We start from the raw sequence: 49995 nt of genomic DNA, 5'->3' as shown, positions 1-49995 counted from the left end.
CGAAAATCCGCCTTACAGCAGTAAATCCAGCTCTTCCTTCCATCTCTAAGCACGAAAGCGTCCGCCTCCCTCAGCATGGCCCAACCCCAGCCCCCATTCCATCAAGGGCCATGCTTACAACAGCAGTCGGAACCCCTCCTCCTGCCCTCCCCTGCACCAACTGAACACTTCCGCCAGAGGACCATCAGAGTGATCTTTCTATGCGGGTTTTCAGCAGCCTCGAGAGCAGAGCTTACCCTTTTCCCCTATAATCTACGAAACTCTCGCGGCGAGAGGCCGGTTATCTTTTTGAACATTTTGGACAAATGATACATATCGGCGAAACCACAGCAGTCGGCGATTTCCTCCAAGTTCATGGAAGTGGATTTCAACAACAGCTGAGCCTGTTGAATGCGCATATGGAGCAAGTACTGATAGGGCGATACGCCGTATTTCTTCTTGAACATCTCGTAAAAGCGGCTGCTCGTCATTCCGGCTCGGCTGGCCATTCCATCTATCGAAAGCGGTTCGTTCAAATGCTGCGTCATATAGGCGGGAATCCATTCCAATGAGGCAATGCCCTGGGGTTGAGCGGGGTTCCATTCGACATACTCCCGAAGGATGGACAAGATCAACTCACTCGCGAGCGAGCCGGCCTCCAGCTTGTTGAAGGGAATGTGGCTTTGCCAAAGCCCGATCGCTTTCAGCATCGTTTCCTTGAAGCGGACCTCCTGCGCGATCCGAATAACAGGGGGCACGTGAATCCCCTCGAAATCGTTCAGTCTGGGCTGCATTTGGTCTTCGTATTCCCCTAGCTCTGCCATCCCGTGTTGAACGATCATACGAGTCTCGCGGTCAGCCTGGTAGAACAGGTCCAATATCAGGAAGGAACAGAACAGCTCGCCCGTGCTGGTCTGAGCATGCACCTGCCCCGGCTGGATGAGAACCAGCTTCCCTTTTCCCACCTCAACTTGGTCCCCATCAACATGAAACGTGCAACTTCCCTCCTGAATATAGATCAGCTGATAGTCAAGCAGCCTGCGGTCCCCTGGACGAAACGGTTTTTTGCGCACGATGTGTCCCGCTCTACGGATATACGGCACGAGCTTCGGGTACATTTCGACAATATGAGCCACTGGAACCGCCCTGCTTTCAAGAGGATTTGATAAGTTTTCATCATGGTTTAACATGGTTCCGTCTCTGAAGAGCTAATATGATGTAATTGTTACTATATTGGAATTCGGAGGAATAGACAATGGCTGAGCTGAAAACAACGATCATCAGGAAGTATGAAGAAGACGGCTATGTTCATGTTCCGGCTGCACTATCACCCATAGATCTGGAACCGATGCGGGGAGTGGTTGCGCGTGCAGTGGATCAACATGCCAGGGATTTGCTTGCGGAAGGCGTCATTGCGGATCTCTTGGAAGGGGAAACGTTCGAACGCCGGTTGGCTGCCATTTATCAGGGGCGGGATATTGGACTGCGGGACTGGAACGACGCTCTCTTTGGCCGCGAGCTCTACGAACTGGTGACGCATCCCGGCATTCTGGATGTGCTGGAACAAGTTCTCGGTCCGGAAATTTCGTTTGACGGCGCTTTCCATCTGCGGCCCAAGCTGCCGGAGAGCAAGCTTACCGCGTTCCCTTGGCACCAGGACAGCCAGTATTATGGCAGCCCGACTCAGCATATGCACATCGTGACGGTCACGATCTCGCTCGTGGAATTGACCGAGGACAACGGCTGCCTGTGGATGATCCCGGGCAGTCATCGCTGGGGCTATCTGGAGGGAGAGCGAGGAGCCGATCAGAACTTCGTCACGTACGAGAATGTGGAAGAAAGACATCCTCCTGTTCCTGTTCCCATGAAGCTGGGCGATATTATGCCCTTCACCAACTTGACCTTCCATGCCAGTCGAATCAATCGGACCAACGGTGTGCGGTGGACGCTGGATATTCGCTATAGCCCGACGTTTGGTTCCCGTCCTGTATCCGGATTGGAGCGCGAGGCATACGAATACCGCCTTGGCAAGTTAAAGGCGGGGGGACATGTCCCCTTTGTTGTGCGAAGCCGCGAAGGCCGTACAATAAGCTGGGAGGAATGGAAGGCGTCTGTAGAGTGGCTGAATCGAAAAAAATAATCCAGGCTGCAATACTCGGTGGAAGGAGACAGAAGCTATGATATTGGTTGAAGAACCCCGGAGAAGCTTGCCCGTCATTGCGGATGTGGATGTGCTGGTCTGCGGAGGCGGGCCTGCTGGATTTATTGCCGCCATAGCCGCCGCCCGCAGCGGAGCGCGAACTTTGCTGCTGGAGCGATACGGGTTCCTCGGCGGTATGGCTACCGTCAGCCTGGTCGGCCCGATCTCGAAGTTCCGCTGTCAGGGAGAGCTGATCGTAGGCGGCATTCCTTGGGAATTCGTCGAACGGTTGGCTGCCAGGGATGGAGCGCTGCTCGATTTGCCGAGCGGCAACGTTCCGTTTGATCCCGAGCTGTATAAGCTGGTCGCCATGCAGATGGTGCGGGAGAGCGGAGTCGAGCTGTTGCATCATGCCTACGCGGTAGGATGCATCAAGGATGCGGCCGATGAAGGAAGACTGACTCATGTCCTCATCGAGAGCAAGTCAGGCAGACAGGCGATCGCTGCCAAAATGATTGTGGACTGCACCGGCGACGCCGATATTGTGGAATTCGCCGGATTGCCTTACGAGCGCAGCAACACCGATCAGGGAGAAACACAGCCCATGACGCTGTACTTCCGGATGGGAGGGGCTGATACGGAGACGATGGAGCGGCTGGTGATGTCGCATGATCATGTGCGGTATACGATCCAGCATCTGAAGGAAGCTATGGGCAAGGCGCGGAGCGAAGGAAAGCTTCCCTTGTTCGGAGGCCCGTGGATCCAGCACGGCAGCACGATCCGACAAGGAGAATTGTCGGCGAATGTGACGAGGTACCCGGGGAATGCGGTGGATGTCCGGAGTTTGACGGAGGCGGAATGTACGACCCGCCAGAACATGTTCGATTTGATTCCTTTTCTGAAGGAATCGATGCCGGAGCTGAAGAACGGACATTTAATCTGCTCCGGCACTCAGGTCGGCGTCCGCGAATCGCGCCGAATTATCGGGCTGTTCAAGATGACCAAGGAGGAAATCCTGCACAGGGTGGACTTCCCGGATACGGTCGCCAAGGGCGCCCATCCGATCGATATCCATTCGGCCAAGGACAATTCTCAGGAAGTAGTCTTTATCAACGAAGCTTACAACATCCCTTACCGATCGTTGATCCCGCTCGGATCCAGGAACGTACTGGTTGCAGGCCGCTGCATCAGTGCATCGAGAGAAGCATTCGGCTCCATCCGAGTGCAGGCCCAATGCATGGCGCTTGGTCAAGCAGCGGGTACGGCGGCGGCGATGTGTTCGAGCGAAGGCATCGAAGCCGCGGAGCTCGACGGTGTCGCGCTCAACCGTCGCCTGCTTGAGCAAGGTGCGATCGTATAACGGCGAAGGCGGAGGGCACCCCATGAAGGATGCACTTCCATTCATCTTAGGGAGGATGGGGACAACAATGAGTGAAGGAATGAGAGCAGTCGCTCAGGAGCAAAAGGGAATCATTTGTCAGGAAAACGGCGTCTACTTGAGTGCGGTTAGCCTAGCAGCGACGAAACAGGGACTTGTATGCATATTCCGCCGGTCCGACCAACACTGCGCTACCACGACCGATATCATGATCACCCGCTCCGGCGATAACGGGAGTACATGGACGGCTCCGGACCTCCTGGCCCATGCGGACTGGCAAAACGACGAGGCTATTTATGTGGCGCCGGAGCTCAATCGGCTGAACGACGGACGACTGGCACTGATCGTCGATCGCGGTGTCAGGCGATACGAGCAGGAATGGGCATCGCTCTACCATTGGCAGCTGCCTGAACGCGGCATGAGCAATTATGTGTTCTGGAGCTACGACGAAGGACTGTCGTGGGACGGGCCCCATCAGATCGACCGAATCGGAGGCGAGCCCGAACGTATCCATCTGTTGTCAGACGGCAGCTTGGTCTACACCGCCACGCAGTCGGCTAGACGGACGGACGAACGGGTTGTTAGTGCGAAGCCGATGGGTTCCCTCGAATCTTATGCTTATTACTGCAATGTCGTCATGGCTTCCATAGACGGAGGCAAGTCTTGGGAGCAGCGGTCCGTGTTGGCTGACGATCAGCTCTATTCCGACGTCGAAGTCGGTCTGGTGGAGCTCGCTCCCGGCACTCTTATGGCCGTCTCCAGATGCGGCGATATGGGCGGAACAATGGGACAGCCGTCACGGATGCGAATCAGCGTGGATTACGGCCGTACATGGAGCGAGCCGACCTTGCTGCCGTTCTATGCGCAACGTCCCATTCCAGGCATGCTTCAATCCGGACGCATCTTGATCACTTATCGCAACTTCTGGGGAACAAGCGGCAACTGGGCGGTTGCCTTCGATCCGCGGGAAACGCTACCCTATGAGCCTGCTTCCTTTATCTGGGAGGAGCATCGCTGTCGTATTTTAGATGGCGTCATGGTTATGACTACGGGCGAGAGCTCGGATCCTAAGCCGGAACGGGGCACTTATGCTGGAACAGCAGGAGCGGTAGCCTTCGCCTGTTACCCTGCGGAAGATGCGGCGAGTCGTGTGGAGATCGAAGCGGAGCTGCGCGTGCTGGAGGCAGATATTCATGGCTGCTGCATCAGTGTGGGGTGCTGGGTCCGATTCGAGCCGGGGAGAGTGTGCCTTGGCGACAGCCCCGAGGTCGGATTCGAGCTGGATACGCAACAGTGGCATCAATACAAGCTTGTACGGGAAAATAGTCACTTATCCATTTGGGTGGACGGTACGCTAAAGCTCCATACCTTCATTGCCGGATTGGAAAACCGGTATGTACATTTCGGCAATCGCCAGTCCGGCATCGCCCACTTCCAGCGGAATCATGCGGTAAGCATGTGGAAGTCGGTATCCGTCTCCGTGCACAATCGTGACGACGCTTCGATCGATTGGAGCTGGCATGCTGCCCAAGGCTACCCCGACCCGTTCCGTCGAGAGCGGATTGTATGCCTGGATCGCAACGGCAGCTTCTTCCACGGAAACAGCGGATATGGGGGCTGGACTCAACTGGGAGACGGGACCGTCGTCGTTGCCGATTATACAAGCGGAAGCGATCCTGTTGCCGATATGCCTTTCATCAGGTGGTATAAGCTGATCGAGGGGGTGGACATATAAACCATTGCGGACGGCTGTCACATAGTCAGTCAAGCTCTCGCCGCAATGCTTCTTGAAGAAGGCGGACAAGCATTGCGGCGTCAGCCCGACCTCATCGGCCAGTTGCGGTTGCGTCAAGCTGAACTGGCTCTTCCCGTAGCGCTGCTCCATTCTCGTAACCCCTGTATGCAGACAGGTAAAGCCAGACAGCAGTTGACGATGGATTCGAAATTCTGTACGATGGCTTTGAAAATGGCGGACGGGGCGTGTGGGACGATGAAAATGAAACCGAACATCAAGCAGGTCGCGCAAGAAGCGAATGTGTCTACGGCAACGGTCTCAAGAGTGCTGAACCGGTCGGGCTATGTGAGCGACGATGTCGTGCAACGCGTGTACGAGGCCGTGGAGAAGCTGGGTTACCGGATGAATGCGATCGCGCGCAGCTTGAAGCAGGACCGGACGCAGACGATCGGCGTAATCGTGCCGGATATTTCGAATCCTTATTTTATGCAGCTGGCGCGGGGGCTGGAGGATGTCGTGCAGGCGGCGGGGTACCATCTGATCTTCGGGAGCTCGGATGAGCGGGCGGAGAAGGAGGATAAGCTGCTCGAGCTGATGCACGGCCGTCGGACGGATGCGATCGTGCTGGCTTCCGCTTCGCGGCGCGGGTCGGAGCTGCTGGAGCCGATCACCCGATCGGGGACGCCGGTGCTGCTGATCGATCGCCGGATCGAGAATGAGGGCGTAGAGCTGGATACGTTCGTCGAGTCGAATGCGAAGACCGCATGTGCTCTGGCCGAGAAGCTGATTGAGGATGGGCACAGGAGCATCGGGGTCATCCATGGGGGCAAGGTTGCGGCAACGGCGGTAGAGCGGCTGGAGGGTGTGGAGGAAGCTTTTCGCCGGCATGGGATCGCGTGGCGTCCGGAGCTGGCTGTCGACGGGAAATACTCGGAAGAAGGCGGGGCGGCGGCGGCGAAGAGGCTGTTGCAGATGAAAGAGGATCGGAGGCCGACCGCGATTTTGTCGCTCAACAACGTGATGTCGTTCGGGGCGTTATTGGAGCTGGCGCGCATAGGGGCGAATATCCCGGGAGATGTGGCGTTGGCGTCATTCGGCGAGCTTCCGGCGGCTGCTTTATGGAAAAACTCGCGTATTTGGGCGGCCGTGCAAAAACCGTATGCGATGGGAAAAGCGGTAGGCGAGCGGCTGTTGGAGCGGTTTGGGGAGGACGAGGAAAGGAGCGGCGAGAGGGCTAGAATCGTGCAGGAAGTGTTCGAACCGATGCTGGACAGGCTGAAGTAAATCTCGTTGACTGAAAAGGGCGAGGAAGCGGGTGGCAAGAGGCTAGAATTGCGCAGGAAGCGTTCGAACCGGTGCTGGACAAGCTGACGTGAACCCCGTTGACGGATCGGTGAGGGCGTAGTAGGATGAATGTGTAATCGATTACACACACCTCATTGAGCATTAGCAACACATCGCAGATGCAATCATCTTATACACTTTTTCCAAGGGAGAGGATATCCATGTTACAAACCCAACCCGTCAACCGGCTGATCGGCGATATGCCGAAGATCGGCATTCGCCCCATTATCGACGGCCGCCGCGGCGGCATCCGCGAATCGCTGGAGGAAGTGACGATGAACATGGCCCAGGCGGTGGCCGAGCTATTGTCGCGCGAGCTTCGCCATGCCAATGGATTGCCGGTCGAATGCGTCGTGGCCGATACTTGCATCGGAGGCGCTGCGGAAGCGGCACAGACGGCGCGGAAATTTGCCAAGGAGGGCGTCGGCGTTACTATGTCCGTCACCCCGTCCTGGTGCTATCCGCTGGAGACGATCGAGACCGAGGCGCAGACGCCTCACGCGATCTGGGGCTTCAACGGCACGGAGCGTCCTGGCGCGGTGTACTTGGCTGCGGCTGTGTCGGCCCACAACCAGAAGGGGCTGCCGGTGTTCAGCATCTACGGCAAGGACGTGCAGGATATCGGGGACACGACGATCCCGGACGATGTGCGCGTGAAGCTGCTGCAATTCGCCAAGGCGGGGCTTGCGGTTGCGACGATGAAGGGGAAGTCGTATTTGTCGCTCGGCGGCGTGTCGATGGGCATTGCCGGCTGTATTGCGGATGAGCCTTTTTTCCAGACCTATCTCGGCATTCGCAACGAATATGTGGACATGGTGGAGTTCGTGCGCCGTTTGGAGCGGGGTATCTACGATCAGGCGGAGTACGAGAAGGCGCTGGCGTGGGTGAAGGAGCATTGCGCGGAGGGCGAGGACGTCAATCCGGAAGCGCTGAAGCGGACGGCCGAGCAGAAGGAGGAGGACTGGAAGACGGTTGTGAAAATGACGCTGATCACCCGCGACCTGATGATCGGCAATCCGAAGCTGGCGGACATCGGTTATGGCGAGGAGGCGCTCGGGCACAATGCGATTGCGGCGGGTTTCCAGGGCCAACGCGCATGGACGGACCATTACCCGAACGGCGATTTCATGGAGGCGATGCTGACGTCCTCGTTCGATTGGAACGGCATTCGCGAGTCTTTTGTTGTTTCGACGGAGAATGACACGCTGAACGCGGTGACGATGCTGTTCGGCCATTTGTTGACCGATGCGGCGCAAATTTTTGCCGATGTGCGGACTTACTGGAGCCCGGATGCTGTGAAAAGGGTGACCGGGCATGAGTTGGAAGGCGCTGCGTCGGGCGGGATCATTCACTTGATCAACTCCGGACCGGCTACTTTGGACGGGACTGGGCGCTTGACGGGGGCGGATGGGAAGCCTTCTCTGAAGCCTTTCTGGGACATCAGTGAGGACGAAGCTTTGGCATGTCTGGAGGCGACCAAATGGTGCCCGGCGGTTGATTTTTTCCGCGGCGGCGGGTTCTCGACGGACTACACGACGCGAGCCGGCATGCCGGTGACGATGGCGCGCATCAACATCGTGAAGGGTATCGGGCCGGTGCTGCAGCTGGCGGAAGGCGAGACGGCGGAGTTGCCGGACGACGTGCATGCGGCGCTCGATCGGCGGACGAATCCGACTTGGCCGACGACCTGGTTCGTGCCGCGCGTGGACGGCCAAGGAGCGTTCCGCGACGTGTACTCGGTAATGCACAATTGGGGCTCCAATCACTGCGCAGTCAGCTACGGGCATATCGGCAGCCAGTTGATCACGTTGGCGGCGATGCTGCGCATTCCGGTGTCGATGCACAATGTGCCGGAGGAGAAGCTGTTCCGTCCGAGTGTTTGGTCGGCTTTTGGGGCGAATGACCCGATCGGAGCGGATTATCGGGCTTGTGCAGCGTATGGACCGTTGTACGGGTAATGGGCGATGGAGGCTGTGGAGCGGATGAACGGTGAGAGCGGCGACGGTTTGGAGCAGCTTGAACATGGCGTGATGGCGATGGCAGCGGAGGGCGGAGCGGATGAACGGTGAGGGCGGCGAAAAAGGGAAGGGATCTGGGCGGCGATATGCGCTTGGTGTGGACTACGGGACGGAGTCCGGTCGTGCGCTGCTGGTAGATGTGGGCGACGGCCGCGAGGTGGCGACGCATGTGACCCGCTACCCGCACGGCGTGATCGACGAGCGGCTGCCGGGCAGCGGATGCCGGCTGGAGGCGGACTGGGCGCTGCAGCATCCGGACGACTATATGGAGGTGCTGCGGCAGTCTGTCCCGGCTGTGCTGCGGGAGGCGGGCGTTCGGGCGGAGGACGTGGTCGGGATCGGCATCGACTTCACGACTTGTACGATGCTGCCGGTCGACGCCCGGCTGGAGCCGTTGTGCCTGCAGCCGGCGTACGCCGAGGAGCCGCACAGCTGGGTGAAGCTGTGGAAGCATCACGCCGCCCAGCCGGAGGCGGATCGGCTGAATGCGGCTGCAGCGGCTGCCGGCGAGCGGTTCCTGGCGCGGTACGGCGGCAAGCTGTCTTCGGAGTGGATGCTGGCGAAGGTGTGGGAGACGCTGAATCAGGCTCCCGCGGTGTGGGAGGCGGCCGAGCTGTTCGTCGAGGCCGCGGATTGGGTGACGGCCCGGCTGATCGGGGCGGACGGGGTTGACGGTGCCGGTGCGGCGCGCAATGCCTGCACCGCCGGGTTTAAGGCGCAGTGGCACAAGCGCGACGGCTACCCGAGCGAGGCGTTCCTCGCCTCGCTCGATCCGCGTCTCGCGCGTTTGTACGCCACGAAGCTGCGCGGCGCGGTGCTCCCGGTGGGGAGCCGCGCCGGCGGTTTGGGTGCCGCGATGGCGGCCGAGCTCGGCCTCGTCGCGGGCACCCCCGTCGCCGCCGCGATCGGCGACGCGCATGCGGGCGTGCTCGGCGTCGGCGCCGTCACGCCCGGCAAGCTGGTGATGGCGATGGGCACGTCCATCTGCCATATGCTGCTCGGCGAGCGCGAGGTGCTCGCCGAAGGGATCTGCGGCGTCGTCGAAGACGGCATCGCGCCGGGGTTGTACGGCTATGAGGCGGGGCAGCCGGCCGTAGGCGACATGTTCGCCTGGTTCGTGGAACAGGGCGTTCCTGCCTCAGCAGTAACGGTTGCGGAAGCTGCGGGCTTGAGCCTGCATGAGTGGCTCGAGCGCGGCGCTACTGCATATGCGCCGGGGGAGACCGGCTTGCTGGCGCTCGACTGGTGGAACGGCAACCGTTCCGTGCTGGCCGACGCCGGACTGAGCGGCTTGCTGGTCGGGCTGACGCTGCAGACGAAGCCCGAGGAGATCTACCGGGCTTTGCTCGAGTCGGCGGCTTTCGGCACGCGAAGAATAATCGAGGCGTTCGAGTCGGCCGGCATCGCCGTGGACGAGATCTGCGCTTGCGGCGGACTGCCGCAGAAGAACGAGTTGCTGATGCAGATCTACGCCGACGTGACCGGGCGGGAGATCCGCATCGCGGCTTCGACCCAGACCGCCGCCTTAGGCGCGGCGATGCTAGGCACCGTCGCCGCCGGGGCTTCGGCTGGCGGCTACGACAGCCTGCAAGACGCGGCAGCGCATATGGCGCATGTGCGGGAGACGAGCTTCCGCCCTAATCCGATGCACCGCGAGGCTTACGAAGCGTTATACCGCGAATATGTAGCGTTATACGACTACTTCGGCCGCGGCGGCAACGATGTGATGAAGCGGTTGAAGGCGATAAAGCGCTAGTAGAGGTGGGGAAAGCCCGGCTGCGGATCAAATAGATCGTTGCCGGGCTTTTTTGCGGACACTAGGGAGCTTATTTGCTGAAAATCAGGCACTATACGAGAAACCAAAAACATGGACCAACGCAGTCCATGTTCTGATGAAAAGTTATCCAGCGGGGAGGGTGGTGACAACAAAGTATTTAGGTTCTTCCTTTGAAGCTAGTTCGGTTTTAAGATCGCCCTCTTTAGTGATGAAGATTACATACCAAAAGTTCTCGTTCGAATTACTCCTTTCACAATGTTTGTTTCCCATCGTCTCAAGCAAGCGCTGAATGTTCCAAGTTTTGCCACTGCCTTGCCCGCATTCAATAAGAGAAAAACCTCTTCCTTCTCCATCAGAGTTATAGGGCTTACCGCTTTCGCTGCTAACGCTAATTTCTGAACCCCAACGCTTGAGCATACGTTTCAATTTGGCCTCTTCTGATTCTTCTGAATCAACTGCTGGCAGGTTAGATTGTACGCTTTGCTGTTTAATATGCTCCTCCTTGTATGATCGGCCCTCGGCCTTTTTCTCTTCTTCATACAAGCGTTCAATCAAAAACTCTTTTATGAGGGACTGATAACCCTTTTGACGGATAGTGGCTAATTTCTTAATCCGATCTAGCAGATCCTGATCCAGGCGTATGGATATTGATTTCGAAACACGTTTTGGCGGCTCATCATCATTATCTTCCAGTATAGAGGCTTCCAGAAGCTCCTCGCTAAGTGCGTGGGTAGACCAAAATTCGGCAGCCTCACTATCCGACATATCTTTTGGAATCTCGTCAAATGAATGAATAATCTTCATCTTCCGCTCCTCCTCTTGTTATAAAGTTTCTTCTCATGCTCCTCAGCATCTCTTGCTGTGATGACTCTATATTTCCCTTCGTATCTAACAACAAAAATGACTACGAGTCGGCGTCCTTCTTCCGTTGCACCAATATAACCTTTTTTACCGCTATGAGCATCGAATTTGATTCGGAACTGATCCGTCATCGCTTCTTCTGCTTCTTCCGGTTCCACATTGTGGGCCCCGATATGTTCTATGTTCTCATCGTCCCAAATAAACAACGGATAATCCCCTTTATCTATTGCTTGTATATACAATTGTATCACAAAAATGGCCCGTATAGAAATCATGCAGTAGAATGGGATCTGAAAAGTCGAGCGTTGCCAGCCAGTATGGTGCTTGAAAAAGAGGCTACTCAGGCGGGAAATGAGACGTTCCAGCAAGCTCCTGTGATCATGAACTGCTGCAGATAGAAGGACGGCGACCCAGTCGAGGACAACATTTCCCCGTGTCGCACTAAAGCTAGTATAATGGTGATTGTGCGATGGGCTGAGTTTGAAGCGAGGGGAGTTTTGGCGGCGATGGGGCAAGTGTATAGAAAGCAGCGCAATTACGGGTGCCGCATTCATGATCAGTATACGTACTTCGGGATGCGGACCGTCGTGCTGGAGAACGATCAGGTGAGGGTATCGATTTTGCCGGACAAAGGGACGGAGGTATACGAGTTCTTGTACAAGCCGCGCGACCTCGACTACATGTGGCTGAGCGAAAACGGCGTGCAGCCGCCGAACGCCTATCTGCCGACGTCGCCGGACCCGATCTCCACGTTCATCGATTATTATCCGGGTGGCTGGCAGGAGGTGTTCCCGAACGGGGGGCCGACCAGCACATACAAAGGCGCGACGTTCGGCCAGCACGGCGAGGTGGCGCATATGCCTTGGGACCACGACATTGTGGAGGATACGCCGGAGCGGATCGCGGTTCGTTTCAGCGTGCGGACGAAGAAAATGCCGTACCGGCTGACCAAGACGATGAGCTTGACCTTGGGTTCCGCCTCGCTTCAGCTGGAGGAGGAGCTCGTGAACGAAAGCGAGGTCGAGCTGGAATACATGTGGGGCCAGCATCTCGCTTTCGGGCGGCCGTTCGTGGAGCCGGGCTGCACGGTTCGGATGCCTGAAGGCGTGCGGGTGATCGCGGAGACGGCGGACGTGTCCGACGCGGATGCTGGCCGCGTACGACGCGAGCCGCGCGAGTTCGCATGGCCTTACGGCGCGGCCGTTCCGTCGACGGATTCGGCCGCGGTCGGCGGCGATGGCTCCGGCCGGATCGACCTGTCGGTATTGCCGCCGGCTGGTACTGCCTCGGAGATCGTGTACTTGACCGGCTTCGGGCCGACGGGCCAGTACGAGCTGGAGAACCGCCGCTTGAGCGCGGGTATCCGGGTGGAGTGGGACGCCGAGGCGCTGCCGTACCTGTGGTACTGGCAGGAATTCGGCGCCACGAAGGGCTACCCGTGGTTCGGGCGGCACTACAACATCGGGCTCGAGCCGTTCTGCGGCTACCCGACGCACGGCCTCGCCGAAGCCGTGCGCAACGGCTCCGCCGGCCGCATCGGCCCGCGCGAGACGCGCATATTCTCGCTCGCGGTCACGCCTTTTACGCTGTGAATGAAAAATCCCGAATGACGGTTTACGCCGTCGTTTCGGATTTTTTTGATGCATATGGAGAATAATTTGGTATTCAGGTAAAAGAAGGAAAAGTAAAACTATGTCGAGAAATAGTATTGCAATCATACTATTTGGAGGAATCCTGATGCTTCGTGTAGTTCGAAAACGCTTTAATCACTTCATTCTTGTTTCCATGATACTCGCAATGATCAGCAATCTGTTCGTCTTGCCGCCGACACTCGCTGACAATACTTCCTTGTCTCCATCGACAATGAGTCTGGCATTTCCACAGGAAATTTCCGATTGGGAGATCGACAATAAGGCAGGCTACATTTACGCTATCGCTGCAACGACCAACAAGTTATTTTTTATTCGTACATCCGACTTGACGATTGAAAAGGAACTTCTGGTAGGTTCTTTACCTGTGGATCTTGCAAGACAAGGTAATAAGTTGTACATTGCTTTAGCCGGTGCAACTTTGATTCAGGCGGTTGATCTCGCTACTAAGAGCTTGGCCGAGAACTATCAAACTACTCAGTATCCCAGATCCATCGCTGTAACTTCAACATCATTGTTTTACTCCGTACCCGTCTATGGAGATGTCTTCAAACTGGATAAAGCATCTGGGAATGAGGCTAAGCTGACGAAACTTAGATTGTCTACACCGATCCTAGCAATCGATGAATCAACGAACACGTTGTTTGCAGGAGAGACAGGCACCTCCGGATCCGATGTAGTTGCTTATAACTACATCACCGACACGATTAGCAGTCGATCGCAATATGATGGCGGTTACGGGTTTGCCTATCCGAACAACCGAATTTTATCCGACGAAACGAGTGTCTATTACGCAGGGGCCAGGATGAATAAAGACAATCTTAAAGAAATGTATGGTCAATATCCCCGTTTCGGGACCTTTAACAACTTGGATTCTAAAATTCTAGATGTCAATGATCGGTATGTAGTGACCGCCCAGGCTGTGTTTGCGAAAAATACGTATCAAAAAGTTGCGGATCTCCCTTTTATTACAAACAACGCTACAGAAGCTACCTATGCTCTTCTCGGCGACTCCAATCGAGTTTTCGTATTCAGAAATCAGAGTATTGAAGCGTATGATCTTGACTATGTCCCGGTTACTGCGAATCTCACGAGATATAATGCAAAATATATTAAATCCGACTACCCCATTACGTCGTGGACGACCAACGATCAGTCCGACTATATCTACGGCGTTTCCTCGATGACCAATGAGTGGTTTGTATTGAATAAAAGCGATTTGAGTCTAATTAAAAAGGAGTATATCGGGTCTAATCCAACAGATATCCAGTTGCAGGATAATCAGCTTTATATCGCCTTGCGAGGGACTACTAACGTCTCAGTAATAGATACGGTGTATAGCAATACGCTGCAAACTGTCATAAATCGTGTCCAAGTTGACTACAACCCTATGCGAGTTTATCCAGCATCCTCGAAATTGCTATACGCTACAAATGCTTTTGGTGATGATATAAGAGTAACGAGTGCGGTTTATGATTCCGTTACGAGCGGGGTATATGGGGAAGCCAAGTTTCCATATTCCTTCTATGCATCTGCTATTGTTGTAGATCAGCCATCCAATACCCTTTATGGCGCTACCTTTGGTACACTTTATAAGCTCAACTTATCCACCTTCGGCGTGATCTCCAGTTCGAACAATTACTACGAGCAAGTCAGGCTGCAAAAAGACGGCGAATTTCTGTATTACGGCAACAAGCGCATCAATGAGTCCGTTACGAGCATGGTGTATGGAACTTATCCCGAGAATGTCCTCTATGCGAAGGGAACGATGGTGTTTGGTTCTAAGGCGGTCTATGATCGGGATACTTTTGTGAAAATACGAGATCTCCCTGTAGAGGTCAACAAAGTGTTCATAAACACTGACGGCACGATCTTTATGTCCACGGTGAAGGGGATATATCGATTTGACAGTTTTGCTGGGATGGATGCTTTCTTTGCCCAAGCGGGTCGAACTCCTTCGATGGTGCTTATGATTGATGAAGACCTGAGAGAGGGGCAATTTTCCGGGTATCTTACCTTTAAGGCTCCCCTATTAGCGGACACTGTAACAGGATACTTAGCTTACTTCATAGACGCGAATGGTTGGAGAATCAGTCCAATCGGTATGTACTTAGAAAAAGAATATGGTGATTTTTTAATTTATCGTGTCTTTGACACTTATATACCTAGCAATGCGGTTTCCATCGGGATTTATTCGTACGTACATAATAGTAGTACCAATACATTATTGGACCCTCCTGGTATAGGTGATTTGATAGATGCGCCTAAATATTTTACACGCAATATTCAATTAATTGACAACGATCCGGCTACCAACCGGTTTGTTGGGACGGTTCGCTGGAATCCCGGTAGTTTCGAACCTGCGCAGTCCAAATATAATCTTTATGTGCTGCATGACACGGACTTGGTTTCAGGGCCGGTGAAAACCGTTCAAGGCGGGAACACGTCCTATTCAGTTGATCTTAGTCTACTTAATCTCCCTGCCAGTGCTGTCGGAATTGCGATCGCTTTGGAGTTGAAAAATGGGTTTGAAGCACCGATTATCAATTTCAAGCTGTTCACGGAAAGCACCTCGGGAAGCGGAAGTGGAGGTACGGGCGGAAGTACTGGCGGTGGAGGTTCCGGGGGAGTGATTATTGGCGGTGGGGCTCCTGGTGTGGTCCCTGTTCTTCCTCCTACAGACCCGATAGATGTTAAATTGGATTCTACTGAGAAAGGCTTGCAAGTAGTGGCAGGCATTACTCCGGAGAATTTCAAGAAATTGTACGATGACCTTGCCAAAGCCGGTGGAAGCGATCTGTTGTTAGACGTGACTTCGGTTGCCGACTTGTATGACTTCAAATTAGCGGCGAGCAGTCTGAAGGACCTATTGCCGAACAACGATGACATGACTTTAACGCTGCAGACCGCAATTGGCGGAATTCGTTTTCCGGTCAGCTCTTTACAACATCTACTCTCAGATGGCAGTGAAAAAGATCAGCTACAATTCATGATCGAGAAAATCGCGGCCTCGGACCAGCTTAAGCTCGATAGCACCATTTCAAAATTGGGTGGATCCAAGATCGGGAACGCACTGGCATTTGAACTGTACGTCATCGATAAAACGGAGCAGAAAATAGAAATCAATCAATTTTCCGATTACATCGGTCATACCATCATGCTCCCCGATAAGTTTCAGGTTAAGGAAGGAGAGGTGCTAGTAGGGGCGGTTTGGGATCCAAAGACAAATACGCTTAACCATGTTCCTGTGACCTATGTACCGTCGAAAGACGGCAAACCTGGCTATGTAACGCTATGGAGGCAAGGCAACTCGATTTATACGCTTTATTCCGTAGCCAAATCATTCGCAGATCTTCCGGCATCTCATTATGCCAAGTCGGCTGTAGATACTCTGGCTGCGAATCAGATAATAGATGGCTTTGAGGATGGAACCTTCCGTTCGGAAGCGGATGTAACAAGGGCACAATTTGCGGCAATGCTTGTTCGAGCGCTTGGATTGATGAGTGCTGCTGCAAAACAAAAAGATTTTTCTGACGTACTTGCGTCTGATTGGTATTACAGCGTTGTTCAGAGCGCTGCGAGTGCTGGATTGATTAGTGGGTATGAGGACAACACCTTCCGGCCAAATGAAACTATTTCCCACCAGGAAGCGATCACGATGCTTGCGAACGCTCAAAAATTCATTAATAGCAAGCAGACCATGACAGCAGAACAAGTACACTCTATTCTTGCAACCGTCAGCTCTTCCATTGAAGTTGATGCTTGGGCAACAGAATCGGCGGCACTTGCAGTCACATCGGGGCTAGTAATGGCGCAGGATCGGTTTCCTTTTGAGAAAACTAAGAAGACAAACCGCGGGGAGACTGCTTTATGGATCGCTCGACTATTAGAGAAGGCGCAATGGTCTAATCAAGAATAGAAAAATGCTGCCTAGGGATAGGGACACCTAGGCAGCATTTTTTGTTGAAGGGTAGGAAGTGCTACCGGTATCGCGCCACAATATCGGCGGCGGCGCGCACGCGGGCCGGGTCGATCGGCGCGAGCGGGTCGGCGCCGACGCGCACGCCCGTGCCGAGGTGCACCTCGAGCACGCCGGTGGCGCCGATGAACCCGTCGAGCGTCTCGACGGTTAACCCACTGCCTGCGAGTACGCGGATGCCGGTGCCGTCGGCTGCAGCGATGCCGGCCGCCGCGGCGACGAGCTCGCGGATGCGCGCCGCCGAATCGAGCACGCTCGGCCGGCCGCCGGACGTGAGCACGCGGTCGATCGCCGGGTATGCCGCAGCCAAACAACGCAGCGCCTCGACCTGATCGGCGAGCTCGTCGAACGCCCGGTGGAACGTCACGCGCAGCTCGCCGCCGCAGGCCTCGAGCAGCCGCTCGAGCAGCTCGCGGTCAACCGCGCCGTCCGGCGTGAGCGGACCGAGCACGACACCGTCCGGCCTAAGCCGCCGGATCATGCGGATGTCGGCGAGCATCGTCTGCGCGTCGTAGCGGTCATAGTGAAACGATTGCGCATGAGGCCGCACCATCACCCGCACAGGGATGGACACCGCGGCCAACACTTGCTCGATCAGGCCAAAGCTAGGCGTCACGCCGCCTTCGCGGATGCCCGAGATCAGCTCGATCCGGTCGGCTCCGTTTCGTTCGGCGGTTATCGCATCCGCCACCGATGTGGCGATAATTTCCAACAGCATGGATTTAGTCCTCCTTGTCCGATCTGAAGCTACTTGCCCAGCATAGCGGGGTACACAAGCACACGTCAAGCTCCGGCAACGTGTAGTATTGCTCGATGTAACGTTTGTCTTGAACGATCGGACCGCTCCAGCTGGCGATGAAATATTTGGCCATGACCTGGGTGATCGGCAGCTTATCCGGGTTGTTCAGGATGAGATCCGTGTACTTCGGATTGCCGTTCTCCATCTTGTAGCTCTCGCCTTCGATCCCGAAGTTGAAGAGCAGGCTGCCTTCTTGACCGTACTTGTAGTCTAGCCACTTGACGATTTGCTCCGGATTCTGAGCTTATACGGAGATGGCCGCGCCAAGCCAGGTGAACGGATACGTGTATTGGCCGAGCGCCTTATCTCCGGCTTTCACAACCGGATATGTCGTGCTGATGAATTGCACCTTCGCATCGGTCGGCTGCATCAGCGACGTGTAGCGGCCGATGCCGCTGCCCGCGTAGGCGGAGAATGCGCCTAACTGGTTGTTGGTCACTTTCGCGTCCTTCAGCTTGCCGTCCGTCGTAGCGTAGTCTTTGTCGAGCAGCCCTTCTTTGTACCATCTAGCCATTTGCGTAATATATTCTTTGAACTGCGGCTGAATCGGACCGTATTGCACTTTGCCGCCGTCTTGATAGAAGTCCGCCGTAATGCCGTAAGCGCCTACGAACATATGGTTAAGATCGGTTTCGTTTTCCGGCTTAATGGTAGCCAGATACGGGATCTCGTCTTTTTTGCCGTTGCCGTTCGGGTCCTTGTCGCGGAAAGCGGTCAGCACCGTTTCCCATTCTGCAATGGTCGTCGGCACCTTCAGGCCGAGCTTATCCAGCCAGTCCTTGCGAAGCGCAGGGCCGTTGACGCTGGAGAGCATCTCGTCGCCGAGCAGGAACGGCATTACATAAATGTTGCCTTCGTCGGTCGTGATCATTTTGCGGAATTCCGGATGCTCCTTCAGCACCTTGGTCAAATTCGGCGCATACTGTTCGATCAGCTCGTTCAGCCGGATGATGCGTTTCTCTTTAATGAGGCTGTCCGCTCCTTTAGGCGCGGCGTTCCAGCCGTATTCGATGACGTCGGGGAGCTTGCCGGAGGCGAGTGTCTACATGGAGGGTGGAGTGGTCGGCGGGAAGCGATGTAGGGTAAATTCGGTCTACATGGCGATGGCGTAACGCTCTATGGCGGATAACCGGTTATCGGGCGAAAGTAAGGTGAGGGCGATGCTAGGATGGAGTACCTAAGTACTCAGGCTGAGAACCAAATTTCGCTCTTTACCCTGAGGAATGAGGATCTGAGTATCTAAGTATCCAATTCGCGAATCTAGCTTCGGGATTTGAGTACTTAGGTACTCAGATTGGCCGAAATGGACCCTGTATGCGAAATTTGGTACTCCAATAGCGAAATTTGGTATCCAGCACACCTCGCCCGCCGCCCCTGCCCGCCAAACCTCGCCAACCACTCCTGCCCGCCACCCTCGCCCGCCACCTAGCGACCAACCCTCCCCACGCACGAGCGGATCGCAGCAGCCAGTAACCTATTCATTTCAAAATAGCTGCACCGCATGAGGCAACGTGCCTACAAGCTTATACTCCGTAGGGGAGAGTGACGTGTATTTCTTGAAAATGCGGAAGAAATAAGAATGATCGTAGTACCCCAAATAATCGGAGATCTCGGTAATGGAAAGATCGGAACTCGTCAGAAGATGGCATGCTTCCTTCATGCGGAGCTGATGGACGTACTGAATGGGGGACACGCCGACCAGCTCTCGAAACAGGGAGATCGTATAGTTGGACGACCGGTTGATGAGAGCGGCGAGCTGCTCGATTTGGACAGACTCCCGGTAATGGGCAATCAAATACTTCTGCAGCTCGTTTGCCAGCTTCAGCTTGATGGGCGTCACTTCCATATGCTCGAATTCGCGGGCCGTCATTCCCACTAGCTCCAGCAAAATGCCCGTCACTACGTAAGAGCTCGATCCGGAGTCCCCTTTCGATTCGAGATAAAGTCGTTCGAACCGGCGTCTGATATATTCCTGGTTGCGGATTTTATATTTGGTGAATTGAGCGTCTCCAAGAAAAGGAAGCGCCTGCTCATCCTCGGGGCCGTGCTTAAACAAAACCGTAATTTTTTGATGCTCGCCGTCTATATTTTCGCCCGCCCGCAAAGTACCCGCTGGAATAAACAGAAGCTCCCCTTTTTCCCCGATCGCCGTTCGATCGTTAATCGTGTATTTCACCTTTCCGTCGATCATCAGAACCACTATGTTATAATCCATTCGCCTCAGCCTGGTACGCCAATTAGGAATGCGGTTGTCCAAATGAACGGAATGAAGGACCAGCATAAGGGTAGAGCTCCTTCCCGAACGATCACAAGAGAATCGTACACATGATCTGTATAATGTGCATGGACGGTTTTCGATCGCATTTAGTAGTGTGGAGGGTAAGGATAGCGAGAGGAGAGCAGCCGGATGAGGATATTATTGCTTGATTTGGACTCCACCAGACCGGATCACCTGGGGTGCTATGGCTATCTGCGGAACACTTCGCCCAACTTGGACAAAATGGCCGACCAAGGAGTCCGATTTACGAACTATTATACATCGGACGCGCCGTGCTTTCCATCGCGGACGGCGCTTATGACCGGACGATTCGGCATTCACAACGGCGTTGTGGGACACGGGGGAACGGCGGCCGATGTTCGACACGAGGGAGAGGAGCGGTTGCTCCAAAGTCGGTTGAACCGAGACTGCTTCCCGGCCCTGTTCCGCTCCGCCGGCATGAAAACCTCACTCATCAGCCCATTCGGCGAACGGCATTCGGCCTGGACATTTTATGCCGGCTTCAATGAAATTCATAATACCGGCGGAGCCGGATCGGAATCTGCGGAGCATGTCACCCCGGTCGTACTGGACTGGATCCAACAAAATGCCAAGCAGGACGACTGGTTCCTGTACGTCAATTACTGGGATCCGCATACCCCGTACCGCGCGCCGGAGGAATTCGGGAATCCGTTCGCGAACGATCCGCTGCCGGAGTGGATCACGGATGACGTGCTCGAGGAGCATACGACGCGCAAGGTGGGGCCGCACAGCGCCCGCGAATTCAGCATGTACAACAATAAAACATACCCGAGATATCCGCGCCACCCCGGCGATTTCACCGACCGCGAAGGCTTGCGCCGGGTAATAGACGGCTACGATTGCGGCATCCGCTATATGGACGAGCATATCGGCCTGTTGTTCCGCGAGCTGGAGGAGCAAGGCGTGATGGACGATCTCGTCGTGATCATTACAGCCGACCATGGCGAGAATATGGGCGAGCTTGGGATATACGGCGAGCACGGTACCGCGGATCACGCCACATGCCGCATTCCGATGATCATTCGCTGGCCGGGCATGAAGGCGGGCCATGTGGATGAGGGCCTTCATTATCACCTCGATCTGCCGCCGACGATGGCGGAGCTGCTGGGCAAGCCGATCCATCCGTCGTGGGACGGCGTCAGCTATGCAGCGGCGTTGCAGTCGGGCGACGCATGCGGCCGCGACTATTTGGTCGTGTCGCAATGTGCGCATGTTTGCCAGCGAAGCGTTCGCTTCGGCGATTATTTGTACATTCGGACGTATCATGACGGCTATCATTTATTCGACAAGGAAATGCTTTTCCAGTTAAAGGAAGATCCACATGAGCAGCGCAACCTGGCGCAGACGGAACGGAATGTATGCAAGGAAGCGGTGTATTACTTGAATGAATGGCATGATACGATGATGGACACGATGCCGTTCGATACCGATCCTCTATGGACGGTGATGAAGGAAGGCGGGCCTTATCATGCCAAGGGCCGTCTGAAGCAGTATGTAAGCTGGCTGGAGCAGACGGGAAGAGCGTTTGCGGTACCAGAGCTGAAACGCCGACACCCGGCTGAATTTCGCTAAAGTGCGACCCCTGGAGGCTGAAAGATGAAAAAATCGCCCAATATCATCCTGCTCATGACCGACCAGCACCGAATCGATTACGTCAGCTATGCCGGCAGCAGGAAAGTCGATACGCCAAATATAGACCGGATCGCCGAAAGCGTCGGGTTTACAAACTGCCAGTCGGTCAACCCCGTCTGCACGCCGGCGAGAACCGCGCTGGTTACCGGCAAATATACCCACCAGATCGGTACGCTAGCCATGTCGGGCGACCTGAGTCTGCAGCATCCTACATTCATGAGAGCTCTGCAGAAGGCAGGCTATCATACGAGCGGGATCGGTAAATTTCATTTCCTGCAAACGTGGGAATGGGGCGTCCCGCGCGGTCAAGGCTTACATCTGGTTTCCCTGAAGGAGAAAATCCAACAGTACGGCTACGATTACGTTTGGGAAACTTCAGGGAAGCAGTTGGCTGTCAAAAATTACTGCGATTACTGCGAATACCTAGAGCAAAAGGGACTATTGGAGACGTATCGCGATTTTGTGCAAGCCACAGGCCCCAACACCCCCTTTCCCGATGTGTGGCCGGAGGATGAAGCGAATCCGTGGCCGCTGGCGGAAGAGGATTACATCGATGTCGTAACGGCCGACAAAATTATCGACCGCATCGAAGCAAGACCGGCCGATAGGCCGTTCTTCATCTTCGGCTCCTTCTGCAGCCCGCACAAGCCGTTTGACCCGCCGCAAAGGTATTTGGACGAAGTTCCTTACGAGGAGCTGGACGATTTTATACCGGGGGAAAAAGTGCTGTCGGACATTGACAAACAGAGGCTGTATAAGAAACGCCGGGCTTACATCGCGATGATCAAGCTCATAGACGACCAGATCGGACGCATCCTGGCTGCATTGGAACAAAACGGTCTGCTGGAGGATACCGTCCTCCTCTTTACGGCGGATCATGGGGAGATGCTTGGAGACCACTTCAGAATCCAGAAGTCGCTCCCCTTCCGGGCATCGGCTACCGTGCCTACCGCCATTCGCCATCCGGACTATTTGCATCGTATGGTGAGCGACGCGCCTATTGAACTCACGGATCTAACCGCTACGATCCTCGACATTGCAGGACTCGACGCGCAAGACGCGCTCAGTAAAAGATGGCCTGCCTTTCACAATATCGTCCCTTCTCGCTCGCTAATGCCGATTGTAGCCGGGGAGAAGGAGCGCATTAGAGATTTTACGTTTACGGAGTGCAGCGGGAAGTGGCAGATGATCCAGACGGAGCGCTGGAAGTATGTGAGGTTTCTCGATTATTCGGATCCGGACCAAGTGGAAGAGCTGTTCTATGATCTACAGAATGATTATGACGAAACCGTCAATCTGATCGAGGCTCCGTCCTATAGGTCGGCTATTGAGTGGTGCCGCAGAAGACGCGATTTTGTGATGGATCGAACGCCTCCGGCTCAAACGGTATGGGCGCCATTAATTGGGGAATCGATTTAGAGAGGAATAACGCGGATGGGTAGCGAAGCTTCTTAATGCAGGTCGATTCCATCAGGAGTGATGAATGAATCGGAGGGGAGCTAATTCATGTATCGAATGGTGATTGCCGATGACTTGCCCGTTATTGTGGACCATCTTCTAGAGCTTTTTGAACATCAGGAGCCTGGATTGGAGCTGTTTCCCGCTTATTCCGCTTACGAGGCTCTGAGAATCATGGAGAAGAAGCCGATCAACCTGGTGCTCTCCGATATTAAGATGCCCGGCATGGAAGGAATCGAGCTGCTAAGCGAAATTCAGAAAAAGTGGCCGGATTGCAAGGTTGTTTTCCTAACCAGCTACGGCGATTTTCAATATGCCAAAAGCGCCATCTCCAACGGCGCCTTCGACTACCTGTTGAAGGATGAGAACGATGAAACGATCGTTCAGGCGGTGCAGAAAGCGATCAAGCAGTTGAATAAAGAATTCGATGAGCGAAAGAAGCTGTATGATGCCAAGTCGCAAATGCAGCGGCTCAAGCCGGAGTTTATCCGGAATTTTTTCCACCCGATGCTGCAAGGCAGTTCATCCAGCTTGGGTCGGGATTCCACAGGGACGCTGGACTATTGGAACATCCATATGAATCTGAATGCTCCGGTGTGGATTATGATTGTCCGGGTTGACAGCTGGGAGGGGTGGAGTCCTTCCGATTACAGGCTGGCCCGATTTATGATTCAGAACATTGTGGAGGATTACTTGCAAGACAGGATCCTATCGGTCTGTTATCCGTTCGAGGATTCCAAGATGATCTGGCTGCTTCAGGAGCAACAAGGCCATGAACCGTTTCTGTACGCCTATATGTCTGAAAATCTTCCGGAGATGCAGAAAAAATGCCGGGAGCTAGCCAAGCTGCAAATGTCCTTCGTCATTTCGGCCTCCTCATCGGAGTGGAGCAAGCTGCCGAAGGTTTTCAATAAAATGAGATCCTTCTTATTGAGCAGGCTGGGCTCCAAGCAGGAGATGATTTCAGTCGGAGATTTGGAGAGGCAGTCCTCGGAAGAGGCGGAGGAGCTCACAGGCCGATTGTACAAAGACAATGCCAGGAAGCTGGCGCTTCTCCGCAATCATCTCACCGGCTGCGATCCGAATCCGATCATGCAGCTCGTATTGGAATTTATAGAAGGTATGGATCGTGTCGGCGACGCTGCCTACAAGATGGAAATTTATCATGCCCTGGCTTCCGTCTTCTTGTCTTATGTCAATCATCATATGGCGGATTATAACTGGTTCGGCAACGAGGAATTGAACTGGCTTACCCGATTCGATCCCGACAGCACATCGGAACAGATGAAGCTAGGCTTCGTGAATCTGGTGCAGACGATCGTTACGTGCAATGAGAAGAAGAACATTCAGAATGAACAAGAGGTCATCCTGTTTATTCAGAAATATATCGCGGACCATCTGCACGAGGATTTGTCGCTCAACCGGCTGGCCGATCTTTTTCAGTTCAACCCTTCCTATTTGTCCCGATTGTATAAGCAAGAAACCGATATGGGGCTGCTAAGCTTTATTCAACAATGCCGGATCAACAAAGCGAAGGAATTGTTGGAAGGCTCCACTTTGAAGGTATATGAAATAGCGGAAAAGGTGGGGTATGAATCCCGACTTTCCTTTGTACGCATGTTTAAAAGCCAGGTGGGGATGACGCCGCAGGAATATCGGGATCTGGGGCTGGCTCCGGCTTCGTCGGGCCTAGCTTGAAGTAAAAAAGTGTATCGCGGGTAAGAAAATGAATCTGGTTCGCGGAATCCCTCCGACCTATACTTTGAGGTATAGAATGGAGGGATCTTTTTATGGCTGCTAAACATCCTGAGGCCAAATGGTTTGAACAGGCGAAATTCGGCATTTTTATGCATTGGGGGACTTATTCGCTGAGGGGAATCGAGGCTTCCTGGCCGCTGAAACCCGGGAATAATCAACACCTCCCTGTGGAGGAATACGAGGCTCTGGCTCAACAATTTAATCCGCAGGACTATGACCCGGTCGAGTGGGCGGAGATGGCGAAACAAGCCGGAGCGAAATATGTGGTGCTGACAGCCAAACATCATGACGGCTATTGCTTGTTCGATACCGCAACCACAGATTACTGCGCGACGAAGACAGGCCCCGGGCGAGATTTGATCGCTCCTTATGTGGAGGCGCTGAGAAATGCCGGATTGAAGGTTGGGATCTATTTTACCACCATGGACTGGTACGACCCCGATTTCGCCACCATTCCTATAGCCGAGCTGCTGCAATCTCCGAAACGATATGAGTATGATCCAGCGCGATGGTTCGAATTCCATAAACGATTTGTGGAACAAATCCGGGAGCTGCTAACGAATTACGGAAGAATCGATTTGTTCTGGTTCGACGGGGAGAAAGCATTTCGGGCCGATCGCTGGAGAAGTCACGAGGTGAAACAGATGATGTTGAATTTGCAGCCGCATCTGGTCATTAACGATCGTCTGCCTGAAGCGGGGGATTATATTACACCGGAGCAGTATATTCCTTTCCAACCTCCTCAGGATTGGTGGGAGCTTTGTTTGGCGTTAAACCATCAATGGGCGTACCACCCGGACCCGACCACTTACAAAGACGTGCATACGCTCATTCGAATCTTATCCGAGGTTGCCGGCAAGGGAGGCAATCTTCTGCTCAACTTGGGGCCCAAAGCGGACGGGACCTGGCCGGAGGAGGCGAAGGAGCGGCTCGCGACGATCGGGAATTGGCTCAGCCACTCGGGGGAAGGGATTTACGGGACGGAAAGGGTCACGAGAGCGGAATGTTTCTATGGCCCTATGACGAGAAAAAATCAAACCTTGTATTTTCATCTGTTCGATTTACCTCAGAGCTCGGTAGAGGTCAGGGGCGTCAACGGGAAGATCAAACAAATTCGATTGCTGAAAGATGGACGGCTGTTGAAGTGGACGGAGTCGAAAGGCTACGGCACCGAAGCCAACCAGTTTCGGGCTCGTTTTTGGATCGATGTGCCGCAACAGGCTTGTGACGCCTATAACACGATCATTGCCGTTGACTTTGAAGAGGGGCCGATTTTTTCCTGAGTATGGAGGAAGCAACGCAGAGGAGGGATTGAAGGTTGGAACAATCGGACATTTTTACCAAGGAATATTTGGAGCGGCAAGAACGAACGAAGTGGTTTACGGATTCGCGCTTCGGCCTATTTATTCATTGGGGACTCTATGCGATTCCCGCCAGGGGAGAGTGGCTTCGCTCCACCGAGAAGCTGTCGATCGAGGAGTATGACCCCTTTTTCCAGGAGTTCAATCCGGTCCACTATAATCCAAGGGAATGGGCAAGAGTCGCCAAGGCAGCGGGGATGAAATACGCGGTCATGACGGCCAAGCATCATGACGGCTTCTGCTTGTTCGACAGCCGGTTCACGGACTATAAGGCGACCAACACGCCGGCCGGGAGGGATCTGATCCGGGAATACGTAGATGCGTTTCGGGCGGAAGGGCTGGCCGTGGGTTTTTATTATTCTTTGTTGGACTGGCATCACAAGGACTTTCCCAAGTACAGTGACCGCGGTCACCCGATGAGAGGAAATGAAGCTTATCGGGAAGACAGCTTTGATTTTGCCCGTTATGTCGACTATATGCGAAATCAGGTCACGGAGCTGCTGACGAATTACGGCCCAATCGATGTGATCTGGTTTGACTTTTCCTATGACGAGATGACGGGAGAGGTATGGGGAGCTTCTGAGCTGGTGCGGACGGTTCGCGCTCTGCAGCCCGACGTCATCATCGACAATCGCTTGGGCGGCGACATCAAAGCCCGACATCCGGAAGTGTATGCCGGCGATTTTGCTTCTCCCGAACAGATCATCCCGCCGGAAGGGATCCTGAATGAGGATGGACTTCCGCTGCCCTGGGAAGCTTGCATCACGTTAAACAATCATTGGGGCTACAACGCCATGGATCGGGATTATAAGTCTCCGAAGCAGGTCATACGAGCTTTGATCGAATGTGTGAGCAAGGGCGGAAATATGCTGCTGAATGTAGGCCCTGACGCTAAGGGTGAGATCCCGGAGGAATCGATCCGCGTACTGAATGATGTGGGGAAATGGCTGCGGAGAAATGCTGCCAGCGTATACAACTGCGGGCGATCCGAGCTGCTCAAGCCTCAATGGGGGCGCTATACGGAACGCGAGAATAAGCTGTACGCGCATATTTACGATCGAGGGATCGGGCATATCAACTTGCAAGGGTTAACCGGGAAAATCAAACGGGCGCGCCTGCTGGCAGACGGATCGGAAATCAAAATAAGAACGCTGCGCGAATATCCGGAGGATGCCTTTATCGTCATGAACGGTTCGCAGCTTCCGGACGATTGGGATACGGTCATCGAGCTGGAGTTGGAGCAGTAATGCCGCCTCAGCAACCCCAGATCGCTTATTGCCTACAAAAAATAACGTTATGAATGCTCCCACGCACCAACTGAACACCTCCGCCAGAGGACCATCAGGGTATATTTCCCTGATGGTTTAATTGCGTCAAAAATAAAGGACTTCACCCCGATTCGGAGAAGACTAAAGCTAGGAAGCTATTAAGGGGGTTACGCTTTGAAACGGCCCATCAAGATGTCGATATTGATGAAATTGATCGTTACTTTGCTTATCGTCTTATTGCCGTTCTATGCGGCGACCTTATGGTTGAATCGGGAAGGCAGCAACGATATTCGGCAAGAGATTACGAAGTCGGTTGTCAATAACAATCGGTTTTATATGCAATCCTTCGATCTCGAGCTGAGCCGAATCAATCAAGTGCTGAACAATTTTCTGATCGACAACGATTTACAGGATATCGGCAATTTTGTGTATGACATCGCCTCCTACGAGCGTACCGCCAAGCTGATCGCGATCCAGAAACGTCTTCAGCTCTTAAAGGCCTCCAGCAATCTCATTTCCGAAGTGTATGTGTATCTTCCCCTGATCGATCGCACCATGAGTACGACAGATTACGATATTCATAGATCGCCAGCCGAATTAACGGCGCTGTCCGCCAACCTGGATCCCTTTCATTTGGTTTCGTATGACAAGGAGCTGTATATGAGCACCCGATATCCCAGCAACATCTATGCGAACCGTCAGCCGGTGTTCGTCATCGGGGTCAAGCTATCGAAGGCGAACATCCAGACCAGTCTTCGCAACATTGTGGATCCGGAGCAAGGGGTTTCTGTGCTCTACGAGGATCCGACCAGCTGGATGACGGCCAGCACAACCGATGCGAAAGCAACGAGCCGGCTGCTGCCCCTCCTGCATCGAGTGGAGGATGTGAACGATGCGGCCGAGTCGATTACGTTGGGGAAGGAGAAGTACCTGCTATCGTTCAAACAGTCGGATAAGAGCAACATGACCCTCCTGACGATCATGCCTGAGGAAATCATACACGGCTCGCTTCAGTATTACGAGAAGTGGGCCTGGATCATGCTTGGAATGGCCGTATTCATTATCGTTGCATTCTCATACTCGCTGCTGCGCATCATTCACAAGCCGTTGCGGCAGCTCGTCGCCGCTTTTCGAAGAGTAGAGGAAGGGAAGCTGGAGCCGATCGTGACGGTGGAGCGGGTGGACGAGTTCAACTACCTCTATCATCGCTTCAACTCGATGGTCGGTCGGCTGCGGTTTCTGATTCATCAAGTATACGAAGAGGAGCTGCGCAATCAGCGGCTGTTGCTGAAACAATTGCAATCCCAGATGAACCCGCACTTCCTGTTCAACAGCTTCTTTATTCTCAAGCGCCTGATTCAGAAAGAGGATCCTGTGAAAGCCGTTCAATTCACCAGTTACCTGAGCGATTATTATCGATTCATCACGCGAAGCGGCCGCGATCATATTCCATTGGAGCTGGAGTTGCAGCATGTACACAATTATGCGGATATCCAGTCGATCAGCTACGAGGGGAGGGTCGGTATCGAAATCGATCCGTTCGACGCTCGCTATAGTCAGCTCTTAATCCCGCGCATGATTGTTTTACCTCTGGTGGAAAACGCTTTCAAATACGTCTTCCATACGACACCCAAAAAAGGCGAGCTGTGGATTCACGACAAGGAGATAGACGGAACCTATTGGCTCTGCGTCGAGGATAACGGCGATGTGCTGAGCGATGAAGAAATCGACGCTCTGCGAGGCAGATTGGCAGACGCGCAAGATCAGCAAGAGAGCACGGGATTGATCAATGTACACCAACGCGTCCAAATCGAGTTCGGCACGGGCAGCGGCATCGAGCTGTCTCGGTCGCAGCTGGGCGGCCTTTGTGTGGCCATTCGCTTGCAAGTGGACAAGCCGGGCGAGTAGAAACGAACGAGTAAAATATTGCAGGGGGGGTAAAGAAGTGAAGCTTGTTGCCCTTCTTGCCGCAGCCCTATACTTGAGGCAGATTCAGAAATTAACTAATAGGGGGATGCAACTTGCGAAAATTAGCGACCACATTAAGCGTGCTTTCGGTATTTGCCCTAGCGCTTACGAGCGCATGCAGCAGCGGAACGAATGGGGCGGATAAGAACATTGCGCCATCTGCGGATCCGTCGGCAAGCAAAAGTCCGGCACAGATGCCCATGGGCAAATACGACCCGCCGATTGAGTTGACCACCGTGCGTACGATCCAGCCGACTCAATACTTCAGCCCTGGCGAGACGATCGACAATAATGCCATCTATGATTACTACGCGGAGAAGCTGGGCGTCACCATCAAGAATAAGTGGACCGTTACCAAGGATTACGACACCAAGCTGAAGATTGCGATTGCGTCCGATGATTTGCCGGATTTCTTCCGGGTATCGCCTGTCGATCTGGTTCAATTGGTTGAGAACGACATGATTGCCGACCTGACTCAGCTCTGGAAGGATTATGCGACAGACGATCTGAAGAAGTGGGTCAGCTACGACGGCGGTATCCAGATGGCCTCCGCGACGTTCAACGGCAAGCTGATGGCCATTCCGCAGACGAGAAGCGGCTATAGCGCTCTGGGCCTTGTGTACATTCGCAAGGATTGGCTCAAGGAGATGAACCTGGCCGAGCCGAAGACCGTAGACGATCTACTGAAGATTTCCAAAGCATTCGCCGGGCGGGATACGGGCGGCAAAGGAAAAGCATACGGCCTGTTCATGGATAAGACGCTGCCGATCGCCAATTTCTTGAATATGTATCATGTATATCCGAAAATTTGGGTCAAGGACAGCGCGGGCAATCTCTCGTACGGCAGTATTGACCCCAAAATGAAGGATGCATTGGCTGCGCTGCAAAAAATGTTCAAGGAAGGTCAAATCGATCCGGAATTCGGTGTCAAGGACAGGCTCAAGGAAATGGAGCTGGTGGCGAACAATCGGATCGGGATGCTGTTCGGCCGATATTCGGATTCCGTATCGCTGACCGGCGCCGTCGTCGACGGCAAGGTAGTCCAGGAATGGGACGTCTATATGCTGCCTTCGATTGACTCCAAACCGGCCATGAGCCAGGCAACCGCCAATGTAACGAGCTATTTCGTGGCAAGCAAGAAATCGAAGCATCCGGAGGGCTTGATCAAGATCACCAATCTGTACATGGATTCGACGGTTAACAGCAATGCTGAGAACAGTGTCCTGACGTCCGGCAAAGAAAGAAGAACCGATCAGATTATATACGAGGTAAATCCGATTTACATGTTCGGTCAGCTGGGCCCTGTTGAGATGGGGCAATTGATCCCGAAGGCGGTAAAAGCCAAGGACCAATCCATCCTGAAAGGGCAGTGGGGAAATGTTTACAACAATATCATGAAATTCATGAACGGCGAAGTGAATCTGGTCAACTATGCCAACTATTTTAACGGCAACGAAAATGGAACGTTGGCCAAGGTTGCGCAAGGCTATGATCAGAAGCTGTATAAATTCGATGAATTTACAGGCGCCCCGACACCGACGATGGGGGACAAAATGGCAACCTTGCTAGCCAAGGAAGATGAAGTCATTACGAAAATCATCATGGGCTCGCTGCCGGTTGAAGCTTACGATGCCTTCATCAGCGACTGGAAGCGACTCGGCGGCGATCAAATCACACAGGAAGTGAACAAGTGGGCTAAGGGTAAATAAGACTTGGAATTTAGTCATCACGGCAAGGGGTGCACAGGTGGCACCCCTTTGCCGAATGGGAGGTGAGGAAGCTGCTCTTGCGAGGATTGAAACGAAACAGCCTGCTTGTGGGCGAGCTGCTTTTACGTGAATGGAAAAAAAATGCCCTGCTTCACTTGCTGATCTGGCCGGGCCTCATTATAGTAGTGATCTTTCAATACGTGCCGATGTTCGGCATCATTATCGCCTGGAAAAAGTTTATGCCTACCAGAGGGTTTTTCGGCTCTCCCTGGATCGGGTGGGATAACTTCACTTACGTTCTGAACATGCCGGATACCCCGCGGGTCATCAAAAACACGCTTACCATCGCCATCCTTAAGATGATCTTCGGTCAAATCGCGCCGATTATTACCGCTTTGCTCCTGAATGAAATGCGAAAAATGGTATTTCGCCGAATTTTTCAAACGATTGTATATTTTCCGCATTTCTTGTCATGGGTCATCATCAGCGGCATCATGATTGACATTTTATCACCGACAACCGGTTTCGTGAATCAGGTCATTACATGGTTCGGCGCCAAACCGATCTTTTTCCTCGGCGATAACAACTGGTTTCAGTTTACGCTTATCGTCTCGGATACTTGGAAGGATTTCGGCTTCGGTACGATCGTCTACTTGGCCGCTTTGACCAGTATCAGCCCTTCGCTATATGAGGCCGCGGAGATTGACGGCGCCAACAGGTGGCATCAAATGCTGTACATCACCTTGCCTGGCATTGTACCGATTGTAATTTTGCTTGCGACCTTAAGTCTCGGCAGTGTGCTTAATGCAGGCTTTGACCAGATTCAGAACCTGATCAGCCCGAGTGTGTATGAAACCGGGGATGTGCTGGACACGCTCGTATATCGTCTCGGTCTCCAGCAGTACCAGTACGGAGTTGCAACAGCAGTCGGTTTTTTCCGATCAGGCGTTTCGCTGGTATTGATCATGGTATCGTATTACTTGGCTCATCGCCTTGCCAATTACAGAATCTTCTAAGTAGGTGATGGAGTGTATTCTTATCGAAGCAGCGTTAGCTACCGGGTGTTTACCGTTTTCAATTATTTAGTGCTTTCCTTGCTTGCTCTAAGCTGCTTGCTGCCGTTTGTCCAAGTGCTCTCCGTTTCCTTAAGCTCGGCACAGGCGGTGTCGGCCGGACAAGTGAAATTGTTTCCCGTGGAGCTTACGTTCGCCTCCTACGAGAGCGTATTCGGAATGACAGACTATTTGCGAGCCTTTGGCGTATCGCTGAAACGGATCGTTCTAGGTGTGTCTCTTAGTATGCTGATGACCGTCATGATTGCTTACCCCCTTTCTAAAGAGTCTTCAACCTTTCGGATGCGAACCGTCTACGTTTGGATATTCGTCTTTACGACGCTTTTCCACGGCGGGCTTATCCCCACGTACATGGTTGTCAAGGAAATGGGATTGATCAACTCGATATGGGCGCTAGTGCTGCCTCATGCCGTTCCGGTATTCAACGTAGTGCTGCTGCTTAACTTTTTTCGTAGCCTTCCCAAGGAGATGGAGGAGTCGGCCAAAATTGACGGGGCCAACCACTGGACGATTCTGACGCGCATCTTCCTCCCGTTGTCGCTGCCGGCACTGGCTACGATTCTATTGTTTACTTGCGTCGGCCACTGGAACAGCTGGTTCGACGGCGTCATCTATATGAATAATCCCGAAGATTATCCGTTGCAGACTTACTTGCATATGAACGTCGTCACCAAAGGAATCGAGGAGATGACGCCGGAGGAAATGGAACGGTTCTTCCTTGTGAATGACCGAACGGGGAGAGCGGCGCAAATTTTAGTTGCCGCCCTGCCGATTCTGATGGTGTATCCGTTTCTGCAAAGATACTTCATGAAGGGGATTGTTCTGGGAAGCGTGAAAGAATAGCTCCTCACAGTACTGAGGGCTCAATCAGACGGAGGGTTCGATGAACAAAGGGAGCGGCGTTCAAATTCGGAGCGGTCCGAGCGACTGGACGATCATTCAGCAGCAGGAAGGCAGCGCAAACCTGGCCTTGTCCGGCACATGGGCTTTGCCTGCGCTGGAGAGCGGAGTTTTCTCCAATGAGCGCGTTCAGGTCAGAATCGTTCATGAATTCAGCAATCAGGTTGTTATTCCATGGACAAGATGCGAGCTCTATGGAGCCCAGGAATGGCGGGTCGTGCTTCAGCGAGTGCCCGCAGGCGGATTATATCGGATCGAGAGCGGTCTGATTGCCGATGTATCGGGCGGTGCCGTCACCAGAAGATCCACGCGCGGCGATATGATTCATCATCTTGGAGTCGGCGATTTGTGGGTGGTGGCCGGACAGAGCAACGCGGTCGGTTATGGGCAAGGGGCCATCTATGACCCGCCGACATTCGGCGTTCATTTGTTTCGCGACGGCAAATGGGATGTGGCGACTCATCCGCTCAGCAGCGAAAGCTTCTTTTGCGGCCATTCCCCGATGCTGTCGTTTGCTAAAACCGTGTATCGAGAAACAGGCTGGCCCATCGGGCTGCTGCAAACCGCCAGGGGCGGATCGCCTCTACGAAGCTGGAATCCATACGAGGAAGGCGATCTGTACGCCAATATGGTCCGCGTCGTGAAGCAAACGGGAGGAAAGGTGCGCGGAATCGTCTGGTATCAAGGCTGTTCCGATTGCAATCCCGAAGCTTCCGTCACGTATCTGGATCGTTTTACGCAAGTCGTAGATAGCTGGCGACGGGATCTCGGCGATCCGCTGCTCCCCGTGCTCACCGTGCAATTGAACCGGACCATGGGAATAGGCGGCATTTCGAGCGACAGCGGCTGGGGAACCGTACGCGAGGCACAGAGGCAAGCGGCACGGCGATTGGAGCAAGTGTATGTCGTGCCGGCCATCGATTGTCCGCTCTCGGACTTCATCCACATCAGCCCTGCAGGCAATGTGATCATCGGCGAAAGGCTGGCGAGAGCCGCCTTGTCGCTACTCGGCCGACAGAGCTGCTATCAGGCTCCGGACATCATGCGAATCGAACGGATGAAGGATGGAAATCACGGGTTCGTGTTGACATTTGACCATGTAGTCGGCGAGCTGTCCGTATTCGATCCGATCGGGACTCCGTTCTCCGTGGAGGACAGTCAAGGCAGAGTCGATCTTGTCCAGTGGCGAATCAGCGGCCGAGACGAAATCGAGCTCATCCTTGCGCGAGAGCCGGTTGGACGGGCTTGCATTCATGGCATGTACGAAAAAAATCCGAGCGTTGCTGCAGCCATCCCCGTAGACTTGGGTACCGGCTTGCCGCTGCTCGCCTTCTATAACCTTTCGGTGGACTAACCGGGAAAGGATCAGCCGGATGCCGAAACCGAATATTTTATTTCTTTACAGCGATCAGCATAACGCTCGTTGCCTGTCTTGCGCGCAGCACGACCAAGTGCTCACCCCGCATCTTGACCGGTTGGCGTTGGAGGGCACACGTTTTGTGAACGCCTATGCGAACAATCCGATCTGCACGCCGAGTCGGATCAGTGTATTGTCGAGCCTCTATCCTTCCACGCACGGGTACTATGGATTGTATGGTCCGGAACCGGTCGCTCCAATGACAAGTCTATTTCGTACTTTTAAAGAGAACGGGTATCGGACGGGTGCTCTCGGCAAGCTGCATACCCCGCGTTATTGGATTGAGAAGGATTGTCAGTTCGTCTATGACGAGTTTATTGAATTCCCTAAATATTTGGAAGGCGCAGGCCTCTACGAGCTGAACGACAACCGGGCATTTACCGGCAATCGGAACGGGGAAGCTTCCAGGCTGCCTTATGAGCATAGCTGCGAAGCGGCGCTTGCCAAACAGACGATCCGCTTTATTCGCAATGAAGGCGAAGTGTTGGATCGCGGGAAGGAAGCCGAACCGTGGCTTGCATGGGTCAGCTTTTCCCGGCCGCACCAGCCGTACACGCCGTCGCAGCCGTTTGCGGAGCTTTATCCGCCGGAATCAATCGTGCTGCCGCCGACCTATGAACTCGAGAAGGAAGAGATTCGGATCAAACGCGGAGAAATGCCGGAAACCAAGCTTCGCAAGCTGCTCAGCGCCTATTACGGACTCGTCAGCCAAGTCGATCATGCGATCGGGACGATTCTGGAAGAGCTCGACCGAAGCGGCAAGCTCGAGAATACGATTGTCGTTTATAGCTCCGACCACGGTGATTATGCCGGCGAGCACGGGCTCATGGAGAAGTCCGGGGGAATCAGTTATCGAGCGATCACGCGCATTCCGTTGATCGTGAGAATGCCGGCCGGGCCTGGCCTTGTAAACGATGAGCTTGTCGAGTCGGTCGATCTGTTTCCTACCTTATGCGAGCTTGCGGGACTAGAGACTCCGAATACGGTACAGGGAATCAGCTTCGCCCCGATTGTCAGAGGAGAGGCAGTGGCTCCCCCTCTGCGAGACAGCGTGCTGACCGAAAATGCGTACCGCAAAGCCATTGCAACTAAATCGTGGCGATATGTAGCGAATTTGGACGGAGAGCAGCCGGATGAATTGTATCATCTCGAGGACGATCCGTGGGAATTGCATAATGTGATCGATGATCCGAGCTATGAGGGGAAAGCGAAGGAAATGCTTCGGATGCTGCTGGACAGAGTTGTCCGCGCCCGCAAGCCGATCCATTCCATCAATGGAATGTGGCATCACCATCTATATGATCGCGACGGCCGCATGGATCTTACGCGAAATGCCGGCACGAACGCTTACTGGTGAGCGATAAGCCGGAAGGGGTGACACCAAGATGCTTCACGATCTCGAAGGTCAGGCAACTAGGAGAAATTCGATTTTTCGAAAACTGCTAGATTATACGCTTCCTTATTTCAATGAGGAAGGACGGTGGATAGGCAAAGATAAAGCACCCGATTTGAGAGAACGGCTTTGGTACGCGCTCTGTTATTTCGCCACGGGTGAACCTATGGCCGCGATAATGGCAAATCGGATCATAGCCGCGACGGAGTTCCGCGCCTGCCACTTCGCCCCCATGGCGGCGTTGCAGCTATTGACGGCTTATGGAGATCGCATGGAACCTGCCGCCCATTCTATCTTGGATGGCTATGCAAGGGGCAGGATCGATCATTTCATGGATGACGATCTCGATTTTCGTGGAGCCAACGACAATTTTGCTACAATGGGCGCTTACACTTTATTGGTCGGCGGAGAGTGGTTTAGTAGAACGGACTGCACGCAGAAAGGGACCGCCCGACTGGAGCAATTTCGAGCGCTGTTTACCCGACGCGGCTTCGCCTCAGAGTTCAACAGCCCGACCTATACGCCGTTCCAACTGCTGTGTATGGCGGAAATTGCCGAGCGGGCTAAGGATGTTGCCGTGAGGCAACTGGCCTTGCAGCTGGAAGAGCGGTTATGGGCCGATGTATGGAGCCATTACCATCCCGCGACGTTTCAGACGGCCGGGCCTTATTCCCGCGCCTATGAAGTCGACTCCACCGCCCATACGCATCAATCGCGGTTTGTGCTGTATGCCTTGATCGGCGATCGGCTCGCCATCAACCCGATGAATACGTTGTTCGCGACACCGCGTGGAAAAGCCGGAGAGCTTCTTCACCATAATTTGCCGTTTATGCAAGTCAGTACAGGCTGGCTCCTGCATACCACCTACCATTGTCCGGAGTCGCTGGTGGAGCATGGACTGGGCAAAACGTATCCCTATCGGGTTCATGGCACTTACGAATACGGCTCTTCAACGGATCATCCGCAGCCACCTTCACCGAACGAGTCCGACGATATCGTGGATATACCGGCGGGATACGGCGTTGCATCGACGTATATGACGGAGGATTATGCGCTTGGCGTCTTATCGCGAGAGTTTCGCACAGGTGTATTTACAGACTCCTTTCACCTGCTGTATCGGCGTACGAACGACGTGGCGGAGCAGCAAGATGTAGCCGTCGTTTATGCCAATTATGTCGTGAATGACAAGAAACCCGGCCAGACGAACGATTATGTCGAGCTCAACTGGCGCAATTGGTATTCGTCGGTATTGGATGAAGGAAGAAAAATCGGCCTGCACCACGATCGGACGGCCATGCTTTTGTACAAACCGAAGCTATGCTATCACAGCCAAGTGAGCAGCCTCAAGCTGTCCCTGTTGTTTCCTGCCCGGTACGGCACGGTTGAAGAGATCTGGCTGGGAGATCGCAGGCTGGAGCAGCTGGAAGGCGAAAGCCGGGAGCCGTGTCCTGTTTTCGTGAAAGATCGGCAGGTGTACATGGCTTTTTTTCCATTGATCTTTACGAATCATGGGTATGTTTCAGCGGTGAAATCGGAAATCGTAAATGATTATTTAACGGTGTCTTTTTATAACTATGAAGGGCCGCCTCGAGATTTTGCCAAAAGGGGACTTTTACTAACCGGGAACGGATTTATTGCGGAGGTTCGCAGCGAAGCGGAGCTAGGAGACTTCGAGACCTTCCGCCGTTTGTTCGCTCAGGCGCGTACGCAGGAGAAGTGGGCTTACGGCAATAAGATCACGCATATGAGGCACACGCAGTACGAAAGACCAGGCCTGCAAATGGAATGTGTCTGGAACCCGATCAGCGAAGGGATCAAATATGCCTCCATCAATGGCCGCATCCCCCAGGAGCCTACATTGTCAATAAGCGGCTTCCCTACGGAGAGCTTGCCTTTTATGAAGGAATAACAAGGAGGTAATCTTGGTGACACGGCTTAGTAACGATGCCCTGCAAGGGGTGTACGCTTTGCTATTGACGCCTTTCGAGCAAAGCGGCGAAGTGGATTGGAACGGGTATGAACGGCATGTGGAGTGGCAGCTGTCAAAGAAGCCTAATGGATTGTTTGCCGTATGCGGAACAAGCGAGATGAACTACTTGTCGCTCGAGGAGCGCATTCAATTGGCGCGTGCGGCTGTCCAGCGAGCAGGCGCAACGCCCGTGGCCGCAACCGTGAACTTGAATGACGACCTGGCTACCCATCTGGAGGAAATGAAACGGATGGAGGAAACCGGGATCGCGGCGGCCGTTCTTGTACCGCCTGACGGAATGGGGCAGGATCAGAGCCGGCTGCTTGAATACTACGCCGAAATGGCGTCCGCCTCGTCCATACCGGTTTTGTTGTACGAATGGCCTATGCGCCGCAATCATCTGCTGGATGCGGAAACCTATCGAGAGCTGGCCTTGAAGCACGGCATTAGAGGCGTGAAAGATACGACGTGTACGCGTGAGGGGATTGAAGCCAAGATCAAAGCGGCTCCCGAATCCGTAGTGTATCAGGCCAATATGGCCTATATGCTCGAAGCGATTGAGCTTGGAGCTAAGGGAATTATGGCGATCGTCAGCGCAGCGGCTGCGGACCTCGTCATCGAAATGTGGCATTCAGCCGGGACGGATGATAATCGAGCCAGGGAGCTTCACGTTAAGCTTGTGTTTCTCAATGCCCTGCTCTCCGGCACGCACCCGATGTCCGCGAAATATTTGGCCGCCTTGCGAGGGAGTACGATGGAGCTCCATTGTCGAAGCCTTAAGACCCCGCTCCGGGCGGAGCATAAGAAAGCGTTGGATGTATTTCAACAATGGGCCTTCCACTAGCAAGACGAGGAGCTGACGGAGGTAGACGGATGGACGAAAAGGAACGGCTATCGGGCCCGGTAATACTGGAAGGACCTCCTGGCTGGTCGATTATCCAGCAGTTGGAAGGCCGCGCAACCATTGAAGTTTCGGGTGTTTGTCCTTTACCTGACGGGGGTACCGGGAAGTATGACATTCAAGTCCGCCTTGTGGGCGAAGCCGATGCAGCGGTGATTGTGCCTTGGACATCCTGCGAGATACAAGGCCGTCAGGAATGGCGAATTTCCATTGCAGACATTCCTGTCGGCGGATTATACCGGTTGGAGAGCTGCTTGCGTATTTACAAGGACGAGGGCGGGCATCTGCCGGAAAAGTCCGTTCGAGGGGACATGATCCGCCATATCGGCGTTGGAGATTTATGGGTCATCGCCGGTCAGAGCAATGCGGCCGGATACGGACAAGGACCGTTCTTCGATCCGCCTGAGTTGGGTGTCCATCTGTTCGGGACGGACAGAAGATGGGACTTGGCCGTGCATCCGTTGAACGGAGAGGGGTTCAATACGGCTCACTCGCCCATGCTGCTTTTTGCCAAAACGATTTACAGGGAAACCAGAATTCCAGTCGGATTGGTTCAAGCCGCACGAGCGGGTTCTCCTCTCAAGCATTGGAATCCGGACGAAGAAGGAAGCCTGTATAGAAGCATGCTCGATCGAATTCAAGCTGTAGGCGGCCGGATCAGAGGAGTTGTGTGGGATCAAGGAAATTCGGACTGTTACGCCGATGCGGCGGAAACGTACCTGAAACGATTCGAATCCGTTGTGGAGTACTGGCGCCGCGATCTGGCCGATCCGAATTTGCCGGTGCTGACCGTGCAGATGAATCGTTCCATGGGAGCCGCTTATCCGAACAGCGATATGTTCTATGGGATGGTTCGCGAGGCGCAGAGACAGGCTCCGCTTCGAATTTCCGGCGTGTATGTCATTCCGGCCACCGATTGCGCTTTGACGGATGCGGTGCACCACAGTCCCGCGGGAAACGCGCTGATCGGGGAAAGGCTGGCCAAAACCGCTTTGGCGGCTGTCTATGTTAAAACACGACCCTATCATGCGCCAAGCTTGGTAGAGGCACGCTATCAATCCGAAGGCGCCGTCCATACCGTTAAGCTCGAATTTGATCATGTCAGCGGCCGACTACTGGCGAACAGCCTGCGAGGCAAGCTGTTTACTATCGAAGATTTTGCCGGCTCGGTGGAGGTTTCCGAATGGCGGATCACCGGTCGCGATCGGATCGAAATCACCGTTGACAGGCCGCTTGCCGAGCAAGCTTATATCCACGGTGCGTATGAGATGAATCCGTCCGCCTCCATACCGGTCGATTCGGACACTTATTTGCCTGTTCTGTCGTTTTATCGGCATCCGATCCAGTCAATCCATTCCAGAAAAGAGTGAATGCCAGATGATGGACACGAAGGTTTTGTTGACCGACGAGCAAATGGCCCAATTTATTACTAAAGGTTATGTGGTGCTCCGGAATGAGCTGCCTAGCGATTTTCATGAACTAGTGAGAAACAAAATCGATTATGTATGCAAGGAAGAAGGAAATCCGGGCAATAACTTTCTCCCACGCGTTCCGGAAATAGGCGAGTTTTTTGAGACGCCGGTTGTGAGAGGAGCCCTTACCAGCATCCTCGGACCGGATTATTTCATGCACCCTCATAACCATATGCACTATAACCGTCCGGGCAAAGAAAAACCGCAAAATTGGCATAAGGACGGCTATTGGTCCTCGATGCGCAGCCATCGGCCGTGGTGGGCGATGATCTTCTACTATACTCACGATGTTACGACGGAGATGGGACCGACCGCCGTCATGCCGGGCACGCAATATCACCAGTCGTTTATAGGGGAACAGGGCGTTGAAGCGCTGCCGGCCGGCAAAGCGGGCACGATGGTGCTCGCTCATTTCGACATCTGGCATCGCGGCTCGCACAACTTAACCGAGACGACCCGCCAAATGTTGAAGTTTCAGTTCGTCCGGCGGACGGCGCCGACAGCGCCAAGCTGGAACCATAAGAATGAGGAGCTGGTCCTGCCCGACGACTTGTCCTTTGGGCAGATCAACCTGTGGCAGGATGTGTGGGCATGGCTTCGGGGAAAGGAACGCATTGACGAACAACCGACAGTGGATCCGTCAGCGAATAACACCTCCCGGTTGGCGAATCTGTTGGATGATTCAGTAGAAATTGCGGCATTGAATGCCGCTTATGCTTTGAGCCATATGGGTGAGAACGGAATGAACGCTTTGTTCGGACAATTGACCGATGGATCGGAGAAAGCCGCTCTACGCGCCGCATACGGGCTTCAAGGCTGCGGCCGCCAAGCGGTACCCGGTTTGGTCGAGCGGCTCCGGCATCCGAATGAGAAGCGCCGGGCATTGGCCGCATTCGTGCTCGGCATGCTCGGCTCCGCGGCTCGCGAAGCGGTCTCCCCGCTGCTGGCGGCGCTTGCGGATGACAGCGAATGGGTTCGCCGCAATAGTATCGAAGCGCTCGGCATGATATCCGAGCCTGGGGATGCGGCCCTCATCGGGATTGCCAATGCATTGGAGCAGTCTTTACGGGACGAAGCCGTGGGCGGCTCCGACGCCAACTCCCACTCCATCCAGCCCTATATTCTGAATAAAATCGGATACACCTCCACGCTCAGCTTATCCAGACTGGCACGGAAGCAAGATGCAGACTTGATTGTCGGGGCTTTGAAGCAAGCGCTTGAAAGCCGAGATCGGTATGTCAGGGCTTATGCATCCGAAGCGCTCAGTTTATTACGCACCGAGGAAGCGCTGGAAGTGTTGTTTCGTTTTTTTAAAGTTTCCAGATGGTGCAAGGATACGCACAAGGCCAGCAATACATGAGGTCATCTAAGTGCTTCTCCAGGAGGCGGATATATGAACACGATGCAGTGCGGACCCCAATGGATTGCCGGAGCCATCTCGACGGAGCATTCGGAGAACGGTGTACGACCGTGGAGATTGCCTGTTCATCAATTGAGCTTATACGATCCGGGTTTGGCGGAAGATGCCGGAGTTCCCGCCGGTGTGCGAGTCGCCTTTGCGACGGATTCCCCGTTTATTGCCCTTCAGGTGCGTGCGATCGATAAGGAAAGACAATTCGATCTGGTTATCGGGGCTCAGCTTCGTTCAACGGCATTACTGCCTCCGGGTGAAGAGATCATTACATTCGATTTGCCTGCAGGTTTGATTCAAGCGGAAATCTACTTATCCAACCGATATCCGGTTGAAGTTCTAGCGATCTCCATAGCGGGTGGATCGGTTATCGAGCCGGTTCCCAAGGGAAGGCCGAGATGGGTAGTCTACGGAAGCTCCATTACGAAGGGCGGAGCGGCCTTCAGCCCGGCTCAAACATGGCCCTCCATCGTCGCCAGGCGGAAGGGATGGGATTTGACCTGCCTGGGATTCGGCGGACAATGTCATCTGGAGCCGATGATGGCCAAGCTGATTCGGGATTGGCCGGCGGATGTCATTTCGCTGTGCTTGGGGATCAATATCTACGGAGCCAAGAGCTTAAATTTAAGAACGTTTCGTTCCGCCGTGATCGGTATGATCTCGATTATTCGAGAAAAACATCCGAATACCCCGCTATTCGTCATGTCGCCGATTTATGCCCCCGACCGGGAAACGACGGAAAATCCGGCTGGATTGACATTGGTCCAAATAAGAGACGAAATTCGCGAAGCGGTTGACATTATGAAAGCTTACGGGGATGAATGGATTTTTTATTTTCACGGATTGGATATTTTCGGATCGGAAGATGCGGCTTACTTGTCGGACGGGGTTCATCCGAGTGCAGAGGGCTATAAGCTCCTGGGTGAACGGTATTTAAACTATCTGGATGAAAGGGGATTGGCCGGTGATCCAGCTTGAAAAACGGGAATGGTGCGAATTCTGGTGGGAGGAGACGGGGCCGAGCCCCAAAAAACGGATTTTGCTGATCGGGGATTCCATTACGAAAGGCTACTATCCCTATGTGAAAGAGAGGCTGCAAAACGAAGCGGTTGTCGACAAATTGGCTACCTCCAAGGCAGTGGGGAACCCTTCTCTCCTTCGTGAATTGGACTATATGCTCCGACATCCGATCGGTTACCGGTATGATGCGGTTCATTTCAATAACGGCTTGCACGGCCAGCATCTCTCCGTTGAAGAGTACGAAAGGGGGATGGAGGAAGTGATCCGATATGTAGTGGAAGCCGGTCCACCCTTCATCGTTCTTGCACTATGTACGCCAGTAACCGAAGTGAAAGCTCCGGATCGGCTGGATGCGAAGGTGAACGCGATGGTGATGGAGCGCAATCAAGCGGTACGGCAATTGGCAGCCCAATACGCGCTGTCGTTGAACGACCTTTACACGCCTATGCTTGGTCGAAGCGAGTACGGCGCCGGGGACGGTTATCATTTCAATGAGCAAGGCAGACAAGCGCAGGCCGAGTTGACCGCGCAAGCCATAATGGCAGCCATTGTTTAAGGTATGAGGTGAAGCTCCATGGCCTATTTTTCAATTCAAAAAACGCTCTCTCCGGACACGATTGAGGCTGCCGAACAGTCAGTGTCCCCATTAAATCAATATATTTCCGAGGTTTATCCTCCTGAAAAAGGGTTTCGTCTTCTCGTTTGGGCTAGCGATATGCACATTCATAAAACAGATGGTTATTCTTGCAGGATTGGAGCCTTTTATCAAGATCGCGTGGATACAAGAAGACAATTCACGCTTGCCCTGCATGAGATGAATGCCCTGGCTCTAACCCCTGAATTACTGATTTTAGGCGGGGATATAAGCGACAAAGGGCTTGCTGAAGAATTTCTGGCTTTCGACTCTATCATGAAGCAAGGGATCTATTCGGTACCGACTATCCCTCTGTTCGGAAATCATGATAATCCAGGGTATACGCCCATAAATCCTGAAATAATCCGAATGTGGTCCCAAGTCCAACAACCTGGATGGCCGGATCTCCTGGATCCCAATGAATTTTATTAATGGGAGCTAATCGATCGTTGCGAGCAAGTGTTAGGTGTGTTCTCCGGACATGTTCATCTGCCGAGAGTGTGGCAATATCGTAGAAAATGGTATGGTACGTTCCCATCCATTGCATATGGTATCGGTGCCGGTACAGGCTGGGGCGGAATCATACTAAATGCTGAAGTTATTGCTGCGGTTTTTTATAAAGAGTTGTTCGGCGAAAGCTTTGATTCCTTTTATGGACTAACCGAACAAGCCGGGAAGTTTGCTTTTATGTCACCGGAATTGTTCCAGAATCACCGTCTATTCAATCCCTGCTATTGGCCTTGGGAGCCCGATCCGTTGAAGCGCGATTAAGGATTGAATCTATTCGTTACATGAAAGGGATGAGATGTCCATCATGGGAGTTGTATCTTATAACATAACGGCATCGGATAAAGAGACGTTTGATCGAGACGGGTACTGGATCAGTCCGAAGCTGTTGGATGACGAGACGATCGAGCGTCTTCGCGCCGCACATGAGCGCATCTGGAAAAAGGACTATGACGGGGCCGGCCATGCCCTTCATCCCTTCAAGCTTTCCGACAATCCGTTCGCCCTGCGTAAATTCGATAACGGCTGGTGGATCAACGACGAAGTTCGCGATGTCGTCACCGACCCGAATTTAGGCCAGATGGCCGCCGAGCTGCTGGGCGAGGACGAGATTCGACTGTGGCATGATCAAGTCATCTATAAGCCGGGTGCTTCCGGTCAAGAAACCAATGCCGGCAATGTGGGCTGGCATCAGGATTACGGCTATTGGCGTGCAAGCAGCACATCGAATATGGTAACCGTATGGATCGCCTTGCAGGACACAGACTTGCATAATGGCGGAATGATGACGATCTTGGGATCTCACAAATGGGGTGCGGTGGAAGGAAGCGATACGTTTTTCGAGCAGGATATGACCAAGCTTAAGCAGCGGTTCGCCACTCGAGATTGGGTGGAGGAGCCTTGTATTCTAAAAGCGGGTCAAGCGAGCTTCCACCACGCCCTCACATTCCATGGCTCGTCCACTAATTATTCGGATTCGCCCCGGTTATCGGTTGTCGCTCATCTCATGCCGGGAGATACGTATTACAGGGAGGGCAGAGCGAGCCATGACAACGTTCGTCTACTCGGCCCGCGACCGCAATTCGGACAACGATTTGATAATGAGTACTTCCCCTTGCTGTATTCCAAAAAGTAAGGTGCGTTTCATTTGCGCAAGGGAGGGAGCATCAATCATTCTCAAACAGGTTACCGTCTACCGCGAATCCGGACGTTATGCCGGTTGGCCGGCCAATTACGGCATCTGGTCGTGGGGAAATGAAATCGTGTTCGGGTACACAGTGGCTATCACCTGGAAGATGAAGTTTATCACGCCAGAGATTGCTCTAAACCCTTCGTTACGATGCAAGCTCGCAGCTTGGACGGCGGGACTACTCGGCAAACCGGGAATTTTCCCATATGGACTCCGCTCCATAGGGGGTTCTCGGCAGAAGAGCATATGGAGCCTCGGTTGAGGATTGGGAGCTTGATGATCGGCGATGCCGCTCCGATGCCCTCCGACGGGGATATGGATTTCACCCATCCGGATTTCGCCATGTTATGCGCCAGGACGCATTTGTCGGAGGGAGCCAAGTCGTGGTTCTACACTTCGACGGATTGAGGCCGCTCGTGGCAAGGACCCTTCACCCTGCCAATGTTCTCGCAGAAGGGTGTTGCCGCACGGACTGATTATTTGGTGACGGGACCGAAGGAGCTGATGCTTTTCTTAACCGCGACCAAAGAAAACGGAGAGGAAGGACGGGTATTCTGCGCGCGATCGACGGCTCCCGCAAACAAACATACGGCATTATGGCTCCGCGACCCAATAGCGTTATGAAAACACCTTATTACACCAACACCGGCATTCCTAACAAAAATAGCGATACGCCTCACCTTATTTTGTACCCGGGCGGACCCCAAACGGCCATTTCGGGACAAATAACGCTGTGGCGTAACGCTATTTTGCTGCTAAACCTGATTTTTCGACGGATAGCGTTATGCCATCACCTTATTTTTTGGGTCGCACCTATGAACTAGCTCGCCGGTTAAGCCGGATACGCCTCCATATAGTCGGCTACACGCCCCTCGATACGCGCCATAAAGCCGTCGTACTGGTGCAACCCCTCTGCATGGTACCGCTTGATCCAATCCACCCAGTCGGTCACGATCTCCTGCGTCTCCGCCATGATGCGCTCCTTGGACCAGTCGGGGAACACCGCCTTGATCCACGCGAGACCGAACGAGATATGGCCCGACTCGTCGGCCCAGTCGTAGTCGCAGTCCTGCGCGCCTTCGAGGTCATGCTGCTCGGTAAGCTCGAGCTTCATCTTCGACTTGTTGAGCGGTCCCTTCTGCTCGAGACCGTGCAGCAGGAGCAGCAGGCTGCCCAAGCCGCGGTGGCTGTACGTACGCCAGTGGTCGGGGACCATCGGGTAGTCGACGCCGATCTCGAAACCCATCGCCGCGAGCCGCTGCTCGCCCATCATCGCATGGCGCATCTCGTCGTAGCACCAACGCGCGGCGTTCAAGTACAGCGGCCACGCGAGTCCTTTGTACGCCCATATCAATGCTGCAGGCGTCTCGGCCGCCCATACTTCGTTGGCGTGGTCGATGGCGATCCAGACTCGACGTTCGATCGGGTTGCGGGGCTCGCGAGGCGGCACCTGCATGACCGCCGGCGACCAGGACGGCTCGCGCCCGCCTTCGGACGGCACTACGTAGTCCGGCCGGCCGAAATAAGCGGCGAACGCCTCGCCCGGGTCGCGGTCCGGCCCGAACACGCCGCCGCAAGCGGCCAGCAGCCCCGTCAGCTCTTGCGCTGCGGCAGTAGTGCTCGAGGATGCGCCTGCTGTCAGGGTGGAAGCAAGAGCTTCATATTCGTGCAGCTCCATCTCCAGCTCAGGCAATATCCGCCCGAGAACAATATGCGAGGGGGCGTCGTCCAACGGATCGCTCTGAGCGAGATAGGCTCGCAGCGATTCGAGCAGAGCCGGCTTGATGACGGTGTAGACGAGGCTTAGAAATTCAGCATCCGAAGACGCATTTGGCAGCTTCTCGAGGACTCGGATCAGATGACGGTCCGAGTCCTCATCCACGTCGACACGCGGATAACGAAGCTCGAGCGTCCGCGTGCGCAGCCAGTCCGCATGCACGGCGTCGAGCCAAATATGTTTGGCCAGCATCTTTTTCCCCGGCCAGGACTGCATCTTGACCATGTAGCCGGCCATCGAACGCATGGACTCCTTGACAATTCGGTAACAACGGCGCATCATTTCACTAGCGGTATCTACATCTCGGAGCAGGAACGTATGCATGTCAGGATTCTCCTTTACGTAGTAAGGTTGTGCAACGATCTATGACACCATCTTAGCAACGATGCCGCCGGGAAGGAATGTTCGCCATGACCAAGTTGATGGACTATACGATCAGTTCGCTTCCGATCCGCATCGCAGAGCTGACGGTGGACCCGTCTCGGCTGCGCATCGCCGGCGTCCATATTTTGCAGATCGGGCACTTGCCCGGCCGCAAGCTGCGGCGAGTGGAGGCGCTGTTCGATTGCTGGGCGCTGGCCTATATTGCCGGAGGCCGCGGCACGTTCCGCGTCGACGATGGTCCGACTCAGACGCTCGGACGCGGAGCAGTATTTTTCGTCTACCCGGGCGCGTCTTTCAGCTATGGACCCGAAGAAGGCGGCACATGGGAGGAGTACTATGTCCGCTTCCAGGGAGTCCGCGTGGAGGAATGGCTGCGATGCGGCTTGATTCGGCGCGGTGCGGCGGAGCAGCTGCGGCTGGGGGCCGCCGGAACCGAAGCCGCTGACACCGCGATCATCGGTCGGTTGAACGAGATGCTGGACCGCATGGAGAGCGGTTCGGCGGAAGAAGCCGATCGTGCGGCCGCGCAGCTCGAGTCGCTGCTGCTGGAGCTCGCTCAGCGGCTTGCCCGGTCCCAGCCTTCGCTCACCCGCAGCGGCACCGCCTCGGACGTGCTGAACTACATGGCCGACCGGCTGCAGGAGCCCTTGGAGGCGGAAGGCATCGCCGCTGCCAACCACATCTCCGTGCCGACTTTGCGGAGATTGGTTAGCAAGCAGACGGGCTACTCGCTGCACGAGTATTTGCACCGGCTGCGCGTAGCGGAGGCGAAGAAGCTGCTGCTGACGACGGATATGCCGGTCAAGGAAATTGCCCGGCTGCTGCAATACGACGATCCGCTTTATTTTTCACGCGTATTCAAGCGGATGGCGGGCGTCTCGGCAAGCGAGTTTCGCACAAGTCTGTGAGGCAGCAGGATTTTCCCCGGTCAAGTCGAATTTTGTAGCAGGATAGTACATTTGAGCCTTCAACTAACGGAGCTGAGAGCAAGAAAGGGGAGCAAGTCATGTCGGACTGGCTGCATTTATGGACGGAGAACGAAATTCCGCATCGCAATGGAGAGGGAGAGGAGGATACCCCGGCGATCATGAGCTTCTTGCTAGACGCGCCGAACGAGGGACGCAGGGCTTGTGTCGTCGTATGTCCCGGCGGCGGTTATTTCTTAAGAGCGGGTCATGAGGGCGAGCCGATCGCCAGGTGGTTGAATTCGATCGGACTGAGTGCGGTCGTCCTGCGCTACCGAGTCCAGCCTTACCGCTATCCTTCGGCTTTGCGGGACGCCCAGCGAGCGATTCGGTATGTGCGGAACGAGGCGGAAGCTTGGGGGATCGATCCGGAGAAAATCGGCATTCTCGGTTTCTCCGCCGGGGGCCATCTCGCAGCCAATGCTTCGGTAGACAACGACCAAGGGCAGCCGGAAGCGGCGGATCCGATCGAACGGCACAGCAGCAGGCCGGATTTTCAAGTTTTGTGCTACCCGGTCATCAGCTTCGGCGATGCGTTCGGGCATAAGGGCAGCATGTACAATTTGCTTGGAGAGGAGCCCGATCCGGAGCTGGCCGAATTTTTGTCGCTGGAGCGGAGGGTGACGCCCGAGACGCCTCCTGCCTTTCTGTGGCATACGGCTGACGATGCAGGAGTGCTCGCGGACAACAGCTATGCGATGGCGATGGCGCTGCGGGCGAATCAAGTCGCGCATGAGCTTCATGTTTTTGAGAACGGCAAACACGGGCTTGCGCTGTCCGAGGAGCTGCCGGATGTGGCCGAATGGACGAAGCTGTGCGAGCGTTGGCTAGCCAGACGCGGTATGACATCACCGGTCGATGGGCATAAATGATAGCCAGATAAGCAAGGTTTGCGCCATGCGGTTCATATGCGGTCAGAACGATCCCTTGTATAATTCAAGGCGAGACTATACAAGCCCAATTGGAGGTAACCCATATGAAACAGGATAAAATCGGATTGCAATTGTACACCGTACGGGAAGAAACGGCCCGCGATTTCCAAGGCGCGCTTCGCCGCATCGCCGAGATCGGCTACCAGGGCGTGGAGTTCGCCGGCTATGGCGGCATGACCGCCCAGGAGCTGAAGAGCTTGCTCGACGAGCTCGGCATGGTCTCGATCGGCAGCCACGTGAGCTTGGCCCGATTGACGGAGAATTTGGCGGAAGAGATCGAGTTCAACGCCACGCTCGGCAGCCAATACATCATTTGCCCTTGGCTCCCGGAAGAGATGCGCGACAGCGAAGCGTTTGCGAATGTAATTCCGGTGTTCGAGCAGATTGGTCAAGAAGTGCGGAACAACGGGATGACGTTTGCGTACCATAACCACGCGTTTGAATTCGAAAGCAAGATCGGCGAAGAGTTCCTGTTCGACGCGCTGTTCTCCAAGACGGCGCCTGAAGCGGTACAAGTCGAGCTCGATCTGGGTTGGGTGCAATATGCAGGACTTTCTACATTAGAGTACGTGGCCAAATACAAGGGGCGGCTGCCGCTGCTGCACCTCAAGGATTTCCGTCAATCCGCGGCAGGCGGACAAATCGACACGGTCGAAATCGGCAAAGGCGATCTCGATATTCCAACGGTTATCGAGGCTTCGCGTGCCGCCGATGTCGATTGGCTGATCGTCGAGCAGGACCGATGCCAGCAAAATCCTCTCGACAGCGTAGCGGAGAGCTTCCGCTGGCTGCAAGCGGGCGGCTACGCGTAACGCCGCCCGCCTGACAGTCGCACGGCGTCGCGGCGGAGCCGCCGTGCGACTGTTGACCGCGGCGGCGCTAGTCGCCGCGGTGCTCGCGGGCTGCGCCGGGCCGGGCGGAGCGCCCGGCGCAGCCGGG

The 49995-nt window shown here is 54.3% G+C and carries 40 protein-coding genes; 32 read left to right on the top strand and 8 right to left on the bottom strand.

The features are described from left to right. Positions 1-245 precede the first annotated feature (245 nt). Positions 246-1115: a helix-turn-helix domain-containing protein gene (locus PKO02S_RS17305; RefSeq protein ID WP_164821513.1), complete on the bottom strand. Its 870-nt coding sequence runs from the start codon at positions 1113-1115 to the stop codon at positions 246-248. Between the two features lie 119 nt (positions 1116-1234). On the opposite strand from PKO02S_RS17305, the gene PKO02S_RS17300 reads away from it, so the two are divergent. The 6 genes from PKO02S_RS17300 (at position 1235) to PKO02S_RS17275 (ending at position 10350) form a co-directional block, all read left to right on the top strand. Further along, positions 1235-2119, top strand: a complete 885-nt coding sequence (locus PKO02S_RS17300; RefSeq protein ID WP_127585091.1) for a phytanoyl-CoA dioxygenase family protein — start codon at positions 1235-1237, stop codon at positions 2117-2119. Positions 2120-2156: 37 nt separating this feature from the next. Continuing rightward, a complete protein-coding gene (locus PKO02S_RS17295; RefSeq protein WP_127585090.1) occupies positions 2157-3479 on the top strand; it encodes an FAD-dependent oxidoreductase in 1323 nt (440 codons plus the stop codon). A 67-nt stretch (positions 3480-3546) separates the two neighbouring features. Continuing rightward, positions 3547-5232: a sialidase family protein gene (locus PKO02S_RS17290; RefSeq protein ID WP_127585089.1), complete on the top strand. Its 1686-nt coding sequence runs from the start codon at positions 3547-3549 to the stop codon at positions 5230-5232. A 255-nt stretch (positions 5233-5487) separates the two neighbouring features. Beyond that, positions 5488-6516 (top strand): LacI family DNA-binding transcriptional regulator, encoded by a 1029-nt coding sequence (locus PKO02S_RS17285; RefSeq protein WP_246067100.1) that lies wholly within the window; start codon positions 5488-5490, stop codon positions 6514-6516. 221 nt (positions 6517-6737) lie between these two features. Next, positions 6738-8534: an L-fucose isomerase gene (locus PKO02S_RS17280; protein ID WP_218033942.1), complete on the top strand. Its 1797-nt coding sequence runs from the start codon at positions 6738-6740 to the stop codon at positions 8532-8534. Between the two features lie 100 nt (positions 8535-8634). After that, positions 8635-10350, top strand: a complete 1716-nt coding sequence (locus PKO02S_RS17275) for a ribulokinase (protein WP_127585087.1) — start codon at positions 8635-8637, stop codon at positions 10348-10350. A 144-nt stretch (positions 10351-10494) separates the two neighbouring features. Here PKO02S_RS17275 and PKO02S_RS17270 read toward each other — a convergent pair whose 3' ends face one another. Continuing rightward, positions 10495-11175 (bottom strand): CopG family antitoxin, encoded by a 681-nt coding sequence (locus tag PKO02S_RS17270; RefSeq protein WP_127585086.1) that lies wholly within the window; start codon positions 11173-11175, stop codon positions 10495-10497. Then, positions 11172-11600, bottom strand: coding sequence for a BrnT family toxin (locus PKO02S_RS17265; RefSeq protein WP_218033941.1), 429 nt, complete (start codon positions 11598-11600; stop codon positions 11172-11174). Before PKO02S_RS17265 ends, PKO02S_RS17270 begins: the two co-directional genes overlap by 4 nt. A 138-nt stretch (positions 11601-11738) precedes the next feature. Between PKO02S_RS17265 and PKO02S_RS17260 the strand changes: the two genes are divergently transcribed. Beyond that, complete coding sequence (locus PKO02S_RS17260; protein ID WP_127585085.1) at positions 11739-12824, top strand: DUF4432 family protein; 1086 nt, start codon at positions 11739-11741, stop codon at positions 12822-12824. Between the two features lie 145 nt (positions 12825-12969). Continuing rightward, positions 12970-16800, top strand: coding sequence for an S-layer homology domain-containing protein (locus PKO02S_RS17255; protein WP_164821512.1), 3831 nt, complete (start codon positions 12970-12972; stop codon positions 16798-16800). Between the two features lie 61 nt (positions 16801-16861). Here PKO02S_RS17255 and PKO02S_RS17250 read toward each other — a convergent pair whose 3' ends face one another. The 3 genes from PKO02S_RS17250 to PKO02S_RS17240 form a co-directional block, all read right to left on the bottom strand. Continuing rightward, positions 16862-17647, bottom strand: a complete 786-nt coding sequence (locus PKO02S_RS17250) for a copper homeostasis protein CutC (protein ID WP_307720027.1) — start codon at positions 17645-17647, stop codon at positions 16862-16864. Continuing rightward, a complete protein-coding gene (locus tag PKO02S_RS17245; RefSeq protein WP_127585083.1) occupies positions 17583-17804 on the bottom strand; it encodes a hypothetical protein in 222 nt (73 codons plus the stop codon). Before PKO02S_RS17245 ends, PKO02S_RS17250 begins: the two co-directional genes overlap by 65 nt. A 99-nt stretch (positions 17805-17903) precedes the next feature. Further along, entirely contained in the window at positions 17904-18569 is a 666-nt protein-coding gene (locus PKO02S_RS17240) for a type 2 periplasmic-binding domain-containing protein (RefSeq protein ID WP_127585082.1), read from the bottom strand. Between PKO02S_RS17240 and PKO02S_RS17235 the strand changes: the two genes are divergently transcribed. Continuing rightward, positions 18562-18771 (top strand): hypothetical protein, encoded by a 210-nt coding sequence (locus PKO02S_RS17235; RefSeq protein WP_127585081.1) that lies wholly within the window; start codon positions 18562-18564, stop codon positions 18769-18771. The genes PKO02S_RS17240 and PKO02S_RS17235 overlap by 8 nt on opposite strands. 371 nt (positions 18772-19142) lie before the next feature. Here PKO02S_RS17235 and PKO02S_RS17230 read toward each other — a convergent pair whose 3' ends face one another. Beyond that, entirely contained in the window at positions 19143-19940 is a 798-nt protein-coding gene (locus PKO02S_RS17230) for a helix-turn-helix domain-containing protein (protein WP_127585080.1), read from the bottom strand. A 126-nt stretch (positions 19941-20066) separates the two neighbouring features. Between PKO02S_RS17230 and PKO02S_RS17225 the strand changes: the two genes are divergently transcribed. The 20 genes from PKO02S_RS17225 to PKO02S_RS32425 all read left to right on the top strand — a co-directional run bounded on the left by PKO02S_RS17225 (position 20067) and on the right by PKO02S_RS32425 (position 45406). Continuing rightward, the gene (locus PKO02S_RS17225) at positions 20067-21530 is read left to right on the top strand and encodes a sulfatase family protein (RefSeq protein WP_127585079.1); all 1464 of its coding nucleotides are present in this window, start codon (positions 20067-20069) and stop codon (positions 21528-21530) included. A 24-nt stretch (positions 21531-21554) separates the two neighbouring features. Further along, positions 21555-23009, top strand: a complete 1455-nt coding sequence (locus PKO02S_RS17220) for a sulfatase family protein (protein WP_127585078.1) — start codon at positions 21555-21557, stop codon at positions 23007-23009. 87 nt (positions 23010-23096) lie between these two features. Continuing rightward, complete coding sequence (locus tag PKO02S_RS17215) at positions 23097-24746, top strand: response regulator transcription factor (protein WP_127585077.1); 1650 nt, start codon at positions 23097-23099, stop codon at positions 24744-24746. A 92-nt stretch (positions 24747-24838) separates the two neighbouring features. Further along, the gene (locus PKO02S_RS17210; RefSeq protein ID WP_127585076.1) at positions 24839-26089 is read left to right on the top strand and encodes an alpha-L-fucosidase; all 1251 of its coding nucleotides are present in this window, start codon (positions 24839-24841) and stop codon (positions 26087-26089) included. A gap of 35 nt (positions 26090-26124) precedes the next feature. Next, positions 26125-27414, top strand: a complete 1290-nt coding sequence (locus PKO02S_RS17205; RefSeq protein ID WP_246067098.1) for an alpha-L-fucosidase — start codon at positions 26125-26127, stop codon at positions 27412-27414. A gap of 195 nt (positions 27415-27609) precedes the next feature. Then, positions 27610-29343: a sensor histidine kinase gene (locus PKO02S_RS17200; RefSeq protein WP_127585074.1), complete on the top strand. Its 1734-nt coding sequence runs from the start codon at positions 27610-27612 to the stop codon at positions 29341-29343. 113 nt (positions 29344-29456) lie between these two features. Then, complete coding sequence (locus PKO02S_RS17195; RefSeq protein WP_127585072.1) at positions 29457-31112, top strand: extracellular solute-binding protein; 1656 nt, start codon at positions 29457-29459, stop codon at positions 31110-31112. A gap of 77 nt (positions 31113-31189) precedes the next feature. Then, the gene (locus PKO02S_RS17190) at positions 31190-32128 is read left to right on the top strand and encodes an ABC transporter permease (protein ID WP_373865215.1); all 939 of its coding nucleotides are present in this window, start codon (positions 31190-31192) and stop codon (positions 32126-32128) included. A gap of 12 nt (positions 32129-32140) precedes the next feature. Beyond that, positions 32141-33028, top strand: a complete 888-nt coding sequence (locus PKO02S_RS17185) for a carbohydrate ABC transporter permease (RefSeq protein WP_127585070.1) — start codon at positions 32141-32143, stop codon at positions 33026-33028. Between the two features lie 40 nt (positions 33029-33068). Continuing rightward, a complete protein-coding gene (locus tag PKO02S_RS17180; protein WP_127585068.1) occupies positions 33069-34439 on the top strand; it encodes a sialate O-acetylesterase in 1371 nt (456 codons plus the stop codon). Between the two features lie 19 nt (positions 34440-34458). Further along, positions 34459-35859 (top strand): sulfatase-like hydrolase/transferase, encoded by a 1401-nt coding sequence (locus PKO02S_RS17175; protein WP_127585066.1) that lies wholly within the window; start codon positions 34459-34461, stop codon positions 35857-35859. Positions 35860-36061: 202 nt separating this feature from the next. Continuing rightward, positions 36062-37804 carry a DUF8769 domain-containing protein gene (locus PKO02S_RS17170; RefSeq protein WP_127585064.1) on the top strand — a complete coding sequence of 581 codons (1743 nt, stop codon included), beginning with the start codon at positions 36062-36064 and terminating at the stop codon, positions 37802-37804. Between the two features lie 16 nt (positions 37805-37820). Continuing rightward, the gene (locus PKO02S_RS17165; protein ID WP_164821511.1) at positions 37821-38708 is read left to right on the top strand and encodes a dihydrodipicolinate synthase family protein; all 888 of its coding nucleotides are present in this window, start codon (positions 37821-37823) and stop codon (positions 38706-38708) included. A 29-nt stretch (positions 38709-38737) separates the two neighbouring features. Next, positions 38738-40135 carry a sialate O-acetylesterase gene (locus PKO02S_RS17160; RefSeq protein ID WP_164821510.1) on the top strand — a complete coding sequence of 466 codons (1398 nt, stop codon included), beginning with the start codon at positions 38738-38740 and terminating at the stop codon, positions 40133-40135. Positions 40136-40142: 7 nt separating this feature from the next. Beyond that, positions 40143-41597, top strand: a complete 1455-nt coding sequence (locus PKO02S_RS17155; RefSeq protein WP_127585058.1) for a HEAT repeat domain-containing protein — start codon at positions 40143-40145, stop codon at positions 41595-41597. 33 nt (positions 41598-41630) lie between these two features. Next, a complete protein-coding gene (locus PKO02S_RS17150) occupies positions 41631-42626 on the top strand; it encodes an SGNH/GDSL hydrolase family protein (RefSeq protein WP_127585056.1) in 996 nt (331 codons plus the stop codon). Beyond that, positions 42613-43224: an SGNH/GDSL hydrolase family protein gene (locus tag PKO02S_RS17145; RefSeq protein ID WP_164821509.1), complete on the top strand. Its 612-nt coding sequence runs from the start codon at positions 42613-42615 to the stop codon at positions 43222-43224. Before PKO02S_RS17150 ends, PKO02S_RS17145 begins: the two co-directional genes overlap by 14 nt. 18 nt (positions 43225-43242) lie before the next feature. Continuing rightward, complete coding sequence (locus tag PKO02S_RS17140; RefSeq protein WP_127585052.1) at positions 43243-43734, top strand: metallophosphoesterase family protein; 492 nt, start codon at positions 43243-43245, stop codon at positions 43732-43734. Between the two features lie 382 nt (positions 43735-44116). Further along, positions 44117-44944 (top strand): phytanoyl-CoA dioxygenase family protein, encoded by an 828-nt coding sequence (locus PKO02S_RS17135; protein ID WP_127585050.1) that lies wholly within the window; start codon positions 44117-44119, stop codon positions 44942-44944. 312 nt (positions 44945-45256) lie between these two features. Further along, entirely contained in the window at positions 45257-45406 is a 150-nt protein-coding gene (locus PKO02S_RS32425) for a hypothetical protein (protein WP_164821508.1), read from the top strand. A 424-nt stretch (positions 45407-45830) separates the two neighbouring features. Here PKO02S_RS32425 and PKO02S_RS17130 read toward each other — a convergent pair whose 3' ends face one another. Continuing rightward, positions 45831-47099, bottom strand: coding sequence for a hypothetical protein (locus tag PKO02S_RS17130; RefSeq protein ID WP_127585048.1), 1269 nt, complete (start codon positions 47097-47099; stop codon positions 45831-45833). 86 nt (positions 47100-47185) lie between these two features. On the opposite strand from PKO02S_RS17130, the gene PKO02S_RS17125 reads away from it, so the two are divergent. The 3 genes from PKO02S_RS17125 (at position 47186) to PKO02S_RS17115 (ending at position 49868) form a co-directional block, all read left to right on the top strand. Then, complete coding sequence (locus PKO02S_RS17125; protein ID WP_164821507.1) at positions 47186-48067, top strand: AraC family transcriptional regulator; 882 nt, start codon at positions 47186-47188, stop codon at positions 48065-48067. 98 nt (positions 48068-48165) lie between these two features. Next, the gene (locus tag PKO02S_RS17120; protein ID WP_127585044.1) at positions 48166-48996 is read left to right on the top strand and encodes an alpha/beta hydrolase; all 831 of its coding nucleotides are present in this window, start codon (positions 48166-48168) and stop codon (positions 48994-48996) included. A gap of 104 nt (positions 48997-49100) precedes the next feature. Next, positions 49101-49868: a sugar phosphate isomerase/epimerase family protein gene (locus PKO02S_RS17115; protein WP_127585042.1), complete on the top strand. Its 768-nt coding sequence runs from the start codon at positions 49101-49103 to the stop codon at positions 49866-49868. The last annotated feature ends 127 nt before the right edge of the window (positions 49869-49995 follow it).

This window comes from Paenibacillus koleovorans NBRC 103111 (assembly GCF_004000845.1).
Taxonomy (GTDB): Bacteria; Bacillota; Bacilli; order Paenibacillales; family NBRC-103111; genus Paenibacillus_AA; species Paenibacillus_AA koleovorans.
The sequence above is the reverse complement of the archived record's forward strand: the minus strand, read 5'-3'. Positions and strand labels throughout refer to the sequence as shown.

What these genes read in the sequence shown, in the direction of transcription:
- PKO02S_RS17300 (WP_127585091.1), top strand. Translation starts at nt 1,235, where the DNA reads ATGGCTGAGCTGAAAACAACGATCATCAGGAAGTATGAAGAAGACGGC.
- PKO02S_RS17295 (WP_127585090.1), top strand. Translation starts at nt 2,157, where the DNA reads ATGATATTGGTTGAAGAACCCCGGAGAAGCTTGCCCGTCATTGCGGAT.
- PKO02S_RS17290 (WP_127585089.1), top strand. Translation starts at nt 3,547, where the DNA reads ATGAGTGAAGGAATGAGAGCAGTCGCTCAGGAGCAAAAGGGAATCATT.
- PKO02S_RS17285 (WP_246067100.1), top strand. Translation starts at nt 5,488, where the DNA reads ATGAAAATGAAACCGAACATCAAGCAGGTCGCGCAAGAAGCGAATGTG.
- PKO02S_RS17280 (WP_218033942.1), top strand. Translation starts at nt 6,738, where the DNA reads ATGTTACAAACCCAACCCGTCAACCGGCTGATCGGCGATATGCCGAAG.
- PKO02S_RS17275 (WP_127585087.1), top strand. Translation starts at nt 8,635, where the DNA reads ATGAACGGTGAGGGCGGCGAAAAAGGGAAGGGATCTGGGCGGCGATAT.
- PKO02S_RS17270 (WP_127585086.1), bottom strand. Translation starts at nt 11,175, where the DNA reads ATGAAGATTATTCATTCATTTGACGAGATTCCAAAAGATATGTCGGAT.
- PKO02S_RS17260 (WP_127585085.1), top strand. Translation starts at nt 11,739, where the DNA reads ATGGGGCAAGTGTATAGAAAGCAGCGCAATTACGGGTGCCGCATTCAT.
- PKO02S_RS17255 (WP_164821512.1), top strand. Translation starts at nt 12,970, where the DNA reads ATGCTTCGTGTAGTTCGAAAACGCTTTAATCACTTCATTCTTGTTTCC.
- PKO02S_RS17245 (WP_127585083.1), bottom strand. Translation starts at nt 17,804, where the DNA reads ATGGAGAACGGCAATCCGAAGTACACGGATCTCATCCTGAACAACCCG.
- PKO02S_RS17230 (WP_127585080.1), bottom strand. Translation starts at nt 19,940, where the DNA reads ATGCTGGTCCTTCATTCCGTTCATTTGGACAACCGCATTCCTAATTGG.
- PKO02S_RS17225 (WP_127585079.1), top strand. Translation starts at nt 20,067, where the DNA reads ATGAGGATATTATTGCTTGATTTGGACTCCACCAGACCGGATCACCTG.
- PKO02S_RS17220 (WP_127585078.1), top strand. Translation starts at nt 21,555, where the DNA reads ATGAAAAAATCGCCCAATATCATCCTGCTCATGACCGACCAGCACCGA.
- PKO02S_RS17215 (WP_127585077.1), top strand. Translation starts at nt 23,097, where the DNA reads ATGTATCGAATGGTGATTGCCGATGACTTGCCCGTTATTGTGGACCAT.
- PKO02S_RS17210 (WP_127585076.1), top strand. Translation starts at nt 24,839, where the DNA reads ATGGCTGCTAAACATCCTGAGGCCAAATGGTTTGAACAGGCGAAATTC.
- PKO02S_RS17180 (WP_127585068.1), top strand. Translation starts at nt 33,069, where the DNA reads ATGAACAAAGGGAGCGGCGTTCAAATTCGGAGCGGTCCGAGCGACTGG.
- PKO02S_RS17175 (WP_127585066.1), top strand. Translation starts at nt 34,459, where the DNA reads ATGCCGAAACCGAATATTTTATTTCTTTACAGCGATCAGCATAACGCT.
- PKO02S_RS17170 (WP_127585064.1), top strand. Translation starts at nt 36,062, where the DNA reads ATGGCCGCGATAATGGCAAATCGGATCATAGCCGCGACGGAGTTCCGC.
- PKO02S_RS17160 (WP_164821510.1), top strand. Translation starts at nt 38,738, where the DNA reads ATGGACGAAAAGGAACGGCTATCGGGCCCGGTAATACTGGAAGGACCT.
- PKO02S_RS17155 (WP_127585058.1), top strand. Translation starts at nt 40,143, where the DNA reads ATGATGGACACGAAGGTTTTGTTGACCGACGAGCAAATGGCCCAATTT.
- PKO02S_RS17150 (WP_127585056.1), top strand. Translation starts at nt 41,631, where the DNA reads ATGAACACGATGCAGTGCGGACCCCAATGGATTGCCGGAGCCATCTCG.
- PKO02S_RS17140 (WP_127585052.1), top strand. Translation starts at nt 43,243, where the DNA reads ATGGCCTATTTTTCAATTCAAAAAACGCTCTCTCCGGACACGATTGAG.
- PKO02S_RS17135 (WP_127585050.1), top strand. Translation starts at nt 44,117, where the DNA reads ATGGGAGTTGTATCTTATAACATAACGGCATCGGATAAAGAGACGTTT.
- PKO02S_RS17130 (WP_127585048.1), bottom strand. Translation starts at nt 47,099, where the DNA reads ATGCATACGTTCCTGCTCCGAGATGTAGATACCGCTAGTGAAATGATG.
- PKO02S_RS17125 (WP_164821507.1), top strand. Translation starts at nt 47,186, where the DNA reads ATGACCAAGTTGATGGACTATACGATCAGTTCGCTTCCGATCCGCATC.
- PKO02S_RS17120 (WP_127585044.1), top strand. Translation starts at nt 48,166, where the DNA reads ATGTCGGACTGGCTGCATTTATGGACGGAGAACGAAATTCCGCATCGC.
- PKO02S_RS17115 (WP_127585042.1), top strand. Translation starts at nt 49,101, where the DNA reads ATGAAACAGGATAAAATCGGATTGCAATTGTACACCGTACGGGAAGAA.